Source organism: uncultured Boseongicola sp., assembly GCF_937988555.1.
Classification (GTDB): Bacteria; Pseudomonadota; Alphaproteobacteria; order Rhodobacterales; family Rhodobacteraceae; genus Boseongicola.
Map to the genome: position 1 here is coordinate 1 of NZ_CALJXO010000207.1, position 57,671 is coordinate 57,671.

Annotated in this window: 51 protein-coding genes, 1 tRNA gene and 4 pseudogenes (1 of these 56 running past the window's edge); 26 read left to right on the forward strand and 30 right to left on the reverse strand. The window is 56.4% G+C overall.

Translation table 11 applies throughout. The features are described from left to right. The 3 genes from Q1B15_RS12015 to Q1B15_RS12025 all read left to right on the forward strand — a co-directional run. Nucleotides 1-912, forward strand: a 912-nt coding sequence (locus tag Q1B15_RS12015; protein ID WP_299753976.1) for a DHHA1 domain-containing protein, incomplete at its 5' end; no start/stop codon positions are given. After that, on the forward strand, nucleotides 913-1,200 hold the full coding sequence (locus tag Q1B15_RS12020; RefSeq protein ID WP_299753977.1) for a DUF1330 domain-containing protein: 288 nt from the start codon (nucleotides 913-915) through the stop codon (nucleotides 1,198-1,200). Continuing rightward, nucleotides 1,197-1,679 carry an MOSC domain-containing protein gene (locus tag Q1B15_RS12025; RefSeq protein WP_366141720.1) on the forward strand — a complete coding sequence of 161 codons (483 nt, stop codon included), beginning with the start codon at nucleotides 1,197-1,199 and terminating at the stop codon, nucleotides 1,677-1,679. Before Q1B15_RS12020 ends, Q1B15_RS12025 begins: the two co-directional genes overlap by 4 nt. Before the next feature lie 83 nt (nucleotides 1,680-1,762). Here the strand turns inward: Q1B15_RS12025 and recA are convergent, their stop codons facing one another. The 5 genes from recA to Q1B15_RS12050 all read right to left on the reverse strand — a co-directional run bounded on the left by recA (nucleotide 1,763) and on the right by Q1B15_RS12050 (nucleotide 8,648). Beyond that, the gene (gene recA / locus Q1B15_RS12030; protein WP_299753978.1) at nucleotides 1,763-2,854 is read right to left on the reverse strand and encodes a recombinase RecA; all 1,092 of its coding nucleotides are present in this window, start codon (nucleotides 2,852-2,854) and stop codon (nucleotides 1,763-1,765) included. A 954-nt stretch (nucleotides 2,855-3,808) separates the two neighbouring features. Further along, complete coding sequence (locus Q1B15_RS12035) at nucleotides 3,809-4,987, reverse strand: RsmB/NOP family class I SAM-dependent RNA methyltransferase (protein WP_299753979.1); 1,179 nt, start codon at nucleotides 4,985-4,987, stop codon at nucleotides 3,809-3,811. 65 nt (nucleotides 4,988-5,052) lie between these two features. Next, on the reverse strand, nucleotides 5,053-6,234 hold the full coding sequence (locus Q1B15_RS12040; protein WP_299753980.1) for a hypothetical protein: 1,182 nt from the start codon (nucleotides 6,232-6,234) through the stop codon (nucleotides 5,053-5,055). Between the two features lie 76 nt (nucleotides 6,235-6,310). Continuing rightward, on the reverse strand, nucleotides 6,311-7,759 hold the full coding sequence (guaB, locus tag Q1B15_RS12045; protein ID WP_299753981.1) for an IMP dehydrogenase: 1,449 nt from the start codon (nucleotides 7,757-7,759) through the stop codon (nucleotides 6,311-6,313). 109 nt (nucleotides 7,760-7,868) lie between these two features. Then, nucleotides 7,869-8,648 (reverse strand): HpcH/HpaI aldolase/citrate lyase family protein, encoded by a 780-nt coding sequence (locus Q1B15_RS12050; RefSeq protein ID WP_299753982.1) that lies wholly within the window; start codon nucleotides 8,646-8,648, stop codon nucleotides 7,869-7,871. A gap of 125 nt (nucleotides 8,649-8,773) precedes the next feature. Between Q1B15_RS12050 and Q1B15_RS12055 the strand changes: the two are divergent. After that, nucleotides 8,774-9,669: pseudogene (locus Q1B15_RS12055) on the forward strand (NAD(P)-dependent oxidoreductase). 38 nt (nucleotides 9,670-9,707) lie between these two features. Here the strand turns inward: Q1B15_RS12055 and Q1B15_RS12060 are convergent. The 6 genes and pseudogenes from Q1B15_RS12060 to Q1B15_RS12085 form a co-directional block, all read right to left on the reverse strand. Beyond that, a pseudogene (locus tag Q1B15_RS12060) lies at nucleotides 9,708-9,956 on the reverse strand (Imm8 family immunity protein); the annotation flags it as partial. 456 nt (nucleotides 9,957-10,412) lie between these two features. After that, on the reverse strand, nucleotides 10,413-11,540 hold the full coding sequence (ugpC, locus tag Q1B15_RS12065; RefSeq protein WP_299753983.1) for a sn-glycerol-3-phosphate ABC transporter ATP-binding protein UgpC: 1,128 nt from the start codon (nucleotides 11,538-11,540) through the stop codon (nucleotides 10,413-10,415). A gap of 15 nt (nucleotides 11,541-11,555) precedes the next feature. Beyond that, nucleotides 11,556-13,220, reverse strand: coding sequence for an alpha-amylase family glycosyl hydrolase (locus Q1B15_RS12070; protein WP_299753984.1), 1,665 nt, complete (start codon nucleotides 13,218-13,220; stop codon nucleotides 11,556-11,558). 15 nt (nucleotides 13,221-13,235) lie between these two features. Next, nucleotides 13,236-14,396, reverse strand: coding sequence for a carbohydrate ABC transporter permease (locus Q1B15_RS12075; protein WP_299753985.1), 1,161 nt, complete (start codon nucleotides 14,394-14,396; stop codon nucleotides 13,236-13,238). Nucleotides 14,397-14,410: 14 nt separating this feature from the next. Further along, nucleotides 14,411-15,646, reverse strand: coding sequence for a sugar ABC transporter permease (locus tag Q1B15_RS12080; protein WP_299753986.1), 1,236 nt, complete (start codon nucleotides 15,644-15,646; stop codon nucleotides 14,411-14,413). A gap of 106 nt (nucleotides 15,647-15,752) precedes the next feature. Continuing rightward, nucleotides 15,753-17,111 (reverse strand): ABC transporter substrate-binding protein, encoded by a 1,359-nt coding sequence (locus Q1B15_RS12085; RefSeq protein ID WP_299753987.1) that lies wholly within the window; start codon nucleotides 17,109-17,111, stop codon nucleotides 15,753-15,755. Nucleotides 17,112-17,366: 255 nt separating this feature from the next. Between Q1B15_RS12085 and Q1B15_RS12090 the strand changes: the two genes are divergently transcribed. Both Q1B15_RS12090 and Q1B15_RS12095 read left to right on the forward strand, forming a co-directional pair. Continuing rightward, nucleotides 17,367-18,428 (forward strand): substrate-binding domain-containing protein, encoded by a 1,062-nt coding sequence (locus Q1B15_RS12090; protein ID WP_299753988.1) that lies wholly within the window; start codon nucleotides 17,367-17,369, stop codon nucleotides 18,426-18,428. 86 nt (nucleotides 18,429-18,514) lie between these two features. Then, entirely contained in the window at nucleotides 18,515-19,480 is a 966-nt protein-coding gene (locus Q1B15_RS12095; RefSeq protein WP_299753989.1) for a glucokinase, read from the forward strand. 174 nt (nucleotides 19,481-19,654) lie between these two features. On the opposite strand, the gene Q1B15_RS12100 is transcribed toward Q1B15_RS12095, so the two are convergent. Genes Q1B15_RS12100 through Q1B15_RS12110 form a run of 3 tightly spaced genes read right to left on the reverse strand, consistent with a single transcriptional unit; the run spans nucleotide 19,655 to nucleotide 20,698 of the window. Continuing rightward, nucleotides 19,655-19,822 (reverse strand): hypothetical protein, encoded by a 168-nt coding sequence (locus tag Q1B15_RS12100; RefSeq protein WP_299753990.1) that lies wholly within the window; start codon nucleotides 19,820-19,822, stop codon nucleotides 19,655-19,657. Nucleotides 19,823-19,851: 29 nt separating this feature from the next. After that, nucleotides 19,852-20,127, reverse strand: coding sequence for a hypothetical protein (locus Q1B15_RS12105; RefSeq protein ID WP_299753991.1), 276 nt, complete (start codon nucleotides 20,125-20,127; stop codon nucleotides 19,852-19,854). Then, nucleotides 20,105-20,698: a Hint domain-containing protein gene (locus Q1B15_RS12110; protein WP_299753992.1), complete on the reverse strand. Its 594-nt coding sequence runs from the start codon at nucleotides 20,696-20,698 to the stop codon at nucleotides 20,105-20,107. The genes Q1B15_RS12105 and Q1B15_RS12110 overlap by 23 nt, the downstream gene beginning before the upstream one ends. A 1,078-nt stretch (nucleotides 20,699-21,776) precedes the next feature. Between Q1B15_RS12110 and Q1B15_RS12115 the strand changes: the two genes are divergently transcribed. Together Q1B15_RS12115 and Q1B15_RS12120 are read left to right on the forward strand one after the other, a co-directional pair. Continuing rightward, nucleotides 21,777-23,384, forward strand: coding sequence for an ABC transporter substrate-binding protein (locus Q1B15_RS12115; protein ID WP_299753993.1), 1,608 nt, complete (start codon nucleotides 21,777-21,779; stop codon nucleotides 23,382-23,384). Between the two features lie 208 nt (nucleotides 23,385-23,592). Next, nucleotides 23,593-24,627, forward strand: a complete 1,035-nt coding sequence (locus Q1B15_RS12120; protein WP_299753994.1) for a fatty acid desaturase — start codon at nucleotides 23,593-23,595, stop codon at nucleotides 24,625-24,627. A gap of 348 nt (nucleotides 24,628-24,975) precedes the next feature. On the opposite strand, the gene Q1B15_RS12125 is transcribed toward Q1B15_RS12120, so the two are convergent. Then, entirely contained in the window at nucleotides 24,976-26,538 is a 1,563-nt protein-coding gene (locus tag Q1B15_RS12125) for a polysaccharide deacteylase family 2 protein (protein WP_299753995.1), read from the reverse strand. A 130-nt stretch (nucleotides 26,539-26,668) separates the two neighbouring features. On the opposite strand from Q1B15_RS12125, the gene Q1B15_RS12130 reads away from it, so the two are divergent. Next, complete coding sequence (locus Q1B15_RS12130; RefSeq protein ID WP_299753996.1) at nucleotides 26,669-27,250, forward strand: aminodeoxychorismate/anthranilate synthase component II; 582 nt, start codon at nucleotides 26,669-26,671, stop codon at nucleotides 27,248-27,250. Then, a complete protein-coding gene (trpD, locus tag Q1B15_RS12135) occupies nucleotides 27,247-28,272 on the forward strand; it encodes an anthranilate phosphoribosyltransferase (RefSeq protein ID WP_299753997.1) in 1,026 nt (341 codons plus the stop codon). The genes Q1B15_RS12130 and trpD overlap by 4 nt, the downstream gene beginning before the upstream one ends. 19 nt (nucleotides 28,273-28,291) lie before the next feature. Here the strand turns inward: trpD and Q1B15_RS12140 are convergent, their stop codons facing one another. Next, nucleotides 28,292-28,654: a hypothetical protein gene (locus Q1B15_RS12140; RefSeq protein ID WP_299753998.1), complete on the reverse strand. Its 363-nt coding sequence runs from the start codon at nucleotides 28,652-28,654 to the stop codon at nucleotides 28,292-28,294. 1,787 nt (nucleotides 28,655-30,441) lie between these two features. Here Q1B15_RS12140 and Q1B15_RS12145 point away from each other — a divergent pair. From Q1B15_RS12145 to lexA, 5 genes are all read left to right on the forward strand, one after another. Further along, nucleotides 30,442-31,098 carry a uracil-DNA glycosylase gene (locus Q1B15_RS12145; RefSeq protein ID WP_299753999.1) on the forward strand — a complete coding sequence of 219 codons (657 nt, stop codon included), beginning with the start codon at nucleotides 30,442-30,444 and terminating at the stop codon, nucleotides 31,096-31,098. 92 nt (nucleotides 31,099-31,190) lie between these two features. Further along, complete coding sequence (gene trpC / locus Q1B15_RS12150) at nucleotides 31,191-32,009, forward strand: indole-3-glycerol phosphate synthase TrpC (RefSeq protein ID WP_299754028.1); 819 nt, start codon at nucleotides 31,191-31,193, stop codon at nucleotides 32,007-32,009. Beyond that, nucleotides 32,009-32,488 carry a cyclic pyranopterin monophosphate synthase MoaC gene (gene moaC, locus Q1B15_RS12155; RefSeq protein WP_299754000.1) on the forward strand — a complete coding sequence of 160 codons (480 nt, stop codon included), beginning with the start codon at nucleotides 32,009-32,011 and terminating at the stop codon, nucleotides 32,486-32,488. Before trpC ends, moaC begins: the two co-directional genes overlap by 1 nt. Continuing rightward, on the forward strand, nucleotides 32,485-33,657 hold the full coding sequence (locus Q1B15_RS12160) for a molybdopterin molybdotransferase MoeA (RefSeq protein WP_299754001.1): 1,173 nt from the start codon (nucleotides 32,485-32,487) through the stop codon (nucleotides 33,655-33,657). The genes moaC and Q1B15_RS12160 overlap by 4 nt, the downstream gene beginning before the upstream one ends. Nucleotides 33,658-33,742: 85 nt before the next feature. After that, nucleotides 33,743-34,435: a transcriptional repressor LexA gene (gene lexA / locus Q1B15_RS12165; protein ID WP_299754002.1), complete on the forward strand. Its 693-nt coding sequence runs from the start codon at nucleotides 33,743-33,745 to the stop codon at nucleotides 34,433-34,435. A 489-nt stretch (nucleotides 34,436-34,924) separates the two neighbouring features. Here lexA and Q1B15_RS12170 read toward each other — a convergent pair whose 3' ends face one another. Next, a complete protein-coding gene (locus Q1B15_RS12170; protein ID WP_299754029.1) occupies nucleotides 34,925-35,371 on the reverse strand; it encodes a ComEC/Rec2 family competence protein in 447 nt (148 codons plus the stop codon). 164 nt (nucleotides 35,372-35,535) lie between these two features. On the opposite strand from Q1B15_RS12170, the gene gltX reads away from it, so the two are divergent. From gltX to Q1B15_RS12185, 3 genes and pseudogenes are all read left to right on the forward strand, one after another. Beyond that, nucleotides 35,536-36,939, forward strand: coding sequence for a glutamate--tRNA ligase (gltX, locus tag Q1B15_RS12175; protein WP_299754003.1), 1,404 nt, complete (start codon nucleotides 35,536-35,538; stop codon nucleotides 36,937-36,939). A gap of 108 nt (nucleotides 36,940-37,047) precedes the next feature. Next, complete coding sequence (gene gltA, locus Q1B15_RS12180) at nucleotides 37,048-38,343, forward strand: citrate synthase (protein WP_299754004.1); 1,296 nt, start codon at nucleotides 37,048-37,050, stop codon at nucleotides 38,341-38,343. Between the two features lie 279 nt (nucleotides 38,344-38,622). Next, a pseudogene (locus tag Q1B15_RS12185) lies at nucleotides 38,623-39,165 on the forward strand (alternative oxidase). A gap of 148 nt (nucleotides 39,166-39,313) precedes the next feature. On the opposite strand, the gene Q1B15_RS12190 reads toward Q1B15_RS12185, so the two are convergent. The 10 genes and pseudogenes from Q1B15_RS12190 to Q1B15_RS12230 form a co-directional block, all read right to left on the reverse strand. Beyond that, nucleotides 39,314-40,090: an enoyl-CoA hydratase-related protein gene (locus Q1B15_RS12190; RefSeq protein WP_299754005.1), complete on the reverse strand. Its 777-nt coding sequence runs from the start codon at nucleotides 40,088-40,090 to the stop codon at nucleotides 39,314-39,316. Between the two features lie 69 nt (nucleotides 40,091-40,159). Beyond that, a complete protein-coding gene (locus Q1B15_RS12195; protein WP_299754030.1) occupies nucleotides 40,160-40,609 on the reverse strand; it encodes a cytochrome c-type biogenesis protein in 450 nt (149 codons plus the stop codon). Next, a complete protein-coding gene (locus Q1B15_RS12200; protein WP_299754006.1) occupies nucleotides 40,609-42,588 on the reverse strand; it encodes a heme lyase CcmF/NrfE family subunit in 1,980 nt (659 codons plus the stop codon). The genes Q1B15_RS12195 and Q1B15_RS12200 overlap by 1 nt, the downstream gene beginning before the upstream one ends. Nucleotides 42,589-42,591: 3 nt before the next feature. Further along, nucleotides 42,592-42,867 (reverse strand): hypothetical protein, encoded by a 276-nt coding sequence (locus Q1B15_RS12205; RefSeq protein ID WP_299754007.1) that lies wholly within the window; start codon nucleotides 42,865-42,867, stop codon nucleotides 42,592-42,594. A 136-nt stretch (nucleotides 42,868-43,003) separates the two neighbouring features. Next, a complete protein-coding gene (locus Q1B15_RS23490; protein WP_366141723.1) occupies nucleotides 43,004-43,087 on the reverse strand; it encodes a hypothetical protein in 84 nt (27 codons plus the stop codon). 118 nt (nucleotides 43,088-43,205) lie between these two features. Then, nucleotides 43,206-43,649 (reverse strand): cytochrome c maturation protein CcmE, encoded by a 444-nt coding sequence (ccmE, locus tag Q1B15_RS12210; protein WP_299754031.1) that lies wholly within the window; start codon nucleotides 43,647-43,649, stop codon nucleotides 43,206-43,208. Between the two features lie 72 nt (nucleotides 43,650-43,721). Then, on the reverse strand, nucleotides 43,722-44,750 hold the full coding sequence (gene argC, locus Q1B15_RS12215) for an N-acetyl-gamma-glutamyl-phosphate reductase (RefSeq protein ID WP_299754008.1): 1,029 nt from the start codon (nucleotides 44,748-44,750) through the stop codon (nucleotides 43,722-43,724). A gap of 57 nt (nucleotides 44,751-44,807) precedes the next feature. Further along, nucleotides 44,808-45,620: an aspartate/glutamate racemase family protein gene (locus tag Q1B15_RS12220; protein WP_299754009.1), complete on the reverse strand. Its 813-nt coding sequence runs from the start codon at nucleotides 45,618-45,620 to the stop codon at nucleotides 44,808-44,810. Further along, nucleotides 45,598-46,510: pseudogene (locus tag Q1B15_RS12225) on the reverse strand (lysophospholipid acyltransferase family protein). The gene Q1B15_RS12220 and the pseudogene Q1B15_RS12225 overlap by 23 nt, the downstream one beginning before the upstream one ends. A gap of 74 nt (nucleotides 46,511-46,584) precedes the next feature. Beyond that, the gene (locus Q1B15_RS12230; RefSeq protein WP_299754010.1) at nucleotides 46,585-49,998 is read right to left on the reverse strand and encodes an indolepyruvate ferredoxin oxidoreductase family protein; all 3,414 of its coding nucleotides are present in this window, start codon (nucleotides 49,996-49,998) and stop codon (nucleotides 46,585-46,587) included. A gap of 146 nt (nucleotides 49,999-50,144) precedes the next feature. Between Q1B15_RS12230 and Q1B15_RS12235 the strand changes: the two genes are divergently transcribed. The 6 genes from Q1B15_RS12235 to Q1B15_RS12260 all read left to right on the forward strand — a co-directional run bounded on the left by Q1B15_RS12235 (nucleotide 50,145) and on the right by Q1B15_RS12260 (nucleotide 55,452). Next, complete coding sequence (locus tag Q1B15_RS12235; RefSeq protein ID WP_299754032.1) at nucleotides 50,145-51,176, forward strand: LysR family transcriptional regulator; 1,032 nt, start codon at nucleotides 50,145-50,147, stop codon at nucleotides 51,174-51,176. A gap of 107 nt (nucleotides 51,177-51,283) precedes the next feature. Then, nucleotides 51,284-52,213 (forward strand): AEC family transporter, encoded by a 930-nt coding sequence (locus Q1B15_RS12240; RefSeq protein ID WP_299754011.1) that lies wholly within the window; start codon nucleotides 51,284-51,286, stop codon nucleotides 52,211-52,213. 16 nt (nucleotides 52,214-52,229) lie between these two features. Beyond that, a complete protein-coding gene (gene fghA / locus Q1B15_RS12245) occupies nucleotides 52,230-53,060 on the forward strand; it encodes an S-formylglutathione hydrolase (protein ID WP_299754033.1) in 831 nt (276 codons plus the stop codon). Next, the gene (locus tag Q1B15_RS12250) at nucleotides 53,051-53,488 is read left to right on the forward strand and encodes a YaiI/YqxD family protein (RefSeq protein ID WP_299754012.1); all 438 of its coding nucleotides are present in this window, start codon (nucleotides 53,051-53,053) and stop codon (nucleotides 53,486-53,488) included. Before fghA ends, Q1B15_RS12250 begins: the two co-directional genes overlap by 10 nt. Before the next feature lie 31 nt (nucleotides 53,489-53,519). Further along, nucleotides 53,520-54,485 carry a DMT family transporter gene (locus Q1B15_RS12255; RefSeq protein ID WP_299754013.1) on the forward strand — a complete coding sequence of 322 codons (966 nt, stop codon included), beginning with the start codon at nucleotides 53,520-53,522 and terminating at the stop codon, nucleotides 54,483-54,485. Nucleotides 54,486-54,492: 7 nt separating this feature from the next. Beyond that, entirely contained in the window at nucleotides 54,493-55,452 is a 960-nt protein-coding gene (locus Q1B15_RS12260) for an alpha/beta hydrolase (RefSeq protein ID WP_299754014.1), read from the forward strand. Here the strand turns inward: Q1B15_RS12260 and Q1B15_RS12265 are convergent. Further along, nucleotides 55,433-56,077 (reverse strand): GntR family transcriptional regulator, encoded by a 645-nt coding sequence (locus Q1B15_RS12265; RefSeq protein ID WP_299754015.1) that lies wholly within the window; start codon nucleotides 56,075-56,077, stop codon nucleotides 55,433-55,435. The genes Q1B15_RS12260 and Q1B15_RS12265 overlap by 20 nt on opposite strands. A gap of 33 nt (nucleotides 56,078-56,110) precedes the next feature. Beyond that, entirely contained in the window at nucleotides 56,111-56,785 is a 675-nt protein-coding gene (locus Q1B15_RS12270) for a SprT family zinc-dependent metalloprotease (protein WP_299754016.1), read from the reverse strand. 160 nt (nucleotides 56,786-56,945) lie between these two features. Between Q1B15_RS12270 and Q1B15_RS12275 the strand changes: the two genes are divergently transcribed. Further along, nucleotides 56,946-57,269 carry a TIGR02300 family protein gene (locus Q1B15_RS12275; protein WP_299754017.1) on the forward strand — a complete coding sequence of 108 codons (324 nt, stop codon included), beginning with the start codon at nucleotides 56,946-56,948 and terminating at the stop codon, nucleotides 57,267-57,269. Nucleotides 57,270-57,346: 77 nt separating this feature from the next. Continuing rightward, nucleotides 57,347-57,422 (forward strand) — tRNA-Ala (locus tag Q1B15_RS12280). A gap of 233 nt (nucleotides 57,423-57,655) precedes the next feature. Here the strand turns inward: Q1B15_RS12280 and Q1B15_RS12285 are convergent. Further along, a protein-coding gene (locus Q1B15_RS12285) for a hypothetical protein (RefSeq protein ID WP_299754018.1) crosses the window boundary here: on the reverse strand, nucleotides 57,656-57,671 show its final stretch. Its footprint extends 275 nt past the window's final position; the window shows 16 of its 291 coding nt (coding positions 276-291); its start codon lies beyond the right edge, outside the window — the gene reads right to left on this strand; it ends in the stop codon at nucleotides 57,656-57,658.

Below are 57,671 nucleotides of genomic sequence, written 5' to 3' on the forward strand. Positions count from 1 at the left end.
GTCTCTCAGCGCGGCTCGTTGAATGCTCCCGATCGTTTGCGCTTTGATTTCAGCCACAACAAAGCGCTAAGCTTTGAAGAGTTAAGGCGGGTTGAAGGCGACGTTAACGCCTTCATCCGACAAAATGCTCCTGTGCATACCCGCATCATGACACCGGACGAAGCCCGCGGCATCGGCGCACAAGCACTTTTTGGCGAGAAATACTGTGACGAAGTGCGGGTCGTGTCGATGGGCGAAGCCGACACCGGCAAAGGGGCCGACGGTAACACATTTTCGATAGAACTTTGCGGCGGCACGCACGTTCGGAGAACCGGCGACATCGGCGTGTTCGTGACCCTTGGCGACAGCGCGTCTGCAGCTGGGGTACGCCGGATTGAAGCCCTGACCGGGGAAGCCGCATTCAGATATCTAAGCGAACAAGATCACCGACTTGGAGCAATCGCCAATGCGCTTAAAGCTCAGCCAAGTGAGGTCATAGACCGCGTCAAGGCGCTTCAAGACGATCGCAAAGCGCTTGCATCCGAAGTTGCCGACTTGCGCCGCCAAGTTGCGATGGGCGTCAGCGGCGACACAAACGAAGCCGAAACAGTGAATGATATCAAAGTCATCGCGCAGGTCGTCACGGGTGTTTCAGGCAAGGACTTGCCAGCCTTGATCGACGACCACAAAGCGCGGCTTGGCTCGGGCGTGGTCGTTCTGATCGCAGATACCGGCGGTAAAGCCGCCGTCGCGGCGGGTGTGACTTCGGACTTTGTCGAGACCGTTTCGGCCGTCGATCTTGTTCGGGCTGCGGTCGCCGAACTTGGTGGTAAGGGCGGTGGCGGACGCCCTGACATGGCGCAAGGTGGCGGCCCGTCAGCTGACAATGCAGAGGCCGCGATTGCCGCGGCAAAAAAGGTTTTGGAGGACTAAATGGGCGCTCTTTGGATTGCACATGTGGACGTGACCGACGACCAAAAATATGCGGAATACATCAAGGTCGCGTCCGTGGTGATCCCCGAACATGGTGGGACCTTTATCGCACGCGGCGGAAAATTCGTTCAATTTGAAGGTCGGGAACGTGGACGCAACGTCGTGGCGCGATTCCCAAGCGTCGAAGCTGCCGAAAACGCCTATAATGACCCTCGGTATCAAGAGGCTGTCAAGATCGCCAAAGAAGCATCAGAACGCGAAATTATGGTCATCGAGACCACCGATTGATTGGCGGCCATCTTGGCGTAATGATGGCGCGCCATGGATCAAAAGGGCGTGTCACGGGGCTGTTTATCCGTTCTGAACGGCGTGCCACGGTATCGACTGTTGAAGCTGTGTACGTGGCATTGGATGGCCTGGACGGCGACCATGCACGCGCTGGCAAGCGCGCGGTCACTTTGATCCAGGCCGAGCACCTTCCCGTTATTTCAGCGTTTCTGGGTGGTGTTACCGTTGCAGCTGCCGACCTGCGTCGCAATATACTCGTGACCGGTATCAATCTACTGGCGCTTCGCAAAACCCATGTCCGGATCGGCGAATGTGTCCTGTTCGTTCATGGGCCCTGCCCGCCCTGTTCGCGGATGGAAGAAGTATTTGGCCACGGCGGCTATTCTGCTGTGCGTGGGCATGGCGGTGTTTACGCCGAAGTGATCGAGCCGGGCCTCATAACCTTGTCGACGTCAGTCGCCAGGCGCGGCGACGACTAAGATTCTGAGAAGGAAATCTCGCAAGATTTTGACTCAGAAAGGGCCGCGCATTTGCGTCGGCCCTCTTAGAATCATATGTCAGATCAGGCTTCAATCAACCCGTCATCATCGCTGGCAGGACTTGCCTTGGCAACTTTCGGCTCGTCAAAATCAAGTCCATGTGCACTACGAATTTGATCTTCGATTGCCCAAGCTATATCGGGGTTTTCTTTCAGGAAAACCTTCGCATTCTCACGGCCCTGACCAATACGTTCGTCACCATAACTAAACCAGGAACCCGACTTTTCGACGACGCCAGCCTTTACACCGAGGTCGAGCAACTCCCCTGTTTTTGAGATACCTTCGCCGTACATAATGTCAAACTCGACCTGTTTGAACGGAGGGGCGACTTTGTTCTTCACGACCTTCACGCGGGTCGCGTTACCCACAACTTCGTCGCGGTCCTTGACCGCACCGATGCGGCGGATATCGAGACGCACAGATGAATAGAATTTCAGTGCATTACCGCCTGTCGTCGTTTCTGGTGAGCCAAACATGACACCGATTTTCATCCGAATTTGGTTGATGAACACGACCATGCATTTAGAACGCGAAATCGAACCGGTAAGTTTACGCATGGCCTGGCTCATCAGACGGGCATGAACGCCAACCGAGCTGTCGCCCATATCGCCTTCAAGTTCGGACTTTGGCGTCAATGCAGCAACCGAATCGATAACTATCATGCTGACCGCACCAGAGCGCACTAGGGTATCGACAATCTCTAGCGCCTGCTCCCCGGTATCCGGCTGCGAGATTAAAAGTTCATCAAGGTTCACGCCAAGCTTCTTGGCATATTGTGGATCAAGCGCGTGCTCGGCATCGACGAAGGCACAGACGCCACCCTTCTTTTGCTCTTCGGCAATGCAGTGCAATGTCAACGTTGTCTTACCCGATGATTCCGGGCCATAAATTTCAATAACCCGGCCCTTTGGCAGACCGCCAATACCAAGTGCGATGTCCAAGCCGAGCGAACCAGTTGAGGTCGACTCGATTTCCGGCAGTGAGTTTTCGCCGCCAAGCTTCATAATTGAGCCTTTGCCGAACTGCCGCTCGATCTGTGCGAGCGCCGAATCGAGCGCTTTGGCTTTATCGCTTGCTTTCTTGTCCGTCATTTTCAGAAGTTCTGCCGCTGCCATTGGTCCTGTATCCTTATTTCATAGCCACGCGCGCGCAGCAACGATCCTCGTGTTCTCTTCTTGTTCTTCTGTCTGTGTATGAGACCAAAAAGAGAACATTTCAACAACTTTATTCAAGATGTCTCAAAGTTTGAGGTCAAGATGAGGTTACTCATACCTGTCGGCATGACGGAGCTATCATAATGAATCGTAGACGAAGTTCGTTAACTGGTTGAGTGAAAACGGCTTTGGCAAAAACACCGAGTTTGGTACGCGGCACTAATATTCTGCGAGGCTTTCTTTGGCGTATCCTATGCCCCTAGGGGAAATAGTTTTTGAGCCGATGTGTTGTCCGAAATAACCATCCCGTCCAGCGCAATCTTGAGGATCGACGCCGGTAGCCCATCCAGAACATCCGGCGACATCGCAGCTCCGGTCGCATCCCCGACGTTGCTACGTCAGTGGATCCTGTCCCATGCTGCCCGCGCGTCTTTGGGATAATTTCAATGTGCCAAATAATATTAAGAGGGGCGGTGCGATGCGCCCTAATACGGATCAGGCCCTCTGCAGTCGAAATATCTTCCTGCGCGTGGCCAGAACAGTCTGCAAGGCCCAATAGTCGCCCGGTCATATCACCAGGAATCACCGGAGCCGGATTCACATGGGCAACATTGACGATATCGCGCGCCCGCAAACGTCCCGAATCACGAGTAACCGAAGGATGACAGAGGCGGCCTAGAACCCTGCACCGCCCCCAACGCAACGATCATTGGCGCCCCATGAGGGCCGGCAAGCGCCAGCATTAATGTGAAGGCCGACAGCACGATCAATGGGGACGGTCGCACCACCTCCGAAATAAACGGGGCCTCGCTGTCATGTGTCGTTATGTCTGGCACACTGCATCTCGATCCCGAATCTAACCGGTTCAGAATCGTTTAAAGTAGAAAACCATTTCTAAACATTCAGGCGAAACTCTTAAGAAAAGGTCGCGGCGGGGGGCTGCAAAACATTAAGGTAAAACCCATCCCCTCCATCAAGCGGCGTCAACACAAGGCGTTCGACGCTCCTCCAACCGGGATGCTCTGCAAGAAAAGCATCGACCGAAATGTCGTTTTCAAGGTCTAGCAGCGAACAGGTCACATAGGCCAAATAGCCCCCTGGACGGACAAATTCTTTCGCAGTGTTCAGTATTTCCACCTGTAGGCCTTGAAGCATCGCTAGAAACTCGGGTGTCAGGTCCCATTTTGCGGCAGGTTGGCGCCTCCAGGCTCCGCTTCCAGAACAAGGCGCGTCGCACAAAACCAAGTCGAAAAGGCCGGACACTAAGTTCACGACCTCGATGTTTGCGCGCGCACGGTCTGTACGTTCAGGCAAATTGGACATGCGCTTGGCGTCAGTGTCATAGGCGACAATGTGCTTGGGACGGTAGGCCGCCATCGCCAAAGCTTTGCCACCACCACCCGCGCAGTAATCCAGCACATCCGCATCTTTCAGATAAGTGGCCAGACGATCCACAACCGCCTGCGAGGCCGCGTCCTGCATCTCGAACCAACCATCTGCGAAACGGGACAATGCGGTCAAACCCCGTGGCGCGCCGCCAATTTCAACGCCCGTCGGAGTCAAATCCGTGATCTTAGGATCATAGCCGTCCTCTGAGAGTTGCGACAACAACGCGTCACGATCCGTAACAAGAGTGTTTGCACGCAAATGAACAGGTGCCCGATGCCTTAAAAGCGCAAGCACATCCTCGGTTTTTGTTCCAAGACTGCGCTGAAGATGCGACCAAAGCCAGTCCGGAACATCAAGGCGCACCGGATCGGGGGCGTCGCACGCCTCAGCCCCTTGAGCCTGTTCAACGTCGCTTAAGGGGGCAGGCCCATACCCAACGCCATTAAACAAGGTTAACGGATCAACCTCAGCGTCCCGCAGAGCGCCCAACATCAAGTCGCGACCAGTCTCACCCCCACCAAGCCAGCTGACGGACCGCTTACAGCGCAAGACACCAAAAACATGATCACGAACCGCAGCACGATCCTTTGATCCCGCGAAGCGGCTGTGTCGAGCCCAACCCGTCAAAGCTTTTTCGACAGGGGACCCCGATTGGATCCCGTCTAGGATTTCGATTGCCGCCTGAACGCGTGCTGCCGGTGTCATGCCCTGTGCTCCTTATGAAAACCTGCGCCTTGGCGTGTGTCAAATGCCACCTCTCCGCGCAAGCCTTAGGGGCGTGGCACAGGTATCAGTTTTGCAGAAGTAACTGGGGCCAGCACACCGGGAAGTTGTCCAGCGTTCGCGCCGACACCAAATTCGGCTTCCCACATCGCTTGGGTCACCTGAATGTCCGGCAACACTGCGCGTGCAAACAGCGCAACATCAGCGTCAACCGCGCGCGACACCTCAGGCATCACGAAAATCTCGGACAAAGGCGCTGTGGCAATCGCCGGAAACGTCCTTGAGAATGCAGGCGGGCGTGGATCGCTCAAAGCCAGCGGGCCATGGGGTGCCAAGCTTGAGGTCGGCACGAACTCCCCAGATTGGGTCGGGGCCGGGACTTCGACCATTGCAGCGGTGATCCCCAATGCTGGCTGCAGGCCAAACGCGGGCGTCACCGAAGCATCGGGGCCGCGCGACATCGGGGGCAAAAGAGTAAAGAAAGGCATTGCCACCAGAGCCACAAGACCGACACCTAAAAAGAACGGCATGCCGGCGGGCTTGTCCTTTGAAAGTGCAGGCACAGACTGCGCGGCCTCTTCGGATAATGTGAGAGTCGTGTTTTGCTCGTTTGCAGCCTTCAGCCACGGGCGGCGTTTGGTCTTTGGACGCGCAAGCGAGATGGGGTCCACGAGATCCGAGATTGGAACGAACTCCAGCTCGCGATCAAGCGGTGTATTTGGCTTGGGATCAGGTGCCAGAAACCTCGGATCATCAAACAAACTATCAATCGGCGGGCCAGTTTTTACAGGTTTTACAACCGGCGACGTTACTGCAATGCTCGGGGCCTCAACCTCGGGCTCAATCGCTGGTGTCGTTGGAAGCTGTTCCGCTTCCGAAGACCAGTTTCGGGCATGATCCGGCACGGGTGGCACCGCTACCGAACGAGGATCAACCGGCTCGGGACGCTTGTCCTTTAGCACTTTTTGAAGCGCATTCATGCGGTCGTGAAAATCCAGCCCATCGTCATCAAGCGCACGCTGGTGCTCTTTGGCAGCAAGCGAGGTCTCTGCCTCTTCTTCCCAGGGCTTGCGCGGAATGCGCTTGGGCCTATCTTCGAGGCCCTGCTGTTTCAGCGCTTCTGCACGACGTGCGCGTGCTTCATCGAGACGCGCCTGCCAGCGCGCATCGTTGTTCAATTCTACTACTTCATTATGACCGGTAACCGGTTCCGCCGCCCGTTTTGCCATGACCCCTCGCAACACTCACACAAATACGCCGCCCTCCACCTTGGAGAGCGCCTGCCAAATGTTGCCTCATCGCCCGTTAACCAAACCGGTAATTCGGGCTTTCACGCGTAATCTGAACGTCATGAACGTGGCTCTCTTTGAGCCCTGCGCCAGTTATTCGCACGAACCGACAGTTTTCTCGCATATTTTCAACAGTTTCGCAACCTGTGTAGCCCATTGCCGCACGGAGCCCGCCAATCAATTGATGGATTACGACAGACGCCGAGCCCATATAAGGCACCTGACCTTCGATGCCTTCGGGCACCAATTTGTCGCTAGCCGCATCCTTTTGGAAATACCGATCAGCTGACCCGCGCGCCATCGCCCCAAGGGACCCCATTCCACGGTAGCTCTTAAAGCTACGCCCTTGATATAGAATGACTTCTCCAGGGCTTTCGTCAGTTCCTGCCATCATCGAACCGACCATTGCACAGGACGCGCCTGCCGCGATTGCCTTGGCAAAATCGCCAGAATACTTAATGCCACCATCGGCGATGATCGGCACGCCTCCGGCGCCCGAAACCGCGTCCATGATCGCTGTTAACTGTGGCACACCTACACCAGCCACCATGCGAGTGGTGCAGATGGATCCGGGGCCAATGCCAACTTTTACAGCGTCGGCACCGGCGTCGATCAAGGCGCGTGCGCCCTCTGCCGTCGCCACGTTTCCCGCAATAACCTGCACATCGTTCGATATAGACTTCGCCCGCGTCACGGCGCGGGCCACACCTTCGGAATGTCCATGCGCCGTATCAATCACGATGATATCAACGCCGCTATCAACAAGGGCCTCGGATCGCTCGAAGCCTGCATCACCCACAGTCGTCGCGGCAGCCACACGCAGACGGCCAAGGTGGTCTTTGCACGCCTGAGGGTTCAACACGGCTTGCTCGCTGTCTTTCAGCGTCAGAAGGCCGGTCAGCACGCCCTGTCCGTCTGTTACCAGCAACTTCTCGATCCGGCGCGCCTGCATCAGGCTGCGGGCCTCATCAAGATCGGCGGGTTCAGTCAGGATAGCCAGATTATTTGTCGTCATCATCGCCTTCACGGGCGTCTTGTCATCCTGCGCAAACCGCATATCGCGGTTCGTGACGATCCCGACGACGCGGTCCGAGGCGTCTACCACCGGAAAGCCGGTCACATTATAGCGTTGCTGAAGCGCCTTGGCGTCCGCCAGGGTCTGATCTGGTGTCAGAGTGATCGGATTATAGACAATGCCGCTTTCAAATCGCTTCACACGCCGCACTTCGCGGGACTGTTCCTCGATATCGAGGTTGCGATGGATGACGCCGATACCACCGGCCTGTGCCATGGCAATCGCCATGCGCGCCTCGGTTACCGTGTCCATTGCAGAACTTAAAAGCGGGATGTTCATTGCGATGGATCTTGTCACCATCGTGCGGGTATCAGCCGTCGATGGCAGCACGCTGGACGCGCTTGGAACTAGCAAAACATCGTCGAAGGTCAGGGCCTCGCGAATCTCCATGGGGTCACTCCTCGGGAGGGTTCGTTTGGCGCGTCCATATCGCATGGGTTGAGGCGTTCGGAAAGCCCTATTTGTGCCGACGCACCATTTTCAGGCTATATTTTGCGTCCTAAAGCGCGCGAAGTTCGTCCGCAAACGCCGCAGCGCCCCGGATTGCTTTAGCCAAAAGCGCGGTATCCCCCCCCACGGCCACGAAATCCGCGCCGTTGTCTACGTAGATGCGCACCTGAGCATCGTCAAAAGCAATGATGCCAACCTTCTTGCCCGCCGCATGGATGCGATCAAAGCAATGCTTCACCACAGCCTGCACTTCCGCATGACCGGTCTGACCCGGAAGCCCCATGTCAGCGGCCAAATCGGCCGGGCCGATGAACACACCATCCACACCGTCCACGCCTGCTATCTCGTCGATGTTTTCGACCGACTTCTTGCTTTCGGCCTGTACGAACAGACAAATCTGGGCGTTCGCGGTGGTCGTAACATCTGCTATCTCGCCAAAATTTGAGGCCCGCGCCATCGCCGCACCAACGCCGCGAATACCATCCGGAGGATAGCGCGTCGCGCTTACCATGTCGCGTGCCTGTACTGCTGTATCAATCATCGGCACAATAAGCGTCTGTATGCCAAGATCCAGATATTGTTTGATAATCCGGGTATCACCAACCGGCACCCGTGCGGCGACCGCAGCTGATCCGTTGCCGATCGCCCGCACCTGATCCAACACCAGCGGGATATCATTAGGCGCGTGTTCCCCGTCAATCAGACAGAAATCAAACCCCGCTCGCGACGCGATCTCTGCTGACGTCGCATGCGCCAATGCGATCCAAAGGCCCATCTGGCGACGCCCCTCATTCAGGCCAGCTTTAATCGGATTGGTTGGGACGGGCATACGCGTTCTCCTCCTTGCTTACTAATGCAGGTCACCCGATCCACGCGTCTGATGCAATGGCTTTCATCTCAACGACCCGATCCCACCCGGCTAGATACGAGAGAAAGCAAAGGGGGAGAAACAGCATGCGCATTCTGGTAACCGGTGGGGCGGGCAAAGCGGGCCGACACGTGATTGCATACCTGATCGCCTGTGGACATCGAGTGCTGAACGTCGATCTTGCGCCCTGCGCTGTCCCGGGCGTTTTCAACCGCATCGACGACATCACTGACGCAGGCCACATGCACGACGTCATGTGTTCTTATGCGGACTTCGACGCGCTTGGCATGGGCCAAGGCATGTCCGGTTTCGACGCTGTCATCCACTTTGCCGCCATTGCACGGATCATGATCGTACCTGACTGCGAATGCTATCGCGTCAACACTATCGGCACTTACAACGTCATAGACGCGGCCATCCGAGCCGGCGTCAAAAAGGTGCTATTCCCCTCATGCGAAACCACTTACGGCATCTGCTTTTCCGACGTCAACCGTCAGCCGGACTACCTGCCGCTGGACGAGGATCACCCGACCCTGCCCGAAGGCAGCTACGCAATGTCCAAAGTTGCCAACGAGGTTGCCGCCAAATCGTTCCAACGCCGCTCTGGTATTGATATATATGGCCTCAGGCTTAACAACGTCATAGCGCCGAAGAATACGCCGAAAGGTTCCCAGATTTCATTGCGGATCCGGCACAGCGTTTGCGGAACTTCTTCAGCTACATCGAAACCGGCGATCTGGGCCATTTCATCGACCGCGCCCTGGCCACGGATGGCTTGGGCTATGAGGTGTTCAACGTCTCAAGTGCCGGGCATTCGGTTGATATGACCAGCGCCGAGTTGATCGCCGAGTTCTACGGCAACGTCGAACTGCGTGGGGAAATCGCGGACCGTGAGACGTTCTATTCAAACGCTAAGGCGCGGAAGTTGTTGGGATATGCGCCAACGCATGATTGGCGGGGGAAGCTTGGCATTGGTAGGTAAGGTTCGCTTTGCGGAAAACCTGCCGTTCCTCAAATTTGTCATCGAACATCAAGAATGCCCTGATAGTCCTTGTAGTCCTCAAACTCCCAAAGCGGAAAGCGATTCATGCGCTCTGCGAAAACCACCCAGTTCACGGAGCGATCGAAGTTGTCCGCAAGAGATTGAACTGCGGATTTGACACGATCCGGTTCAATCGTTTCCAAAGTCCGCATTCCCCTGGGCCAGAGTAATAAGCTCTGGGCGATTTCCGCAGTGAGCCCGTCAGAATTGCAAATCTTTACTTGAAATAGATCACCGCCCTACTCTGCGCGATGACCGATTGTTGCCGTCGTTGCCAGCATTTTCGGCCCAGCTTTATTTCTTGCCAGTTCATCCGACCAGTCGAGTGACTTAACTTCGGGATCAAGCATAGCTAAAGAGGCTTTTCCTCAGAATGTCACGTGACTCAATTCGAATTCTCGAATTTTGAAACATTGCTTTGAGCTTATTCTTTTGAAAAACTCCAAGCAGGGACAGAGCATGGATAAATCCGAGAACAACGTTCATGCCATACCGCAACGGGCCGAAAGTGGCGAACATTTCGGCGGCGACTGAGAACAGAGTTCTGGCTTTGAGGTATCCTCGGGCGGGCAATCGAGTTCTTCAACAGAATAAGCTCAAAGCACACCTACTCCCTCAATCAATCAAAAAAACGGCCCCACCAAATGGCAGGGCCGTCAATCACGAAAAGCGCAAAAGCAGCCCTAGTGACCCCTGGTCGCAATATTCTTGATTTCTTGATCACGGTACAACAGCGACTGGGTGTTCATGAACACATGAACCTTCGCCGGTTCCGCTGTCAGCTCGACCTCGTTGCCGCGTAAACCTTTGTGAATACCGGCTAATTTTCCGATCACGGGGTCATTCTCGCCTTGTGGCTCAAAATACAAAAGCGTCACTTCGCCAAGCGCTTCGGTAATGTTTACCTTGCCTCGGTAAATCCGCTGCTGGTCGCCTTGTGTCGCCACAAAGTCCTCAGGACGCACGCCGATATTGACCGCTTTGCCCATATCCTCGGGCAAGGACGGATAATTCGACACCGCCATGCCGCCGCCATCGACTTCGATCGTGGTCTGCTCGCCCGTACCGGTGATCTTGCCCGGCATCAGGTTCATCGCAGGTGATCCGATGAACTGTGCGACAAACTCGTTCTCAGGGCGCTCGTACAAATCCAGCGGGCTACCGACTTGCGCAATGCCGCCACCGGCAAGCACCACGATACGCGTCGCAAGCGTCATCGCCTCGACCTGATCGTGGGTCACATAGACCATAGTCGATTCCGGCATCGCCTCTTTCAGCTGAGCAATCTCGATCCGGGTCGCCACGCGCAACGCTGCATCAAGGTTCGAAAGAGGCTCGTCAAACAAATAGACCTTTGGGTCGCGCACAATCGAACGCCCAATGGCAACCCGCTGACGCTGCCCCCCCGAAAGCTCTTTAGGCAGGCGATCCAGAAGGTTGTGAAGCTGCAAAATCTTCGCAGACTTCTCGACCCGCTCTTCAATCTCAGCGGGCGATTTCTTAGCGATCTTCAATGCAAACTGCATGTTTTCGCGCACCGTCATATGCGGATAAAGCGCATAGGACTGGAACACCATGGCAATGCCACGCTCGCTTGGGGGCACGTCATTGACGACCTGCCCATCGATCCGCAATTCCCCGCCCGTAATTTTCTCAAGCCCGGCAATCATGCGCAGCAACGTCGACTTGCCACAGCCCGACGGTCCGACAAAGACGATCAATTCGCCCTTCTTGATGTCGAGGTTGATGTTCTTCAGAACTTCAACGCTTCCGTATGACTTGGCGATATCTGTCAGCAGAAGATCAGCCATAGTACCCTCCCTCTTTTATCCTTGAGCCGTGGCAAAAAGTGCCTGCCAAGGCGGTAATTTTGTATCTCCATCCGCGCCAGGTTCGGCGGCGGTGAAGGGTGCATCGTGTTCAATCGACCAAGCACCGTCAGGTAACGTGACCCCGCATGCGTCGTCAGACAGGTTAAACGCACAGAACATACGGACATTGCCGTGGCGCCGCTCAAACGAGATGAAATCGTCACGTGCCTCTACCAAGTCAAACTCACCTTTCATCAAAGCCATGTAGCCTTTGCGGAATGCGATGAGGTCGCGGTAGAAATTCAGCATCGATGTATCGGACGCATCCTGCGTGTCGGCCGCATTTTGCACGTGCTCCATCGCGACAGGTAACCAGGGCTGACCATCCGAGAAGCCGCCATGAATGCGGTCAGAACTCCACGGGAAAGGTGTACGACACCCATCGCGGCCTTTGAATTTTGGCCAGAACCGCTTGCCATAAGGGTCCTGAAGCTCCTCAAACGGAACATAGGCCTCTGTCAGGCCAAGCTCTTCGCCCTGATACAGGCAGGCTGTGCCACGCAAACTTAACAACAGCGCCGCATAGGCCCGATGCGCTTCACCGCTAAGGTTCCAGCGCGAGGTATGGCGCACCACATCGTGGTTGGAATAGGCCCAACACCCCCAGCCATCCGGCCCCACAGTCGCCACCTTGTCCATGATCTCGGCTACGCGGGTGCCAGTTGGATAGGCATTCGACAACAGATCGAAATCATAGGCCATATGGATCTTGTCGCCGTCCGATGTGTAGGACGCCTGTATTTCGGCCCCACGCTGTGCATCCCCCACTTCGCCGACCGATGTGGCCGCGGGGTATTCATCAAGAATGGCGCGAAAGGCCTTTAGGAAATCAAGGTTTTCGGGACGTGACTTGTCGTAGAGATGATCCTGAAAATTGTAAGGGTTTACCGACGGCGCGATCTTGTCTGAACGTTCTTTTGCAGGCAGTGCCGGGTTGTCGCGCAGCTCGTCATCGTGGAAATAGAAGTTCACCGTATCAAGCCGGAACCCGTCTACACCACGATCAAGCCAAAACCGCGTGACCTCCAACAACTCGGCGCGTACATCCGGATTGTGGAAGTTCAGGTCGGGTTGCTGGGTCAGAAAGTTGTGCAGGAAGTACTGCATCCGTTGACCGTCCCATTCCCACGCCGATCCACCAAAGATCGAAAGCCAGTTATTCGGCGGCGAACCATCAGGTTTTGCATCCGCCCAGACGAACCAATCTGCCTTGGGATTGTCGCGGCTGGACCGGCTTTCCTGAAACCACGGGTGCTGATCTGACGTGTGGCTTAGCACAAGGTCAATCATCACCTTGATGTCCAACTCATGCGCACGGCTTAACAGCGCATCGAAGTCACCAAGAGAGCCGAACATCGGATCTACGTCGCGGTAGTTCGATACGTCATACCCGAAATCAAGCATCGGTGACGTAAAGAAAGGCGAAATCCAGATTGCATCCACACCAAGCGATGCGACATGCGGCAAGCGGTGGATAATGCCCGACAAATCGCCGATGCCGTCGCCGTTGCTGTCTTGATACGAGCGCGGATAGATCTGATATATCACCGCGCCACGCCACCAATCAGGATCGGAGGCAGTTTGCGTTTTGTCCGCAACCCAAGGGTCAAGAAAGGCCAATGTCTTTGCCCTACCCTACTTGACGGAACCGGCCAGAAGGCCGCGCACAAGATACCGCTGCATCGCAAAGAACACGACAAGAGGCACCGAAATCGACACGAAGGCCGCCGTCGCCAGGATTTCCCAGTTGCCGCCTCGTGTCCCGAGAAGTTCGACAATCTGGTTTGTCATCACCGTGGTGGAACCAGTTGCGTCAATCAGGAACACCTTTGCGACTAGCAGATCGTTCCATGTCCACAGGAACTGGAAAATTGCGAAGGACGCGAGCGCCGGGAAAGACAGAGGAAGGATGATCTTGGTGAAGATTTGAAAATCCGTCGCGCCGTCAACCTTAGCGTTCTCGATAATATCGCGCGGCAAACCGACCATGTAGTTTCTGAGGAGGTAAATCGCGAGCGGCAGACCAAAGGCTGTATGGGCTAACCAAACGCCAAGATACCCCTTTCCTATGCCGATCCCCAGATGGAGCCTTAGGAGCGGGATAAGCGCCAACTGCAACGGCACCACCAAAAGCGCCACCACTAAAGCGATCAACAGGGCGCGGCCCGGAAAATCCATCCACGCCAATGCGTAAGCGGCAAAAGCTGCGATGACGATCGGGATGATCGTCGCCGGGACTGTGACAGTCATCGTGTTGAAAAACGCCTTGGCCATATTATCCTGACCGGTTCCGCTAAACAGGATCGTTTTGTAGTTATCAAGCGTCGCTTGAGCCGGGGTAACAGCCGTCAAAAAGACCCGCTGACCACGACGTCCCGGTTCTTCAACGCTTGTGTAGCGGTAGGCCCCGTCAGCGTTCAGCGTCAGGGTTTCCGCACCATCCGAAAACTCGGCGGTATCGCCGATCTGAAAGGCGCCGATTTCGCGCGACGAGACACCGAAAGCCACCGGTTCAGACCCAGTGCCCGGCCCCCCTTCGTCGGTCAAGATGTTTCCCTCGACCACGTAGAGGCCGCCGTCCTGAACCGCCGCAGATGCGCCGCCTGTACGCAACTGAATAGTTTGCTCCGTCGGGAACATAGATTTCCACCAACCGCTAGACGAGATCTGATCCGTCGTGCGGAACGACGACACCAAAAGACCCACAGTCGGGAACATCCAAAGGGCAACAAGGAACACCACCGAGATGTGAACTGCCCAAGTGAGGCTCGATTTGGTACCAGCTATACTGTTCATAACCTCTAGCCTCCTCAGCGCATTTCTTTGCGGGCGTTGTACACATTCCAAATAAGGATCGGTGACACCAGCAACATGATGATGATTGCACTGGCCGAACCAACGCCCCAGTCGTTCGCACGGAACAACTTGTCGAACATGTAATTCGCCAAAACTTGCGTTTCCCACTGGCCGTTGGTCATCGCGAACACGATGTCAAAGACCTTAAGAACCGTCAGGGTGATGGTGGTCCAGACCACGACAATCGTCGGCATGATCTGCGGAACCTTGATCTTAAAGAAGATCTGGAACGGGTTTGCGCCGTCGATAACCGCGGCCTCAATGGTCTCTTCAGGGATTCCGCGAAGCGCTGCCGACAAGATCACCATGGCAAAGCCTGTTTGGATCCAGATCAACACAACCATCAGAAAGAAGCTGTTATAGAACGGCAACGTCAGCCAGGTCTGCGGCTCGCCATACGGCAAGGTCGTCGTCACGATCCCGAACAAGGATCCAATGGACGTAAGAACCAGCCAGGCCGCCACAGCGATACCAATCAGGCGTACCACGATAAAGCCGGCACCGCCGGGCTTTTCGCCTGCAGTGATAAATGGCTTTAGCAGAATATAGCCGACATAGGCTACGATGGCTCCAAACGATGCAACGATCAAAAGCGGCAGCAGCTTCAGGAACATGAACGAACCCGCGCCGCCTTCAAATTGGAGCCAGACTGCGTTCAGAACGCCGATCTGGTTCTGGTCTTCCGGCCGTGTGTCGTAAATCAACTTAAAGATCACCGACGCACCTACAAACGAGATCGCCATCGGCATGAAAATCATTGACTTCGCCGCAGCGCCCCAGGCGATACGGTCCGTCAGCTGCGCTGCCAGAAGGCCGAACGCGGTCGAGGCCGCAGGCACAACGATCAGCCACAGCATGTTGTTGCGCATGGCTTCCCAGAATTTGGTTTCTGAGAACATCTGCTGGTAGTTCGCAAGGCCAACAAAGGCATCATCCTGCGACCGGTCGGTCAAAGACAGACGAAGCGTCTCGAACACCGGATATGCAAGATAGAGCCCAAGCGCGAAAATTGCGGGAAACAGGAACAACCAAGGGCGAACCTGATTGGCACGGTTGATGTTTCGACCTCTGTTCGGTCCCGTCGCCGGGAAGATGAACTTATCGAGGATCATATTGGAAAAGTAGAAGTACCCAAGGCAACCGCCAACACCGACGATAATTGTCACGAGACCCAGTAATGCCGGATTCATCGGACCCCTCCCTAACGCTGTTTCAGCAAAGTAGTTTTCTTATTGTGTTTCGTATCTGAAAGTCCCCGGCGCGTTGGCCGGAGGCTTCGAGTTTATGAAAGCGCAATTACTTCAGAGCGTCCCAGCTTTTCTGGATTTCGTCAGCAACAGTCTGGGCGTCCTTGCCGCTTGTATAGTCGACCATCCCTGTCCAGAACGACCCTGCGCCAACGCCGCCCGGCATCAGGTCAGAACCGTCAAACCGGAAGGTTGTTGCGTTGATCAGGATCTCACCCTGACCGCGCAGCGCGTCGTTTAGATAAGCGTCCAGGTTGACGCCCTTGTGCGGTGTCAGGAAGCCCGACTGTGCCATGAATACTTCGTGTGCCAGCGGCAGCTGAAGGAATTCCATCAGCGCGTTAGACGCATCCGAAGGATCCGTGATCGACATCACTGTGCCACCGCCCAGAACCGGGTTGCCCAGGTCCTTGGAGGCGTAAGATGGGAAGTAGAAGAAATCTACGTCTTCACCGAACTCGATACCTTCAGGAAAGAAAGCGGGCACGAACGAAGCCTGACGGTGCATGTAGCACTGCGCTGGCGCTGAAAAGAGACCCTTTGGGCTGTCGCGGAAGTCGGTCGATGCAACTGCACCGGCGCCACCGGCAACTTTGTCGTCGTCCCCAACAAACCAACCGAACTCCTCGATCGCCGCAACGACGCGCGCGTCATTGAACGGAATTTCGTTGGTTGTCCAAGCATCGTAGACGTCAGCAGGCTGTGTGCGTAGCATGATGTCTTCGACCCAGTCGGTTGCTGGCCAGCCGGTCGCCGCACCGGAACCCAGACCAATGCACCACGGTGTTTCGCCGTCTGCCACGATCTCCTCGGTCAACGCACGAAGCTCTTCCATTGTTGTTGGGACTTCGTACCCTGAATCTTCAAAGTTCTCAGGTACGAACCAAACAAGCGACTTCACATTGACGTTGTAAAAGAAGCCAAATAACTGATCGTTGCCGTCGGCATCTGCAAAAGTGCCCAGATCAACCCAGGACTGACCCGCGCCATAGTTCTCTGCCACGAAGTCGCCCATGCTAGCTGGCAGCGGTGTCAAAAGACCGCGCGCGGCCATGTCCGAAGCCAAACCGGGCTGCGGGAACACCGCGATGTTTGGCGCGGCACCTGCTTCGGCGTCCACAACGATCTGCTGCTCAAACGAGTCCGAACCGGTGTAAATTGCTTCAGCTCCAGTGGCTTCTGCGAAATAAGCGATCACGCTGCGGAAGACGGCATCTTCTGGCTGAAGCCAAGGGCCGCTGACCGTAACGGTCTGACCGCTGAGGTCAGGCGCGGATTCAGCCCATGCGCTATAGCTGTCCCAACTGAAGGGGCCTTCACCAGGCGTGAATGTAAGGTGACCGTCGGCAAATGCCGAGCCAGCCGTCAATGCAGCGACAGCCACACCGGTATAAAGTGTCTTTTTCATTGATTTCCTCCCAGAAAGCACAATTTGGGTTACGCGAGGGCTAATTTGGCTTTTCACCAAACTTCCAAAGCGCTTTGACTGCCACGAATTTCGCTGATCGTTATTCAAATGTCAATCAAACGTCGTAAAAATCGCATTTATTTCCTAAGACCGTAAGTTTACGCGCGGAAACAAATAAGCCGTGTTTGACCGAATAATAGGGATTATTCGTATCTACGGTTGAAGTTTCAAAGCGCTTTGATAATGATCAGCTGTATGAATTTGAAGCAACTGTCAGAAAAGCTCGGTCTGTCGCAGACCACTGTCAGCCGCGCGCTGAACGGCTATCCCGAGGTCAGCGAAGCCACCCGCCACAAAGTGCGCAAAGCAGCTGAGGCGCATAGCTATCGCCCAAACACACGCGCCAAGAGCCTGGCTACAGGGCGTTCCATGACGATCGCCCATGTTGTGCCGGTATCCAGCAAGCATGAAATGGTGAACCCGATTTTCGCGGATTTTATTGCGGGTGCAGGCGAGGAATACTCTCGGGCCGGTTACGACCTGCTTTTGTCGGTGGTTGCTGATTCGGATCACGAGCGCGTTTACCGCGATATCGCGATCCGGCAGGTCGTCGACGGCCTGATCGTGCAAGCGCCTACCCTCACCGACACACGGATCCCAATGCTTCAGGACCTCGACATCCCCTTCGTGGTGCATGGCCGCTCAAGTGGCATCATCGGCGCCTACAACTGGCTTGATGTAAACAACCGCCGCGCCTTTGAGCGCGCCACCGGCCTTCTCCTTGATCTTGGCCATCGCCGCATAGCGCTGCTGAACGGCCTTGCCACGATGGACTTCGCCCACCGCCGCAACGACGGCTACACGCGAGCCCTATTGGAGCGCGGTATTGCCGCGGACCCAGAATTGATTGCCCATGATGAGATGACTGAGAACTACGGCTTTGAAGTCGCGCGCAGGATGCTCTCAACATCAAACCCTCCTACCGCTTTTGTGGTTTCTTCGATCATCCCGGCCATTGGTGTGCGTCGTGCCATAAACAAAGCCGGGCTTGTGTTTGGACGGGACGTGTCAATCGTGATCCACGACGACGACTTGTCCTATTTCCGCAATACGGGTGATGTTCCACTATTCACCGCCGTGCGATCTTCGGTCCGCGAGGCCGGACAGCGTTGTGCGGCGATGCTTCTCGAGATCATCCGCCGCCGCGAGGAAGGTCTGCGCAACGAGGGCCCAATGCAAACCCTAATGGAAGCCGAACTGACAATCGGCCAATCCACCGGCCCGCTAATACCTTCGGCCGCGAAGCTGCGCTCATAGACTATGCGCCCTGCCCCTTGCCGAAACGCCCCAAAGCGTCTTAACACCACGGCACAGCGCACTACCTAACATACCGGACCCGGCCCATGAAAATTATGCCCCCCGCCCGAACTTTGCTTGTCGCCGACGTCGGCGGCACGAACACCCGCGTCGCACTGGCGACGGGTCAGCAGTTGCGATCCGACACAATTAAGCGCTTCAAAAACGCAAGCTACCCCGGCCTGGAAACCGTGTTGCGCGCTTATCTAGAGCATCAAGGCCTCACCGACATCGACGGCGCCTCGGTGGCGGTCGCAGGTCCGGTGCGAGATGGGAGTGGAGTGATGACCAACCTTGACTGGTCCATCGACCGTGAAACGCTCGCGCGCGCGACGGGGGCAGAGCAGGTCGCCGTTCTGAACGACCTTCAGGCGCAAGGACACGCGCTTGGTCTGATTGATGACGCGAACATGTTGAATGTGGTCGCCGGCCCCGCAACCGCGCCGCACAGCAGCCGTCTGGTAATCGGTGTCGGCACCGGTTTCAACGCTGCGCCCGTTCACGACACCCTGCAGGGCCGGTTCGTGCCGCCGTCTGAATCGGGCCACGCCAACTTGCCGATCCGTACCGCAGAAGACCTGGCGCTTTGCCACTTTGTCGAAACCGCTCACGGCTTTCCCGCAATTGAAGACGTGCTGTCGGGGCGCGGTCTTGAACGCGTCTACCGCTGGCACGCCAACAAAGCAGGTTCGCCCTCGGAACGCAGCGCCGCCGACATCATGGCCGCCTGCAACACCGGTGATGATGAAGTTGCCACCGCTGCTGTCGCAACATTTGTGCGCCTTCTTGGAACAGTCTGCGGCAACCTGGCACTGGTTCATTTGCCGTTTGGCGGGCTTTACCTAGTCGGAGGCGTCGCCCGCGCCATTGCGCCGCACATGCAAACCTTCGGCTTTGCGGACGCTTTCCGCGACAAAGGCCGCTTTGCCGGCTTCATGCAGAACTTCGCCGTACATGTTGTCGAAGATGACTACGCCGCACTGATCGGCCTGATCTCACATCTAGAAAATTAAAAGTAGTTTACCAGATCGCGTAACCACGCCTTAGCGAAGCCTCGGATAGGCCGTCGTCAAAACCAACTAAGCAGCGATTCAAATGGTCGATCAACTGCTTGGCTTTGCCGGTTTTTTCGCACTTTCGTATCTGCCGCTATAACGATGGTGTCAGCTCTATTAGCGAAACGCGAATTACGGCGCTGAAACCGCTTCAAAAAAAATGCAATCAAGCGCAGCAAGCGACAACGCCCGCAATGCAACTTCTCTTTGTTCGGCCGTGGGCGTCGACACCATGACCACCGGCATCGGATGAGGCCGCATGATCTTTTCCAGAAACACCAATCCGTCTATCCGGGGCATTTTTTCACATTAAGAATCAAAACATCCGGCTATATCTGCTTGATCAGATCACGCGCCTCACAGCGGTCGTTTGCCTCGCCGGCGACCTCGACCCCAGTAGTGCGCACAAGCAGCGTGCGGATTAACAAGCAGGCCGAGCGCGTGTCATCGAGTATCAAAACCCTGATTGGGCGAACAAGCTGGATCACATCCTCATCCACCGCGTATCCTTTCAAAGTCGAAAAAGACCGCGCATCCCGAAAGGCATGGTCTTTTTCGTAAAAGGTCTGGCTAATATTTGGTTTATGCGGCCGGGTTGGACTCACGAAGTGGCTCAAACAAGAGGTAAATGCCGTCGCAGTAAACCTCCTCGGTATCGCCGAGATGGAACATCGTATAGCTGAGACCCGTCTCGCGCTGTCGCTTCACGCCGGGCTTTTCAACGAGGTCACTGGCTTCAAAACGATTTGGCCTACCGGACTTTGCCCCAGCGCAAACGATCTGGCGCGGCGACAACATCACATCAGACGTGGGCATGGCGTGGCCAACGGCCCCCGCCTGAATCCGGATTGGGTTCGAATCCAGTTTCTCATCCAAAAACTGCGCATCAAGCATGACGCGGTTCAACCAGACGATCGGCTTGAAATCGCCCGAACGTGTCTGAACCAAATCCCCCTTGCGCAACGCCACCGCATGCACATCCCCAAAAGATGTACGCACGCGTGTCATCGGCGCAAGACCCGGCAAGGGCCAGCGGTCAGCTGACTCTTCCGGCGCGGATTTCGAGATAACTGGAGCTTGCGCCTTTGGCGTCGAAGCCCCTTCACGAATACGTGTCAGAACGCGCATCATACCGGATACAGAGGTGTAAGATCTGTCTTCTTCTGCATTACTCATTACTTAACCTACCTTTAACACACCCGAACGTTCGGGCCTACTATTCCAAAACGGGACGTGCCGCGTTCCACACCCTTTCAACACGTCCCCTACCCTGGGCACCGACAACAAGCCGGTAGTACTCTTTACACGGTGCGCTGCGATGGATGTGGCATCAACGTTCCGCTTACAAATACCTTTATCCATGATCCCATTGTCGAAAGTTTGGCGCAGCGCGGGCGAATTGGTCTCGAATTGGGACGTCTTGGAGACCCTTGACAGAGCACGTTCTGCGCTTCGTTTTGATATTGGAAACAAAAGCCTGCCAATTCGGCGCCAAAGTCCAATTTCATTACATAATTGGACGGTGTCGTTTCCCTATAATCGACAATCGGTTAAGTTTTCTTGCCCTAAGGCAGCCGCAAAGTGACGAATAATTTCGCTATTTCGATGGATCAACAGGCTGTTTCTATCCAAGTGCCGCTGCGGAAACCAACAATTTTAGGGGAGCCCGCAAAGCCGCCAAGTGCCGCTCCAACACTATTCAGGCGACAATTGGCAGGAGCACCCCCTCACTGATGCCTGTGACGAAACGCTCTGCCCAGATGGCGCCTCGTGGAAAATTCGAAAACCGCGCGAATGCCTCAGGCGATTCCCAAACTGCATCCTTCGCCCGCCAAACGCGTACGCACGCAGGCGCCCAGGCAAGTTCCCTCAGTTTGTCGCTGTTTAAAAGCTCGCGGCATCACCAGTGCGCTTCTCGATTGGATCGACAGCGGAACGACGGATCCCGCGACGCGCGACGAGAGTTGGTTCCAAGCACTTACCAATTCCGAAGACGCCACCGCCTTTCCCGACCAGACCAGATAGAGTGGGTCCAAACCGCACGATAGGCCCCGATACGGGACGCATCCCAAGATCAGCGCGTCTCCGATTTCCTAAGCGGCATTCCCCGACGATTCACCTGGAGGGCGATTTACGTCGCGCGATCGTCATCAGTTTGGGGTGTCATCGGTGCGAAACCGCGGTTATGCTAGCGGATAATGGAACAATGCCCGCACTAAATTTCGGGCGACAAACGAAAAACTGGGAGAACCAAATGAAAAAAGAGAGCTATCTCAAGCTTCAGGCACAGCGTCTGACCGCAGGTCAGATCAACCGTCGTCGCTTTATCATGTCGGCACTGGCCACGGGTGTAACCCTGCCAACCGCCATGTCACTCGCGGGTCGCGCGCAAGCGGCTACCCCGAAAATGGGCGGTGTATTCCGCATGGCCGTGGGTCACGGCTCAACCACGGACTCGATTGATCCGGCAACAGCTGAGAACGATTTCAGCACACATGTCGTCTACAGCCGTGGCAACAACCTGACTGAAGTTTCCAAGTCTGGCGAACTGGTGGGCGAACTGGCCGAAAGCTTCGAGCCCGGCGACACAGCCTCGACATGGATCTTCAACCTGCGTCCTGGCGTCGAATTCCACAACGGCAAATCGCTTACAGCAGACGACGTCATCGCGACGATGAACTATCACCGTGGCGAAGATTCTAAGTCAGCCGCCAAAGGTCTTGTAACTCAGATTTCCTCAATGCGGGCAGATGGCCCAAACCGGGTTATTTTCGAGCTTGAAAGTGCAAACGCTGACTTCCCCTTCATCGTTTCAGACTATCACCTGATCATTCTGCCGTCTGAAGATGGCGTCGTTGACGCGCTAAGCGGCATCGGTACCGGTGGTTATGTGGTCGAAAACTACGAACCCGGCGTACGTGCAACTTTCAACCGGAACGCAAACTACTGGAAAGAGGGGGCAGCAAACTTCGATCGTTACGAATTGCTGTCGATCCTCGATGCGACCGCCCGCCAGAACGCTGTGATGAACGGCGATGTGGATTTTGCAGGCGACATCCCTCCAAACACTGTCGCTCTGATGAACCGCGTTCCGACCATCGACATTTTGAAAACGACGGGCACACAACACTACACCTTCCCAATGCGCCTCAATCTCGAGCCGTTCGATAACTACGATCTCCGGATGGCATTGAAGTATTCGATTAAACGTCAGGAACTTGTCGACAAGATCCTGCTTGGCCACGGTGAAGTCGGCAACGACGTGCCCGTGAACGCTTCGATGCCGTTTTTCAATCCTGACCTGCCAGTGCACGAGTTCAACGCTGAACTTGCCGCCGAGCATTACAAGAAGTCCGGCCATTCCGGCCCAATCCAACTGTCCGCCTCGGACGCCGCTTTCGCCGGAGCCGTCGACGCGGCCCAGCTTATTTCTGCTTCGGCAAAAGAAGCCGGGATCGAAATCGAAGTGGTTCGCGAACCATCGGACGGTTACTGGTCGAACGTCTGGAACAAAAAGGCCTGGTGCGCGTGTTACTGGTCGGGTCGTCCGACACAGGACTGGATGTATTCCTCCGCCTACACCAACGACACCGAGTGGAACGATACGTCTTGGAAAACGACGGAAGCTTCGGACCAGTTCAACAGCCTTGTTGTTCAAGCCCGTGCTGAAACCGACGAGTCCGCACGCCGCGCGCAGTACTACGAAGCGCAAAGCCTGCTGCAGGACGATGGCGGTGCAATCGTCGCAATGTTCGCAAGCTACCTCGCCGCACACTCCAAGACGCTGGCCCACGACGAGGATGTAGCCGCCAACTGGGCGAACGATGGCAACAAAGTACAGGAGCGTTGGTGGTTCGCTTGATCCTCTGACCTTCACGGCAAATACAGGGCGGTGCGAAAGCGTCGCCCTTTTTCGTTAAATGCCGCCGAACAGACAAAGATTGTATTGCTACGTCTTTAACCAAGAAAGTGGTTAAGTTGTCGCGCCCCGGCATTCTTGTCGTGATATTCATTGCGATGTGGGCACTTTTGTTTATCAAGACATCCACAATTACAAAAAAAGCAGGCACATGTTCGATAACTCAGAGCCCCAGGTTGAGAAGCCGCCCCCTTCCGACGCGCGTGATTGGATAAAACAGCTTTCAGCGTACCGCGATCCGTCAACCGCGCGAAGCCTTTTTGAACTTGGTGTAACCATTGGACCGTTCTTTGGTCTTTGGGCATTCGCATGGTGGTCGTTATCTGTGTCCTACTGGCTGACACTTGCCATATCGATCGCCAACGGCGCCTTCCTTTTACGCCTCTTTACGATCCAGCACGATTGCGGCCACGGAGCGTTCTTCAAGAACCGAACTGCAAGCGACTGGACCGGCCGCGCCCTTGGCGTGCTGACGCTAACACCTTATGCTGTCTGGCGTCACTGCCATTCGATCCACCATTCCGCGTCCGGTAACCTAGGCCGTCGTGGTATCGGAGACATCGCAACCCTGACGGTCACTGAATACAATGACCGCAGCCCTTTTGGCCGCCTTGTATATCGCCTTTACCGCAACCCGATTGTTCTGTTCGGCCTCGGCCCCGGCTATTTGTTCCTGCTTCAGAACCGCCTGCCGCTTGGACTTATGAACCAGGCAAAATATTGGGTCAGCGCGATGGGCACCAACGCGGTCATCATCGCAGCCCTTGCTGTAATCACCTACTTCGGTGGTCTGATGCCGCTGCTGCTAATCTTCCTGCCGTCAACGCTTCTTGCGGGAACCGCTGGCATGTGGCTGTTTTACGTTCAGCACCAGTTTGAAGACACACACTGGGACGAAGATGGCGACTGGCAACTACACGACGCGGCACTCCACGGCAGTTCGCACTACGTCATGCCCGCGCCCTTACAATGGCTAAGCGCGAACATCGGCATCCACCACGTGCATCACCTCTACAGCCGGATACCTTTCTACCGCTTGCCAGAGGTCCTGAAAGATCACGTCGAACTTGCCAACAGCAATCGGATGACAATCGGCGAAAGCCTTGCCTGCGCGCGCCTGCACCTTTGGGACGACAAGCAAAAGCGGCTTTTGTCCTTCGCTGAAGCGAACGCACAGGTATACTAAGCATCAATACAATTCTGTATTTCAACACAAAGGCCCCGGACACATCGTTTGGGGCTTTTGTCTTTAAGGCGTAGCCTCTCAACCTGATCGCCGATGCCTCCGCTTTCCCAGAGGGTCGCTGGGGACAGCACGATCTAAAGCGCAGAAGGCCACCTCACAGACCCTGCAATAGAAAATTGCCGCAAGGTGCAATCGCATCGACCAAAATCTTCATAAACCACTACCATCGGGACCAATGAACATCTGTGCGTCCGCCAACATCCATTTGAATATGCATCAGACCCGAGAGCCAGACGCCGCCAATGCCGTCCGCAAAGCTTGCGCGCACATCGATGCAGAATCCCGAAATCAGTTTGTGGTCAAAGCCGCCGAGATTGGTGCCAACGTCACACTGGCCGCGCGGTTGCCAAGCACCCATTCGGCCAAGGCCTCAAGCGTCCTGGCTTCAGTCCGCCCAACCAGTATCACCGCTTCGTCCTGACGTGCGCGGAACGCAGCCCGGTCCATCGCACGACGAATTTGCTCGTTGGTTTCATTCGCCCCATCAATGTCGCGGAAAATCAGCCCCGTCGGTACGCCTGCACGTTCGGCGCGCTGGTGGGCGGTGTTCAGTCCGCGTGGGAAGGTGATCAAGCCATGGCCCGAGGCCGCAACAACGTCGACAACCTGTGCCACTGCCGCACGATCTGACTGGAAGCTCTCGCCCGAATTGTCCATGACGGCGACCGCTTCGGGGATTGTTTCAAAGTTCACCCGAAGCGCCACTTCGACGTCCTGCGGCGTGGCCCCAACCGGCAACGACGGGATCATCACCACTTCGCGGCCCATCGCGCGATAGTCTGCTGCAATCTTTGCAGCACCGGGCGATCCGGCATTCACGGCAAAGGACACAGTGCCGGGCAAACCATCCACAACATCCGCCGACAAGGCGCTCTCGCCGCGATGCACAAGAACGACCGACATCAATGGCAGGTCGTCTGTTACCTCAAAGTCAGTGGCCCAACGAGTCAAAGCATCGCCGGTAACGATCATAGCGGGTGTTTCAGGCGCCGCCTCATCAACGTTTTCAGCGACATCGCCGGGCGCTGGACGCTCGGTCGGCAGTGCCGTCTCTTCGGCCTCGGGGGCTGATCCAATCCGCGGAAGACGGTCGGTTTCCACGTTCTGCGCCATATTGCCGATCTCGTCGACCGGCTTGAAAAACTCGCTCTCGCCCCCGTCCACGCGCACGATGGCGTTCGGCGCAAGGTCTGCTTCGGGCGCGTCAACGGCTTCGGGGGCTACGGGCGTTTCCGGCGGATCTGCAGTGTCGGTCTCAAAGATCCGAGGCGTCGGCGCTTCGATCGTGTCCGTGGCTTCGGGTGCAGGCGCCATAGGAGCAGTCTCTTCCACAGCACTGGGAGCCACCACCGCCACATCATCAGTTGCAGGCGCTTGCCCCTCAACCGGCGCATCGGTCGCGGTCTCAGGCGCTTGTGCCGGAACCTCCGGTGCGACAAGCGCGCGGCCCGCATCCGGCGCATCTGCGCTTGGGGCCGATGGTCCGGTTACGTTAATGTCAATTTCTTCCGCGACCTCGGGAGTGCCCGCAAGGCCGGCTGGGCCTTCAACGCTTGGCTGCGGAACCGCTAAAGACGAGGTGTCAAACGCAGGCGGTGTTTCAACCGCATCGTCCGGGGCGACGACGCCAGCGACGCCCTCAGCGCCTGGGCGTGTCTCAGCCTCGGGAACCACGGGGTTTGTTTCAGGTCGTGCCTGATCAAATTCAGTGCCGGCAGGCACCTCAACAGGTACTGCCTCCGGTCGCGGCAAGCTTAGCTCTTGGCGACCGAATACAAGACTGGAAACAGCTAGCATCGCAAAGCCCACGATACCGCCCCAAAATATGCCCGCGAGAAAGCCGCGTCCCAACGCCCTCTCCTTTACTCTGCTCAATTGCCCATGGGTGCCTTGACGAATGGCGACACCTCTGACCAAGTATACCGGCGCTTTCGGCGCCTGACACCCCATATCTGCACCCATAGGCGCGAAGACACGCAAAATGTTACTCCTGATCGACAATTACGACAGTTTCACCTTCAACCTCGTCCATTTTCTGGGCGAGCTTGGAGCGGAATGCCAGGTTCACCGCAATGATGCCCTCACCGTTCAAGAGGCGATGGCGCTGAAGCCCGAAGCCATTATCTTAAGCCCCGGCCCCTGTGACCCAGACAAAGCAGGCATTTGCCTGGCTCTCACGCAGGCCGCCGCCGAAACCAACACGCCGCTTCTAGGTGTTTGCCTTGGCCACCAAGCCATAGGGCAAGCTTTTGGCGGTAAAGTTGTTCGCGCCGGAGAAATCGTCCACGGCAAACTTGGCCAGATGCACCATGATGGCAAATCGCTGTTCAAAGGCCTGCCCTCACCGCTGGACGCCACTCGTTACCACTCGCTGATTGTCGACCGCGACACGCTTCCTGATGAGCTAGAAATCACGGCATGGCTCGACAATGGAATCATCATGGGGTTTCAACACAAAGCCAAACCAATCCACGGGCTGCAGTTCCACCCCGAATCGATCCGTTCTCAACATGGACATGCCATGCTGCAAAATTTCCTCGACATCGTTCCGGTGCACGCATGACATCCGACATCAAATCGCTGATCGCAACCGCCGTTGATCGCCCCCTGACCCGCGCCGAGGCTGAAACCGCCTTCCGCATTTTGTTCAACGGCGAAGCCACCCCCAGCCAGATCGGCGGCCTCCTTATGACATTGCGCACCCGCGGCGAAACGGTCGAAGAATACGCCGCCGCCGCCAGCGTGATGCGCGCAAAGTGCCGCAAAGTGGTTGCGCCGGAAGGGGCTATGGACATCGTTGGCACCGGCGGCGACGGCAAAGGCACCCTTAATATCTCGACCGCCACGGCCTTCGTGGTGGCCGGCGCTGGTGTCACAGTCGCCAAGCACGGCAACCGCAATCTAAGTTCGAAATCCGGAGCCGCCGACGCCCTGACCCAGATGGGTATCAACGTCATGGTCGGCCCCGAAATAGTCGAAAAAGCCATCAACAAAGTTGGCATCGGCTTCATGATGGCCCCGATGCACCACCCCGCAATTGCCCACGTCATGCCGACCCGCGCGGAACTTGGCACTCGCACGATTTTTAACATCCTCGGCCCTCTCACGAACCCCGCAGGCGTGAAGCGCCAACTGACGGGTGCGTTCTCCGAAGAAATGCTCCGCCCTATGGCCGAAACGCTTCACGCGCTCGGCTCCGAAGCCGCTTGGCTTGTCCACGGCTCGGACGGTACGGATGAGATTACCATTACCGGCCCGACAGCCATCGTCGCACTGAAAGATGGTGTGATCACCGAAATGACTGTGCACCCAGAAGACGCGCACCTGCCTGTCCACCCGTTTGAGGCCATCATCGGAGGCACGCCTGAAGAAAACGGCCGCGCGTTTCAAGCGCTTCTCGCCGGAGAAACTTCTGCCTACCGCGACGCCGTCTTGCTGAACGCCGCCGCCGCTCTCGTCATCGCAGGCGTTGCCCACGGCCTTCCGGAAGGTGTTGATATGGCATCAAAATCCATCGACAGTGGTGCTGCACGCGGCAAAATAGAAGGCCTTGCAAAAGTGACTCAAGGCAGCTTAGGTCCTTGAGGCTTCAGCCCCTCAGCCCTTAAAAGCTCAACTCATACCGAAGGTTAAGCCCGTCGCTTTCGTATTTTGACCCACGACCGTAACAATTGGCAGTCGCGGACAAAAAACCTTTGATGCCAGTCACATAACTTGATCCCAACTCAACCCGTCCGCGTCCACTTTCATACGCTGTCACCACCGATCGTGCCGCACCGGTGCCATCGATGCGGGAATAAATACAAGTGACCCCGCCTAAGACATCAACCGTGCCGAAGCCAATGTCGTCCGGAACGGTGAAATCTGCGCCCGCTGCGAGCTGAAAAACCGTCACCGTCTGCCCCTGGACCACCACACTGTTGCCATCCACGTAGCTTTCCAGACGGTCCGTTGCATAAGTCGCCAAAAATTTTGGCTCCAACGACACGTCCGCATAATTTGCCTGTCCGGCAAACCTTCACCCACGCCAAAATCCGCTCGGACTAGACCCGTCGGTGTAAGTACCAAGCGGAGACGTCTCGTTCTCCGTTTGCCCGTAAAGGACGCAGCCCTTATAAAAAAAACAAGGGTAATCCCGGCGCTTTGGCGACGAAATAAGGGCCAAACATCCAGCCCACCCCGACGAACGCGCCGTATCATCGTCCCGTGAAATGAAATCTGCCTGAAACTGCCACCGGCCAGACGCGTCTCGCTGACCTTCCAGCGACGCCTCATTGCGCCAAGCGCATAAGCCGCCTCGCTGGTATCTGATGTCCCCCAGTTCGCAGTTAAGTCGACCCAGAAATGGCTATCTTCCTGCGACAAAGAAAGGCTGTGGCGGCCGTTTTACTTCGTCACGGCTGCATTCGCAAACCCACGCCGCGAGCCCGACAAAATCCGATAAGGTCAGGCTGGTTCGCAATCAAAAGGTTGGCGAGCTCATATTGTAGTTCGGCAACTTCTTCCGACGTTGCATCTGCGTCCGTATAAGTCGCCGCACTTGTGTCCGAGACATTGCCGGCTTCATCACGGGATACCGCAGCTATTGTCCCCGAAGGCTGGTCCGCGCTTGAGTTGGGGGAATGAGCGTCCGTCGATGGGTCCGCGGTCACAGCACTTCAGAGCTTGGCCGTTCCCGCCACACCGATCGCACCTTTGGGTTACGGTGTATGCGAGGCAATACAGGCGCATCGGGCGGCGTGATATCAGACGCCATCCCAGTGACCGCGATATCATAAAAGGCTTCGCCAGCATCATCGCTGGAAACGTCTAGATCGAAGGGAAAGGCCCCTGCTGCAGTAGGCTTGTACGTAGATTTAAACGTCGTGGACAACCAACCCAGGCTCAAGTGTTAAAGAGCCGGGCGCCGCAATGTCACATTCTGCACATTTCTCAAGTTTGTCGCTGTCGGGGTGCCGCTGAGCGTCAGAGCCACAGGGCCTGTATTGCAGATCATGTAAATATCTACCTTTGGAGTTCCCGCACGATCCATGCCCTGATTGTCAGCGCCACCATCGGTCAAAGGACCTGAATCCGACGAGACAGTCTCAATCTCGCCAAGACTGTGAAAAAAACTGGGCTTCGGCAATCTAAAGGAACTCTCTGCCTGCCAGTTGAACCCGCACGTAGCGGCCGGTGCGATCGACATTCAAGGGAGTCGGGCGAAGCGTCTGCCCCGAAACATACAGCTCAAGCACCCCAGCCTACCCCTGCGACGCAGCAATCGTGCCACCGGTAAATGACGTATCCGAGACAAATACCTGGAAGTTCGAGCCGCGGGCCGCGCAGCAATCTTTTTGGTTGAACAAGCTTATCGTCAAGATGCTTTCAACCGACCTGCCCTAGTGGCTGTACTGGTGTTGCCATCAATGGCTCTGCTCGCCGATCCGCCAACCCGTCGCCGACTGCGTCGCGGTGCCGGCTGGAGCTAGCTTCACTCACGCTTGAGGATCTGTGCCAAGCAAAAATACGCATAACGCTGCACGGATTGCCGTCCGGAAGAGGTCGGTCAATTGAAGCGCCGATTAACTGGTTACTTATCTCTTGAAGGCGGTGATAAACCTTTATTTACGCTTTTCTGGGCCCCGACTGGGAGATTTCGAGACTGTCAGGCACCAATTGTGGTTTGAATTGGCATGATCGACGGCTTCTCTCCTTCGCACAAGACGCAACCTCCGCTTGCCTATGCGACCACGCCGCGACTACGTTGAGCTCATGGCACGTTCCCTCCAAATTCCCGACGCGTGGAGCCTTTTGCCATTCTTCACGAGCCATTGGCCCGCACTCAAAACCAAGCTTGCCGCCGAAACAAGCACCATCCTTCCCCCCGAAATCCAGCGCTTCGCCGCCTTTGAACACACTGCGCCACAGGACATCCGAGTTGTCATTTTGGGACAGGACCCCTACCCGACTCCCGGCCACGCCAATGGCCTTGCCTTCTCCGTTGCGCCCGATGTTCCGCTTCCAAGATCTCTCGCGAACATCTACCGCGAAATGGAAGACGATCTTGGTGCACGGCCCAAAACCGGCGACCTCTCCCACTTGGCCGCACAAGGCGTCCTCCTGCTGAATACGTGTCTCTCAGTTCCCGCCGGAAACCCAGGCGCCCACGCAAAACTTGGCTGGTCTCATCTCACCCGTGATGTGCTGGCCGAGGTTTCGCGTCATAATTGCGCATTCCTGCTGTGGGGCAACCATGCGCAGTCCTTCCGGGGCGACATTCGTTCTGGCAATCACCTTGTCCTTGAGACTGCCCATCCATCGCCTCTTTCCGCAAGGCGCGGTTTTTTCGGCGCCCGTCCGTTTTCGCGGGTCAACGCTTGGTTTCAAACCCGCGGGGAAACGCCGATCAACTGGATTGCGGCGCCTTAACAAGAGCCTCTCTTTGCGAACGCCTGCACCGACGCAATACCAACGTTATAACGATATGCCTTTTCAGCCCCCTTTGGACACGCTATTTCAACATTATGAGCACCGCACTTGATCGCATTAAGGCCTACAAACTCGACGAGATTGCCGAGGCCAAAGCCGCCCGTCCGCTTGCCGATGTCATGGCAATGGCGCACGACGCCTCGCCGCCACGTGGCTTCGCTACTGCACTCACTAGGGCCTCGCGAACCGGCTATGCGCTGATCGCCGAGATCAAAAAGGCCAGCCCTTCCAAAGGTTTAATCCGCGCAGACTTCGACCCGCCTGCGCTTGCGAAAGCCTATGAGGCCGGTGGAGCCACCTGCCTGTCGGTTCTCACTGACACCCCTAGCTTCCAAGGTGCGCCCGACTACCTCGTCGCCGCCCGCAAGGCTGTGTCATTGCCATGTCTGCGCAAAGACTTTCTCTATGACACCTACCAGGTCGCGGAAGCCCGCGCATGGGGCGCCGACTGCATCCTGATCATTATGGCCAGCGTCACAGACGAACAGGCTTTGGAACTTGAAGATTGCGCGGTAAACGATTGGAATATGGATGTTTTGGTTGAGATTCATGACGAAGAGGAACTTCATCGCGCCACAAAACTACGCTCGCCGCTGCTTGGAATTAACAACCGCAATTTGAAGACCTTCGAGACGGATCTCGGCACCACCGAGCGCCTCGCAAAAGACGTTCCCATGGGCCGCACAATTGTTGCGGAAAGCGGTTTATTCACGCCGGAAGACCTTGCTCGTATGGCTCATATCGGTGCGCGAACGTTCCTCATCGGCGAAGGCCTGATGCGTCAGGACGACGTCGCAGCCGCCACCCGCGCAATCCTCGCAAACCCGGTTCCAATCGATGGGGCCGTCTGATGTCGGGTCTCACACATTTCGATCAACAGGGTCAGGTGCACATGGTCGATGTCTCCGACAAAGATCACACGGACCGGATTGCAGTGGCCGAAGGATACGTTCGGATGTCCCAGCAAGTCCTTGAAATCATTACCGAGGGGCGCGCTAAAAAGGGCGACGTGCTTGCCGTTGCAAGACTGGCAGGTATTATGGGCGCGAAGAAAACGTCCGAGCTTATTCCACTATGCCATCCCCTGCCGATCACGAAAGTTGCGCTTGAATTGACTGTTGACCCCACACGACCTGGCGTGCGCGTCGAGGCAACTGTCAAAACCTCCGGGCAAACTGGCGTCGAGATGGAAGCCCTGACTGCGGTGTCCACGGCTTGTCTGACGATCTACGACATGGTGAAGTCAGTCGAGAAATCCATGATCATCGAAGACATACGGCTTGTGCTGAAAGATGGCGGAAAAACAGGGCTTTACGAGGCTGATACGTGATTTCAGTCGACGAAGCTTTGGGCCATGTGTTCGCCCTTGCGCAGCCAGTTGGCACGGAAACTGTGCCACTTCGCCAAGCCGCCGGTCGTGTTTTGGCCAAGCCCGTCGTCGCGTCACGCGCTCACCCCCCCTTCGCCACATCCACCATGGACGGCTATGCTATTGCCACCGAAAGCGTTCGCATCCACGATACTTTCCAAGTGATCGGCGAAGCGGCCGCCGGACATCGATTTGACGGTGACGTGGCTGCAGGTCAGGCGGTACGCATTTTTACCGGAGCGCCTATCCCCCCCGGCACCATGCGGGTTGTTATTCAGGAAGACACTCGCCACATTGGAAGCCGGATATCCATTTCTAGTGATCCAAATTCATCGCTTTATATCAGACCTGACGGAGCCGACTTTAAAGTTGGAAGTATGATTGCGGCGCCGCGACTGTTATCGCCTTCTGATGTGGCGTTGATAGCTTCAATGAACCAGGTCGAAATTCTTGTTTCTCGAAAACCCGTTGTGGCCCTAATCGCGACCGGCGACGAGCTAGTGATGCCTGGTGAAGCGCCCGGTGCGGACCAGATCATCGCGTCGAACGCGCTTGGCTTGGCCGCGATGGTTGAAGCTGCAGGCGGTATAGCACGGGTTCTGCCCATCGCGCGTGATAAAGTCGGATCGCTTCAAGGCGTTTTCGACTTAGCGAAAGGCGCCGACCTAGTTGTGACCATCGGCGGGGCATCTGTCGGAGACCACGACCTTGTTGGTCAAGTCGCCGAAATGCGCGGGATGGAACGTGCTTTCTACAAAGTTGCCATGCGCCCCGGAAAGCCTTTGATGGCGGGACAGCTTGAAGGTTCTGCGATCCTGGGATTGCCCGGAAACCCTGTATCATCAATTATTTGTGGTCGTATCTTTATGTTGCCAATGATGGCGGCCATGCAAGGGCTTCCCGCGAAAGCGCCCGAGCGGATGACTGCTATATTGGGCGCTGCGATCTGCAGAAATGGTCCGCGAGAACACTATATGCGCGCCCGACGGAGCGGTGATCGGGTAGTGGTGGCAGACTGTCAGGATAGTGGGCTGCTAAGTGTGCTTGCGGACGCGAATGCTTTGGTGGTCCGGCCTCCGAATGATCCTGCCAAAACCGCAGGTGACGTGGTTGATGTTCTCGATTTGTGATCGTTGACACAAAACAAGAACGCGTATAGAACATTAATCGAACACGAGACCGCATGGAAATGGTGAGCAGAGGAGGTTCGCATTAATGTTGACCCGTAAACAACTTGATTTGCTAGAATTTATTCATAAGCGCGTTCAGCGCGATGGCGTTCCGCCTTCGTTCGACGAAATGAAGGAAGCTCTCAGCCTTAGGTCGAAATCCGGGATCCACCGCCTGATCACGGCTTTGGAAGAGCGTGGGTTCATTCGTCGACTTGCGCACCGCGCACGGGCCATTGAGATTGTGAAGCTTCCGGATGCTCTTGATACAAACAAAAGGTTTGTGCCGAAGGTCATTGAAGGCGATCGCCCCGACGCAGCATTGCCGCCGAATGCCATGCCGATCGATGCGCAAGCCATGGAATTGCCGGTGATGGGCCGGATTGCGGCTGGCGTGCCGATTGCCGCGATCAGCGAGGTGAGCCACCGGGTGGCAGTTCCTGGGCAAATGCTTTCGGGCAAAGGTCATCATTATGCGCTTGAGGTCAAAGGCGACTCGATGACCGACGTTGGTATTAACGATGGTGACATTGTTGTCATTCGCGAGACCAACACCGCCGATAACGGCGACATCGTTGTCGCTTTGGTGGAGGATCAAGAAGCTACGCTGAAGCGTTTTCGCCAACAGGGCAACACCATTGCCCTTGAAGCCGCGAATCCTGCCTACGAAACGCGACTGTATCGCGACGATCAGGTCAAAGTTCAGGGTCGCCTGGTCGGATTGATCCGCAGTTATTGAAACCAAAGCCGCGCGCCCTGTTTTTGACGCGCGGTTTTCAGACGCCGGTCAGGACCGTGTCGGTAAAACGCCAATGACCCTGTTTTGCGTTAGGATTCTACGTTGAGTATCGTGCATCCGTCGGGAGCCTCTGATTTTATATTCACGACGAAAAATCCGCGTTTTGACAGTCGGCACCGGAATATACCCGTGCTTTTTTGCCGGTCACGTGGAAAATCGTTTTCGAATTAGGCTTTATGACATGGCGCTTTCAGACGGTTTCAAACCCGTCGTGGGCAAAGGCTAGGTCCTGCTTCACCGGGTCCCATAATTTTCAAGCCAGCTTGGGCGGCAAAGCTTTCCCCGTGGGATTTTGAAAGGTGGCGCCCCTGTGCCGTCATTACACCAACGAGACTTCCGGTTTCGTTAGGGATCATATCGGGGCGTGGGTCGCGCTCCAGATGACGATTGAGCAAGCACGGGAGTAATACCGACAAGCGTGCGGCCCTGCTACAAGACGATCCAAAGACACCCAAGCGTCAGCAGCGGAAGGACCAGAGCCGTCGGGCTCGAGATATGGCTAAGCGATTCCGGCAAATAGACAACTTTATCGGCGACGGTCAGTATCCATGTGATTGCAGCGTCGATCAGTTTGAGGCCAATCCATTCCAAGCCAAACGGCCAAAGCACAGCCCAAAGCACCGCGCTGGGGATGATGATGGCGCTCATCAGCGGAACCGAAAGGATGTTAGCTACTAGCCCGAAATTGGGGATCTGATTAAAACGAGCCGCTGCGATTGGCGTAGTTGCAAGCCCCACGATAGTAGACGACAGGGCAATACCTTCGACCATACGCAAGGGCCATGGCCAGCGCGATTGGGTCCAATCAGCGTCGCGCATCCAGCCGAAAGTGGCTACCAGTGCGATCGTGGCAGCAAAGGACCTCTTAAATGCCAGGCATCACCGGCGACCACGAAAACAGGTAGCTGCGTTAACGGTCGATCAGGTCAGAAACGTCGATCAGCGGGCGCACCCTTGTCTCCCGATGTAGGGTTGACTACACACCGGCGATGCTACGCCCTTCATGGTTTCCATAAGCTTAATTTCAAAGGCCTACCCTTATGAACGACCGTCCTGTCGTGACCCGTTTCGCTCCGTCCCCGACGGGTTATCTGCATATTGGTGGCGCGCGCACCGCATTATTCAATTGGCTTTTTGCGCGCCGTAACGGGGGCAAGTTCCTGCTTCGGATTGAGGACACCGACAGGGCGCGCTCAACGCCTGAGGCAACTGAGGCGATCTTTCGCGGGTTGACGTGGCTGGGGCTTGATTGGGACGGCGATGCTGTGAGCCAATTTGAGGGCGCCACGCGGCATGCGGAGGTCGCCCAAGAGATGTTGGAGTCGGGCGCTGCATACAAATGCTTCTCGACCCAAGACGAAATCGCTGCGTTTCGCGAGGCGGCGAGGGCTAAAGGCGCATCGACGCTGTTCCGCTCGCCGTGGCGCGATGGGGCGGAAGGCGATCAACCGGATGCGCCGTTTGCGATCCGCGTCAAGGCGCCGCGCGAGGGTGTGACGGTGATCAAAGACGCCGTGCAGGGCGATGTGACGGTACGCAATGATCAGTTGGACGATATGATCGTATTGCGATCGGACGGCACGCCGGTTTATATGTTGGCCGTGGTGGTGGATGACCACGACATGGGGGTGAACCATGTGATCCGTGGTGACGATCATTTGAATAACGCGGCCCGTCAGATGTTGGTTTACAAGGCCATGGGCTGGGACGTTCCGGTTTGGGCGCATATCCCGCTTATTCACGGCGAGGACGGCAAGAAATTGTCTAAACGCCACGGCGCCTTGGGGGTCGAAGAGTGGCAGGCCGAAGGATACCCTGCGCCGGGTATGCTCAACTATCTGGCACGGCTTGGCTGGAGCCATGGGGACGATGAGTTTTTCACGACCGAACAAGCCATCGCCTGGTTTGGGCTGGACGGCATTGGCAAGGCCCCTGCCCGGTTTGATACCAAGAAGCTAGCTAATTTGTCGGGTCAGCACATTGCGGTAATGGACGATGCTGCACTTGTAGAAGAAATTGAAGGATATCTGACAGTTTCGGGCCAAGAAAAATTGACAGATGTCCAGAAAAGCGACCTTGAGCGTGCAATGTACTGCCTCAAGGATCGCGCCCGGACTTATCCGGAGCTTCTTGAAAAAGCGGCGTTTATTTTGACATCGAGACCGATTGTGCCAGATGAAAAATCGGCCAAGGCGCTTGATTTAGTATCCCGCAGTATACTGGGAGAATTGACGCCGCACCTGCAAAATGCTAGCTGGGAGCGCGACACTCTGGAGGGCGTCGTGCAGTCACTGGCAGAGGCACACGGCCTTAAGCTTGGCAAACTGGCAGGACCACTTCGCGCAGCGTTGTCGGGCCGGGCCGTTAGTCCAAGTGTCTTCGACATGATGCTGGTCCTAGGCCGCGACGAAACCGTGCGCCGATTGGATGACGCGGCCACATAATCCGGGCATTCCCCTTTGATGCGGGGTCCGTCCAACTTCAGATCCTGCGCAGCGACGCGACGGACAAACCGACCGGCCCTTTGGACCGGACTGAAAACGGGGATGACCATGGCAGACACTAAGAAAACAGCCAAACTGACGTTCGATGGCAAGGAAATTGAACTGCCGATCTTGTCCCCCAGCGCGGGTCCGGACGTTTTGGATATCCGCAAACTTTACGCACAGGGCGACGTCTTCACTTATGATCCCGGCTTCACCTCGACAGCGGCGTGCGACAGCACGATCACGTTCATCGATGGCGATCTTGGCGAGTTGTTGCACCGTGGTTACCCGATTGATCAGTTGGCTGAGAAATCGCACTTCCTCGAGGTCAGCTATTTGCTGCTTTACGGCGAATTGCCCTCGGCGGTTCAGCTGGAAGATTTTGAGGCCCGCGTGACGCAGCATACAATGTTGCATGAACAAATGGTTTATTTCTATCGCGGCTTCCGTCGGGACGCGCACCCGATGGCGATTATGACCGGTGTCGTTGGTGCCATGTCAGCGTTTTATCATGACAGTACGGACATCACTGATCCGTGGCAGCGCGAAGTGGCGACGATCCGGCTGATCGCTAAAATGCCAACGATTGCAGCCTGGGCTTACAAGTTCTCGATCGGTCAGCCGTTTGTGTATCCGCGCAATGATCTTGACTATGCCTCGAATTTCTTGCGGATGTGTTTTTCGGTGCCCGCCGAGGAATACGAAGTGAACCCGATCCTGTCGCGTGCGATGGACCGCATCTTTACGTTACACGCTGATCATGAACAAAACGCTTCGACATCGACCGTACGGCTTGCGTCGTCTTCAGGTGCCAACCCGTTTGCCTGTATCGCGGCCGGTATTGCCTGCCTTTGGGGGCCTGCGCATGGTGGTGCAAACCAGGCGTGTCTTGAGATGCTACGCGAGATTGGCACAGTGGATCGCATCCCTGAGTACATCGCGCGTGCAAAAGACAGGGACGATCCGTTCCGTCTGATGGGCTTTGGACACCGGGTTTATAAGAACTTTGACCCGCGTGCGAAGGTCATGAAGCAGTCGGCGGACGAGGTGCTTGAGTTGCTTGGGATTGAGAACAATCCGACGCTTCAAGTGGCTAAAGAACTTGAGCGGATCGCAGTTGAGGATCCCTACTTCAAAGAGAAGAAGCTTTATCCGAACGTAGATTTCTATTCCGGTATTATTCTGGATGCGATGGGCTTCCCGACATCGATGTTCACGCCGATCTTTGCGCTTGCGCGGACCGTTGGCTGGATCAGCCAATGGAAAGAGATGATTGCCGATCCACAGATGAAAATCGGTCGTCCCCGTCAGCTTTATGTTGGTGCGACGATGCGCGATTATGTGGACGTCGAAAACCGCTGATATTCAGAACCTATGGTATGTGATAATGCCGCCGCTGCAAATGCTGAGAATGCGCATTCGCGGCAGATATCTTCTGTAGCCATACAGGAGAAAGACCGACGACATCAACGTCGGACGCACGGTTCAATATTGACCTTACTACGAGCCACGCGCCGGTGGATTTCAGGACAGGCTGGCTTTGCGGATCGTGAAGTTCATGCGCATTTTTGCCGACCAATTCTTTGCCAAACGCTATAGCCACTGGGCTGTAGTCTGGAGACGGATGCGGCTGTTCCCGGAATGGTGGGCGGGCTTTTGCAGCCGCTTAAGTTGATCCGTCATATCCGCGATGATCAGGGCTGGATCAAAGCGTTGCTCGAAGAGGCCGACACCGAGCGCATGCATCTGATGACTTTTATCGAGATCGCTCAGCCGACGCGGGTCGAGAGATCGATCATCATGCCGGGTCAGGGGGGCTATAATGTCTATCTCTGAGCGTATCTGCTCTTTCCATCGGTGGCGCACAAGATTCTCGGATATCTCGAAGAAGAAGGCGTGGCGAGCTATTTACAGTTTCTTGAAGAAATCGAAGCCGGCAAGGTAGAGAACGTGCCGGAGCCGCGAATTGCAAAAGCGTACTGGGGTTTTCCCGATGATGCACGGCTTCGCGACGTTGTGATTGTGATCCGCGCTGATGAGGCCGAGAATCGCAATGCCTACGATGGGTTTTCCGGTAAAATTGCGGCGGGCGATCAAACATTGGGAGCTGCCAACACGGATTACAGAACGGAAAGGCGGCGCGCGGCTATTTTTTCGGTCTGCGCGCCGGGTATTTTCTTATAGTACTGTTTTTAGGGGCGTTTACGGTATTTCGTAACGTCGTTGTTACATCGCATTGCGTCCGTGCAGTCGCGCGTAAAGATAGGGTTCTGTTAACCCCTTAGCCGTGAAATTTCCGCGATATGGTTGAGACTGCGTTAACAGTGTGGGCTTATCGGCCTTCGTATTGTGCCGGGCGCTTTTCCATAAACGCAAGAACGCCTTCGCGAAAATCACGGGTCTTGCCGCAACGGCCCTGAAGCTTGGCTTCCAACAGCAGCTGCTCTTCAAGCGTATTGCCAGCGCTGGCCCGGAGCGCTTCTTTGATGCCCACGTAGGACGTCGTTGGACCAGATGCGAGTTTGGCCGCGCGGTCGCGCCAGCGAGCCTCAAACGATGCGTCCGGCACCGTTTCCCAAATCATACCCCAGTCGGCTGCCTGCCGCGCGGTTATGGGCTCGGCGAACAAGGCCGCGCCCATAGCGCGCGCCATGCCAATCTGCTGCGGCAGGAAATGTGTGACGCCCGCGTCGGGGATAAGGCCGATGCGTGCGAAGGCTTGCAAGAAGATCGCGCTCTCGGTGGCAATTACAACGTCTGCGGCTAGCGCAAGGGCTGTCCCTGCCCCGGCAGCGGCACCGTTGACGGCCGCGATGACGGGGATTGGTGCGTCTACCATCGCGCGGATCATTGGCATGTATTCGTCGCGCAATGTCCGTTCCAGGTCGGTGTTCGCGACTGTGGCGCGATCGCCAAGGTCCTGGCCCGAGCAGAACGCATCGCCGGTGCCAGTAATGACGAGGGCACGCATGGTGAGGCTGAGAGCTTTGACGGCGTGAAGAATTTCCGCGCGCATCTGCGTGTTGAATGCGTTCTTTACCTCGGGGCGGTTCAGCGCAATGACGCCGTAGCCGCCGGTTTCAGTGACGCGGATGGTTTGATAGTCCATAGGAATTCCTTTTAACGCTCTGGCATCACATAAGTGAACTGAACGGTTCGGAAAAGTCCAAACGCGACGTTAGTCGTCCATAAGTTGGCTGAGGCGAGATTTTTCTGCGTCCGAAAGGGTGTCAGGAGCAGCTTCGGGGCGTCTGCGGCGAATATAGACGGCTGCGATCCCGAAGGCTGCAAGGAACATCGCCGGGCCTGCAATCCAAAGGATCAGGGTAGAGCCAGTTGCGCGTGGAGTCAGCAGCACGTATTCGCCATAGCGCGCAACGATGAAGTCAATTGTCTCGTCGTTGGTATCACCTGCAACGAGACGCTCGCGGACCAAAAGGCGCAGGTCGCGGGCCAGTTCTGCGTCGCTTTCGTCGATGCTTTCGTTGCGGCAGACGAGGCAACGGAGGTTCTTCGACATTTCCCGGGCGCGTTCTTCTAACGCCGGATCGTCGAGGATTTCGTTGGGTTGCACCGCCAATGCCGGCGTGGCGATGGCAAGTGCAATGGTTAACATCAACACACGGATCATTCGGCTGGGACCCCGCCTGAAGCTTTTGGCGTTTTGCGCGCGCCAGCCGCGACGCGGAAGCGACGGTCCGTCAGAGACAAGAGCCCGCCGAGCGACATGATGATCGCGCCCGCCCAGATCCAGCTGGCGAAGGGTTTGACGAAGGTGCGGACTGACCATCCGCCGTTGCCTTGCGGATCGCCGATGACGAGGTAGAGGTCACGGAAGATGCCGTTGTCTATGGCTGCTTCCGTGGTTGGCATGTTGGCAACGGGATAGATGCGTTTTTCAGGGAACAACGTGGTGACTTCAGCGCCGTTTCGATCGACGCGCATTTCCGCCATGGTCGAGATATAGTTCGGGCCCTCGAGTTGTCGCACGTCCACGAGGGTCACCTCATAGGCCCCAACGCGGAAGCTCTCACCGGGTTTAGCGACGCGGATATCCTCGATTTGCCAAGCAGTAATGGCGGCAATGCCGATGAAGGTGATTCCAAGGCCCGCATGTGCTGTGACTCGGCCCATGTCAGCGCGTGGCAGGTGGATGAGACGACGGAGCTTGGCTGCTGCCCCTCCCCGTCCTGTGCGTTGCAACAGATCGACGCCTGCTCCGAAGACAAGCCAGGTGCCCAAGGCCACCCCAATCGGGGCGATCATCGAGCGCTCGGTCTGAACGGTCCAGACGATGGCGACGACCGCGAAGGCGGCAGCAAGGACGCCATAAAGCGGGCGTATGGTATTGGCCAGTTTCGCGCGCTTCCAGGGCAGCATCGAACCGATGGGTAGGATGATTGCCAGCGCCATCATGAAGGGAGTGAAAGCGGCGTCAAAAAACGGCGAGCCGACCGAGAGCTTTCGGTCCCAGAGGAGTTCGGCGACCAGCGGCCAGATCGTACCTAGGAAAACAACAAACGTGGCGACCGCGAGCAGGACATTGTTGGCGACAAGAGCACTTTCACGGCTTACAAGGCTGAACACACCTTTCGCCTGCAACTGGCCTGCGCGCGCCGCGTAGAGCGTCAGCGCGCCCCCCATGAAAAAGGCGGTGATCAACAAGAGGTAGACGCCGCGTTCGGGGTCATTGGCAAAGGCGTGGACGGATGTAAGCACACCGGATCGCACGATGAACGCGCCGATCAGCGAGAAGCCGAATGCGAGAATTGCCAGCAGGATCGTCCAGCTTTTCAACGCCTCGCGCTTTTCAACAACAATGGCCGAATGCAAAAGGGCTGCGGCAATGAGCCATGGCATGAAGGACGCGTTTTCGACCGGATCCCAAAACCAGAAACCGCCCCATCCAAGCTCGTAGTAGGCCCACCAGCTTCCAAGTGCGATGCCGATGGTGAGGTTCAGCCATGCCAATAATGTCCATGGCCGGACCCAGCGGCCCCAGGCGGCGTCGACGCGGCCCTCGATCAGAGCGGCGACGGCGAAAGAGAAGCTCATCGAGAGGCCGACGTAGCCGATGTAGAGAAATGGCGGATGGAACGCGAGGCCGGGGTCCTGCAGGAGTGGGTTTAGATCCTGGCCATTCAGGGGCGGAAATTCCAAGCGCTCGAATGGGTTCGACGTGAAGATAAGAAATGTCAAAAAAGCAACGCCAACAGAGGCTTGCACCCCAAGAACACGGGCACGCAGCCGGTCTGGAAGATTCCCTCCGAACCACGCCGCTAGCGCTCCGAAGAAGGCGAGGATCACGCACCAAAGCAGCATAGAGCCTTCGTGGTTGCCCCATACTCCGCTGATTTTATAGAGCATCGGTTTGGCAGTGTGGCTATTGGCTACGACAAGGCGGAGCGAGAAGTCCGAGGTGACGAAGGCGTATGTGAGGGCCGCAAACGAAAAGCCCAAAAGAAAGAATTGAACCGTTGCGGCGGGTTCGGCCACTGCCATCCAGCCACGCCAACCTTTGTGGGCGCCGACGAGTGGCATGACCGTCTGAACGACGGCAACCAGAAGGGCAAGAATCAGGGTGAAGTGGCCAAGTTCGATAAACATGAGTCATACAGTAGAGCGCGCGCAAGGAGAGGCCAAGGGCGCGGGACGCTTCGTCGCGGTTTGGTGACGCGGGCGTGAGAAAATCTGATCAGTCCGTCTGGTTTTGCGCAGAATGGCTTTCGTTCCAAACGCGCCGAACACCTGTAAAGCCGGCGGGAACAACACGAGAAGGCCGCCGGTCAGACCGATATCTGCGTCAAAGCTTTGAGAGCGCTGATGGTGCAGGGACATATCGCAGATGAAGACCCCGACAATCAATGTCGAGAGGACGACAAGCATCAGCAAATACTCTTGAGACGCTCCTTGGGATAGTTGAAACGCCGTGCAGCCACATACGGCTATGTCGACACCGCCTTGCGCGCGCGGGCGCAGGTCAGAACCCGCGCATCCGCTTCGTTGACGCAGACATCGCTGTTCAGATCAAGGCGGAGCCGCCGCATAGTGTGTGTATCGCAACACCGAAATTGGTTTCCCCGCCGGGGCCAGACGGGTCTTTCATGCACCCGCCTTCGCGGACAGGATGGCGTCTACAATGAAGTGGACTGTGTTGGTATCAATCCGTTTCCCTTGGTCTGGACTGTTGCGCCAGAACGTCCGGGAAAAGAATGGGCCAGTACCTAACCGTTCGGGTCTTGGTAAACGCCTTGGGCTTTCAAAGCGTCAATGACCTCGGATGGCATATAGGTTTCGTCATGGCGAGCCAAAATTTCCGAGGCCTCGAACACGCCATCAATATAACGACCCGTGCCGACCATGCCCTCGCCTTCGCCAAAAAGGTCGGGAAGAACGCCGGTATATGATACTGGAATAGTGGCACCGCCGTCGGTGACAGCAAACGTGATTGTTTCACCCTGCCCGCGTATCAAGGTGCCGTCAGCCACAAGCCCGCCTATGCGAAACACCTCTGTAGCCGGGGGGGGCGTTTCGGCGATCTCGGACGGTGAGCGAAAAAACTGAAGCGCATCAGGCGCTGCAATGTAAAAGGCAGTGAATGAGGCGATCATCGCGGCAAACGCCAGCACGATGACCTGTATTCGGCGTTGCTTTTTAAGACCCTTCATCATCTCTTCTTCTTGGTCAAAATACTCTGGCGAGATTGAGGGGCAAAGCCCCTCGTTCCCAAAGTCAGATAATCACGGATAAACAGGTGCTGCCATGAGACCAGTCGTCTCATCTTCGCCCAGCATCAGGTTAGCGTTCTGGATGGCCTGCCCCGACGAACCCTTGGTGAGGTTGTCGAGTGTCGCAATCACCGTGACGCGACCCGCGATGCGATCCCCTGCCACACCGATATGGCAGAAATTCGAGGCACGCACGTCCTTCATCTGCGGCATTTCCCCCATCGGAAGAACTTGAATGAAAGGCTCGTTTACATAGGCTTTGGACAAAGTCTGGAAAGCGATCTCAGGGTCGCCTTTCAGGTAGCAAGTCATCACAATGCCACGCGTGGCCGGGATCAGATGCGGGGTCAGCTGCACACGTATGTCATGGCCTGCGATCGCGGAGAACTCCTGATCGAACTCGCCAAGATGACGATGGGTGCCACCGACAGAGTAGGCTTTGACGTTTTCGCTCATCTCGGATGACAAAAGATGTTCTTTCAGCGAACGGCCCGCACCTGATGAGGCCGCTTTGAGGTCCATGATAATGTCATCAAAGTCTATGACCCCGGCTTCAATCAAGGGGCGCAGCGCGAACTGCCCAGTTGCCGCGTTGCATCCAGTACCCGCGACGAGCCGCGCGGATTTGATCTGATCACGGTAAAATTCCGTGAGGCCGTACACTGATTCTTTTTGCAGACTGGGCGCAGAGTGCGGTTTGCCGTACCATGCGGCATAGGCTTTTGCATCGCGCAGACGGAAATCAGCGGACAGATCTACGACCTTGAGATCGCTTGGCAATTTAGCGATCACTGCCTGTGACGTTGCATGCGGCAAAGCACAAAACGCCAGATCAATACCGGCAAAATCGATGTCTTCGATCCGAACGAGATCAGGAAGGTCCATATGGCGCAGATGCGGGTAGACCGATGACATCGGCTGGCCTGCCTTGCGGTCGCCCGACAAAGCTTTGATCCGAAATGTTGGATGGGTGGCGATCAGCCGTACGAGTTCGGCACCGGTGTATCCGCTGGCGCCCAGAATGGCGATGTTGTGGGGCATGGGGCCCGCTCCTTTGAGACTTTCACATGATGTAACGATAGGACGGCTACGCTGCAATCAGGCGGCGTGGAAATCGGCTCGTCGTCGCAAGAACCGTGTGGCCTGATCGCTGACGCGTTGGGGGTCACCTGTAGTCAGAAACATCGACACTTTGCCGGCCCCAAGCATGTTGGGGCGGCGTTCAAGATAGTCCGCGAGGCTTTCCGCCACCAGATCGGCCTGACTGTAGACTTTTACGTCTGCGCCAAGTGCGTCCTGGAATATATCTTCGACAATCGGGTAATGCGTGCAGCCCAAAATAGCGGCATCGGGCAGCGGCATTTTGCGTTTCATTGCATCGACATGGCTACGCACCAGAGCCTCAGCTAGGATCATGTCGCCGTCTTCAATGGCATCCACGACGCCGCCGCAGGCTTGCGCTTCGACGTCGACACCAATGGCGCGAAACGCCAACTCGCGTTGAAACGCACGGCTGGACACGGTGGCAGGTGTTGCAAACAATGCGACGTGTTTTACCGAAACTTCGCGTGGCGGAGAATTGTCACCCCACTCGCGTTCTGTCAGTGCTTCGATCAACGGAACGAACACGCCAAGAACGCGTTTGCCGTCGGGGATCCAGCTATCCTGCATCCGCCGCAATGCCGCAGCAGAAGCGGTGTTGCAGGCAAGGATCACAAGATCGCAACCGGCGTCAAAGAGGCGCTGGGTCCCGACCGTTGTGAGGTTAAAGATGTCTTCCGCGTCGCGCGTTCCGTAAGGCGTATGAGCGTTGTCGCCGTAATAAACCACCGGCAGATCCGGCATGCGTTCGGACACCGCTTTGTAGACGGTAAGCCCCCCTAATCCGCTATCCAGTATACCGACCGCCATCGCGTCGCGCCTTTTTTTGACTCGCCTCGAACTCGAATTCATAGATTTCGGTTCGTGTGCCTTCTGGCGAAAGGGCATAGGTCGACGCGCGCAAAAAGTCCATCATGGCCTTTGCATCCCCGCACCTTGCGGTGATTTCTTCTGCCGCCATGGGCTTTCCGATCACGACTTTGAAAGGTTCGTCGGTGCGGCGCCGGAATTCCTTGATTAAAAGCACGGCCCGCAGGTTGGTGTGAACGTGGCTTGCAATCTCAAACAGCCACGAGTTTGCCCCTTCGAAATTGATCGGCAACACCGTGGCGTTGGGCTTGGCGATCATCTTCGCCGTGAACGACCGCCAGCCAGTATCCAGCGGTTCTGAAAACGGTTTGGCAGACGTTGATACGGTTCCGCCGGGAAAGATGCCAATCGCGCCGCCGCTCGCCAGAAAATCGAGCGCTGTTTTGCGGGTTTCAAGGTTTTCAGCAAGCGCTTCGCGGGTTTCGTCAAAGGAAATCGGCAAGGGCACACAATCAAGATCGCCGACTTTGCGAAAAACCTTGTGCGCGAGGATGCAAAAAACCTTGTCGCGCGGTGCTTAGGATACGCCCCATCATAAGGTTATCAAGGATGCCATAAGGATGATTGGAGACAACCACGAGCAGGCCGCTTGGGGGTAGGGTTTCAAGCGAGCCGCCAGTGATATCGAGGCTGAGGCCATACCAGTCAACCATGACTTGCCAGAAATCAGCGCCGTCTGAGACCTCGTATTGGTAGCCAACTGCGCGGCGGATAAGATTGAGCCGCCCTGTGGCGTTTTCCAGCGCGCGGATGACCGCGCGACCTCCGCGACTTTGGGCGACATGGGCGTAGCTGATGTCGCGGGCGAAGTGTCGCTCAAACGATGTCATAGGCTGTGTATCCGCGTGCTTTGCGTACGTTGTGCCCGATTTAAGTGACAACTTTATGGAATGCGCCCCTCCGGCTACGCAGCCTTCGACCTAGAGGGAAGCGTTTGGAGTGCAGCGCGGAGGGTTCTACGTGTTTCTTCTGCGGCTTGGGCGTTTGCGCGCTTCACCGGGCCGAAACCTCGGATCTTAAGGGGAAGTGCAGCCAAGGCAATCGCGGCTTCGCGGTTTGCCGGAGGGTTTTTCACGATGTCCCTGATATCGCGCTCGTATTCTCGGATTAAGTGGCGCTCCATCCGGCGCTCGGCTGTGTAGCCGAAAGGATCGAAAGGCGTACCGCGCAGGCGTTTCAGTTTCGCCAGATGCGGCCAAAGGCGTTCCGTCCAAGCGCCGAAAGCCCGTTTTTTGGGTCGCCCATCCGGGCCGCTTCGCGACAGGAAAGGCGGCGCAAGATTGTAGGTCAGTTTGAGATCGCCTTCGAAGGTTTCAGCCGCTTTCTCGCGGGTGGTTTGAAGAAGGCGGGCGACTTCGTATTCGTCCTTGTAGGCAAGAAGCTTGTGATACCCTTTTGCGACTGCTTCTTTCAGATCGCCTTCTTCGACGCTGGCGAGAAGCTTTAGATATCGCTGGGCAAGCCGCTCAGATTGATAGTCGGTGAGATGAGCGGCACGAAAATCTATTTTACTTTTTAATGTCTGATACTTATCAGATACGTCTGATGTAATTAGTTTTGCCGCTATATCCTGATTTTCGGCAAACCAACGGCCGATCTGGAAGGCTTTAAGATTGTCTTCCACGGCTGCCCCGTTAAGCGCGATCGCCTCCTCGATTGCGGCACGGCTCAGAGGGACGTGACCTTTCTGCCAGGACGCGCCAAGCAGCAGCATGTTGGCGTAGATGGCGTCGCCCATCATGTTCTGGGCAAGCTTGGTTACGTCAAAAAGCGTCAGATTGTCATGTAGACGAGACTGTAGCGAGATCGCGAGGTCTTCGCTTGGGACACGGAATTCGGTGTTGCGGGTGAATTCTCCGGTGATGATTTCATGGGTGTTCACGACGGCTTTCGTGCGTCCCGTCGCCATAAGCCTGATGGTCTTGGCCCCCGCAGACACAACAAGATCGCCGCCGATTAGCGTGTCGCATTCGCCGACCGAGACGCGGATTGCGTTTATGTCTTCGGGTGCGTTTGCAAGACGGCAGTGGATATGGACCGCACCGCCCTTTTGCGCCAAGCCCGCCATCTCCATCATGCTGGCGCCCTTGCCCTCCAAATGCGCAGCCATGGCAACGATGGCTCCAATGGTGATAACGCCCGCACCACCGACGCCGGCAATGACGATGTTGTGAGTTTGAGCCGTGATTTCAGGCGGTTGACGGTCAGGCAAGTCGGTCATATCGACGTCTGCAGTTGAGTTTCTCCGCAGGGTCGCACCTTCGATTGTGACGAAAGACGGACAGAATCCTTTGACGCAGGAATAGTCTTTATTGCAAGACGATTGGTCTATGGTACGTTTTCGGCCCAACTCGGTATCAAGAGGAACGATAGAGACGCAATTGGACTGCACCCCACAATCGCCGCAGCCTTCGCAGATGTCGGGATCAATAAAGACCCGTTTGTCAGGATCAGGGAAAGCGCCGCGTTTTCTTTTGCGGCGTTTTTCGACGGCGCAAGTCTGGACATAAAGAATGGCCGACACTCCCTTGATATTTCTATATTTGTCCTGAACAAAGGGAAGATATTCGCGTGAATACCATTCGACGTTCTTTGGGAAGTCTGCGCGATGGGGCTCCTCTTTTTCATCGAAAACGACCGCAACATGTTGCACGCCCATTGCGACCAATTCGTGGGCCACGCGATCTGCTGACAGATCGCCGTCGATGACTTGCCCGCCTGTTAAGGCAACTGCATCGTTGTAGAGGATTTTGAACGTAATATTCACATTCGATCCTAGGGCCGCGCGGATTGCCAGAATGCCCGAATGGTTATAGGTGCCGTCGCCCATGTTCTGGAACACATGTTCAGTGGTCGAAAACGGACTCTCGCCCACCCAATTGACGCCCTCGGCACCCATATGGGTGTAGCCGTTGGTTTCGCGATCCATCCAAAGGACCATCGTGTGACATCCAATGCCCGCGTAGGCGCGGCTACCGTCCGGCACTTTGGTCGATGTGTTATGCGGGCAGCCGGAGCAGAAATACGGCAAACGGGATGCGATTTCCGGGGTGTTGTCTGCGGAAAGGGCGCTAGAGATTTTAGCCATTGCCCCGGTAATGGTATCGGTTTCACGGCCTTCCTCGATCAGGATACTTCCTATTTTCTCTGCAATCACAACCGGATCGAGGGAATAGTGGCTTTGGAATAACTCTTCTCGTGGCGCACCGTCCGAAGCGCCTTTGTACCAACCATAGACCCGGCATCCAGCGCGCGCCTCAAACAACGCGTCTTTGATCTGGACCTCGATCAGTTTGCGCTTTTCTTCGACGATAACAATCAGGTCGAGCCCTTCTGCCCATTCCCGCAACGACAGGGCGTCAATCGGATAGACCTGCCCCAATTTATAGCTCGTGATCCCAAGCCGGTCCGCGGTATCATCAGAAATTCCAAGAAGGCTCATCGCATGGATCAGGTCGAGCCAGTTCTTGCCGGCCGCCACAAATCCGATCTTTGCGCCTGGCTTGCCGTGCATGCGGGCGTCGGGACGATTGGCCCGCGCGAAAGCTTCGGCGGCGGAGCGTTTATGGTCGATCAGCCGGGATTCTTGCGGGATCCAGTGGTCCCCAAGACGTATGTTAAGTCCGCCTTCAGGCATGTCAAAATCGGGAATGACAAAGGACATGCGATCAAGTCGGGCATCGACGACAGAGGTGACTTCGACCGTGTCTTTCATCAATTTCAGCGAGGACCAAAGGCCCGAAAACCGGCTAAGTGCATAGCCATAAAGGCCAAAATCAAGGATTTCCTGCACGCCTGCGGGAGACAGGATTGGGACCTGCGCGTCGACCATAGCAAATTCGGACTGGTGGCAGGTTGTCGAGCTTTCTCCGACGTGATCGTCGCCCATCGCGAGAACCACTCCGCCGTGACGCGACGAGCCCGCGAGGTTTCCGTGGCGGATGGCATCGCCTGAGCGATCTACTCCGGGGCCCTTGCCGTACCAAAGTGCGAAAACACCGTCGTGTTTGCCTTCTCCGCGCAACTCGGCTTGTTGGGTGCCCCAAATTGCAGTCGCGGCAAGGTCTTCGTTTAAACCGGGATGAAACAGTATGTTGGCGGCTTCCAGATCAGCTTTGGCGCGCGTCATCTGGGTATCAACAGCGCCAAGGGGCGAACCGCGGTACCCCGAAACATAACCTGCGGTATCAAGGCCGTCAGCTTCGTCGCGTGCCTGCTGCATCAGCATGAGACGCACCAAGGCCTGCGAGCCATTGAGCAAAACGGCCTCTTTTGAAAGGTCGTATTTGTCGTGCAAGGTGATGGTGTGCCGACTCATGAGTGCCTCCCGTGTGCTGGTCAAGTATAGGTCAAACACTCTGACCTACAAATGAAACCTTTGTCATGTCGGCATTTGCATTTGTAGCGGGCCTGCGGGTAAGCAGTTGCAACCTGTTACCGCCACCACCGACAGAAAGCTCTGATATGGACTGGGACAAGCTGCGAATATTTCACGCCGTGGCCGATGCGGGAAGTCTGACCCACGCGGGCGACGTTCTGCACTTGAGCCAATCTGCCGTTTCACGGCAAATACGGGCGTTGGAAGAAAGCCTGAACACGACGCTTTTTCACCGACACGCGCGGGGGCTGATCCTGACCGAGCAGGGCGAATTACTGTTTGATGCGGCGTCAGCGATGTCACGACGCCTGGACACGGCCGAAGCCCGCATCCGCGACAGCGAGGAAGAAGTCTTCGGCGAATTGCGGGTTACGACAACGATCGGGTTCGGCTCGCTTTGGTTGGCGCCGCGACTGTCCAAACTTTATGACAAGTACCCAGAGCTGAATATCGACCTGATGTTGGACGAGCGCGTGCTGGATTTGCCTATGCGCGAGGCAGATGTGGCTATACGGATGAAAGAGCCAAGCCAGGCCGACCTGATCCGTCGTAGATTGATGACCGTTCATATGCGGCTTTATGCGACGCCTGAGTATCTTGCGCGCCGAGGCGTGCCGGAGACGCTGGATGATCTGAAAAAACACCGACTGATTTATCTCAACACGCAAGCGACGCAAGTGATTGCGGGCGCAAGTCTTGTGAAAGAGTTGTTGACCCATGATGTCACTTCGCGGCTGACCGTGAACAACTATTTTGGCGTGTTGCAGGCGATGCGGTCAAATCTGGGCATAGGCATTCTGCCGGATTATGTGGTGGAAGATATTCAGGATGCTCAACGCGTTCTGCCCGAAGTGGAAAGCAATGAAATCCCTGTGTTTCTGGCCTATCCTGAAGAATTGCGGCAGTCACGCCGGATCGCGGCGTTTCGTGACTTTGTGACGGAAGAGATCATCGCACAACGCAAACGCATCAAGGCCGCAGCGCTTCAGCACGACGCGGGATTGTTTGCCATGCGCCTACTGCATAGCCGGTTTGCTTACCAAATGGTCAGAAAATTCTTGATTGGGGCGCTTTGGGTGCCTAAGTCCTTGTTGAACGAGGTGGCTTTGCCACTGTAGTTTACCTCCCTGTTAGACTGGCCGGGCTTTGCGCCCGGTCTTTTTTTTCGCCCCGCCTTGGCGTTTCGCTTTGAGCCGATCTACTCAACGTGCTACGCGGCGGTAATATGTGGGATATCTTTCTAAAAACATTGCCGTTTTTCGCAATTATCGCGCTTGGCTACGCAAGTGGCCGCACGCGTTTTTTCACCGAAGAGGCGACGGCCTATCTGACGAAATTCGTGTTCTATTTCGCGCTTTCGGCCATGCTTTTTGGCTTTACTGCGAATCTGTCAATTGCCGAGATTATCGACTGGACCTTCGTCACCGCTTATTTGTCGGCCTCTTTGCTGGTCTATTTGCTGGTCACTTTCGTGGCAGTGATCCGAAAGCGCCCCGTCGCAGAGGCGGCTTTCGAGGCGCAGTGCGGGGTCATTGGCAACGTTGGTTTCTTAGGCGTGCCAATGCTAACGTTGTTGCTTGGGGCCGAGGCCGTCGGGCCGGTCATTCTGGTCTTAGCGGTCGATCTGATCTTCTTTGGTAGCCTGATTGTGATCCTGATAACCGGATCGAGAGATGGGCGTATGTCAATCGGTGTCCTGCGCACTGTGGCGTTGGGTCTGTTGAAAAACCCGATGATCGTTTCGATCACGCTTGGGTTGCTTTGGTCGGCACTTAGCATTCCGATCCCGGCCCCGGTGGGCGAGTTTCTGACTTTGCTTGGTGCGGCAGCAACCCCCGGCGCTCTTTTCGCAATCGGTGCGAGCCTGGCAAGCAAGTCGGCCGAACGCTTGTCGGTGGCGGGGTGGCTGTCGTTTGCTAAACTGGTGCTCCATCCGGGTGCTGTGGCGATCGCGGCGTTGTTTATCTGGCCGGTTGATCCCTATGCAGCGGGTGTGATGATCGCCGCGGCCGCCCTTCCGGTGGCGGGCAATGTCTATATTCTGGCGCAGCATTATGGCGTTGCGCCAACGCGGGTGTCGGCTTCGATACTGATTTCGACGGCGGCCTCAATTGTGACGGTGTCGGCGGTGATTGCTTGGATCAGCGCAAGCTAAAGGAAGGATGGATATGATGGAAACGCTGTCTGAAAATCGGTGTTTTGGCGGTGTGCAGGGGGTCTATTCTCATACGTCACGTGCAACGACCGGCACAATGACTTTTGGGTTGTTTGTGCCAGAGGAGGCAGCCGATAGGCCGGTGCCGGTCCTTTGGTATCTGTCCGGTCTGACTTGCACCCACGAGAACGCGATGGTGAAGTCTGGCGCGCAGGCTTGGGCGGCCGAGCACGGAGTGGCGATTGTATTTCCGGACACGTCACCGCGCGGTGAAGATGTCGCCAATCATGACGATTATGATCTCGGACAGGGTGCCGGGTTTTACATCGATGCTACCGAAGCGCCTTGGGCCTCACATTTTAGCATGCAGACCTATGTGCTTGAGGATTTGCCGGCGCTGATATTCGACGCATTTCCGCTGGACCGCGACCGTCAGGCAATCACAGGCCATTCAATGGGTGGCCACGGTGCGTTGACGCTTGCGGCGAAGTCGCCAGGAAGATTCCGATCTGTGTCGGCGTTCTCTCCTATCTGCAATCCAACCGTGAGCGATTGGGGCAAAAAGCAGTTTGAAGCCTATCTTGGTAGCGTCGAGGCGGGGGCTGCGCATGATGCGACAACGCTTGCCGAAGGCGGTGCTTTTGACGGCCTGCCAGTGCTGATTGATACGGGAACAGACGATCAGTTTGGTCATTTGTTGAAGACCGAATGCCTGGCCGAAGCGTTGATGCGGCGGCGCACGGAAGCCACGGTGCGGATGCAAAAGGGTTATGATCACTCGTATTTCTTTGTGTCGACCTTCATGGAGGAACACCTTGCGTTTCATGGGGAAGCACTTTGGCGATAATTTACGTCGATGCAGACGCCTGCCCGGTCAAAGCCCAAGTTGAAGCGGTAGCGACGCGGCGCAAGGTCGAAGTGAAGATGGTCGCCAATGGCGGGCTTCGCCCTTCCACCAATCCATTGGTTGAGATGGTTTATGTCGCAGATGGCCCGGATGTTGCTGACATCTGGATCGCTGAGCGAGTGGGCCCCGGAGATGTGGTGATTACCAGCGACATTCCCTTGGCCGCGCGCGCGGTTGAAGCGGGTGCGCTTGTCTTAAAGCCCAATGGCGAGCGGTTGACCGCTACCAATGTCGGAAATGCACTGGCGATGCGCGATCTTGCGGCTGATCTGCGCGCCGCGGATCCGTTCCGCCAAGGCGGCGGCAAAGGCTTTACAAAGGCAGATCGGTCGCGTTTTCTCGACGCACTGGAGCATGCCCTGCGATAACGCGCGTCGCGCTCCTTATTTCTGGTTTGATATGTCATTGACCGACGCAGAACGGACAACCTTCACTGGCGCCTATTGGGCGCTTGCCGCTGTCACGGCGTTTTCAGTGAATGACGTGATAATTAAGTTCCTGTCCGGGGATTATCCGTTGTATCAGGTGATGTTCCTGCGTTCGACCGTGGGGCTTTTGTTTGTGCTGGCCGTTTTGGTGCCTCTCACCGGAACTATGGCGATGCTAAAGACTCACAAACTAAAAACACACCTATTGCGCGGGCTTTGCGTCGTCTTTGCGAACTTCTGCTTTTTTCTGGCACTGGCGGCCCTGCCCCTTGCTGATGCCGTGGCGATCTTCTTTGTGAGCCCGCTTTTGATCTCGGTCTTTTCGGTGGTTTTCCTCGGCGAATACGTCGGACCACGCCGCTGGGCGGCGATCCTGCTTGGGCTGGTCGGTGTCTTGATCGTGGTCCGTCCGGGAACGAGCGCGTTTCAGATTGCCTCGCTTTTGCCGCTGCTGGCGGCGGTGGGCTATGCGTTCCTACACATCCTGACGCGGCGCATTGGCGGAACCGAAAACGCGACGGCGATGGTCTTTTATATTCAGGGCACATTCCTGATGGTGTCGACCACCGCCGGACTGGTGCTTGGGCACGGCGAATTCAACGTGTTTGACCATCCGTCAGCGGTGTTTTTGTTCCGCGCATGGGAGTGGCCAGCGGCGTTTGATCTGTCGTTGATGGTGTTTTCAGGCGTGGTGACTTCTGTCGGTGGCTATATGATATCGCAGGCCTATCGCCGCTCGGAAGCGGCCTTGGTAGCGCCGTTTGAATATATTGCGCTGCCTCTTTCGGTGGTTTTTGGGATCGTATTGTTTGCAGAAATTCCGGATGGAGCGGCCTTATGCGGTATCGCTTTGATCCTGATCGCGGGGATGGTGCTGATCTGGCGTGAAGCGGCCGCGCGGCGGCGGGCGACACTTGAGGGGCCAAACCGGCTATGATGGGCGCATGAGTTTAATCGGATGGGTCGCTTTAGGCGCGGTTGCTGCCGCTCCCCTGATTGCGGAAGCATTGCGCCAGCCTATGACACGTGCCGCGCAAAGCCTCGCACCCGGCAATATCGCAGAGCTGCCATCGGGGCGGACGCATTATCGCTGGACTGGCCCAAAGCGCGGACCCATCGCGGTTTGTATTCACGGGCTGTCCTCGCCTCAGTTTATCTTCGCAGGGACGGCGCGCGCGTTAGCGGCGTTGGGATATCGTGTGTTGACGTATGATCTTTATGGACGGGGCTGGTCGTCGAGGCCGCGCGGTCGGCAGGATATAGACTATTTCCTGCGCCAATTGCGGGATCTGTTGGATCACCTCGGGATCCACGGGCCTTTGACCGTGGTTGGCTATTCCATGGGAGGTAGCCTGGCGACAGCCTTTGCCGCCGAAGAAGGCCTGAATATCAAAGCATTGATCTTGATGGCCCCGTCCGGTCTGCAGCCGGTCTATACAACACCGAAGGATCGTTTGTGGACGTACCCGGTGATTGGCGATTGGCTGATGCCGGTGGCGGGTGGCTGGGATTTGCGCCGCGAATTGGCTGGGGAAGGCGCCGCGCCAACCGTGATCCCGAACCTGTCGGAGCGGCTTGCATCAGAAACGCGCAAACGCGGGTACTTGCCGTCTCTTTTGTCTTCGCGCCGCCATATCCTGGCAAAAACGCTGGACGAGGATCACCGCGCGATTACTGATTATGACACACCGGTGCTGGCTATCTGGGGACGTGAGGATGGGGTTATCTCGATTTCTGCCATGGGGACCTTGGCGGCGTTGAACCCGAATGCGCATCATGTGGAATTGCCTACAGGCACGCATAATTTCCCTCAGACGCATCCGGGGCGCGTGGCGGAAATCCTGAAATCCTTTCTAGGAGATCACTCGACGACGCCCACACGGCCTAATTCGCCAGCATCCTGAGGCCTTGTGTGACATCGCTGCGCACCGCAAGGCGTAACCCCGGCTCGTCGCCAGCCCTGAGGGCGGCAAGGATCAGACGGTGGTCCTTTGGCACCTCGGTGCGCTTGAGACGCCCGTAGAGTGCCCGCATGGTCGGGCCAAGCTGCAGCCACACTGTCTCGGCCATGGCAAGCATCGCAGGGGCCTGAGCGCGCAAATAGAGCGTTCGGTGAAATTCGAGGTTCGTGCGGATGTAGGCAACGGCATCGCCTTTGACGATGGCCTCAGAGATAACGTTGTTTATCAGCCCGAGGCGTTCGATCAAAGCCATATGAGCGCGAGGCAGTGCCCGGCTGGCAAGTTCGGTTTCGATGAGGGCGCGCAAAGCAGCAAGTTCCTCGATGCGGTCGTTAGATAATTCGGGCGTCGAGACGCGCCCCGATACCGAAAGCGTCAGCGCACCTTCGGCAACAAGGCGCCGGATAGCTTCGCGTGCCGGTGTCATCGAGACCCCGAAGTCTTTGCCGACGCCACGCAATGTCAGGGCGTCGCCGGGGTCGATTTCTCCGTGCATGATACGGGCGCGCAAGACGCGGTAGACGCGATCGTGGGCGGCGGGAAGTGGATCGGCGGTACGACTTAACATGTGAACACTGTGATCACAAAAGCCACGCCCGCGTCAATCAAAGCGATACCGATGAAGCCCCGGGCCATCCGTTTTGAGCCAGTTTTTCGAAGCGCGGTAATCGGGGCGTAGGGTTTCAACGACCGACCAGAAGGCACGCGAGTGGTTCATTTCGACAAGGTGGGCGACCTCGTGGGCGATCACGTAGTCAAAAATCTCGGGTGGAGCGAGGATAAGACGCCATGACAACATCAGCTTGCCTTGCGAGGTGCATGACCCCCAGCGTGATCGAGTATCGCGGAAGCTGACACCTGTGACCGTGCGCCCCACGCGCGCGCTGTAGTGATCAATCCGCGGCAGGGCCCGGTCACGGGCGAGGTGTCTTAGCGTCGACGTAAGCGCGCGCGGCGTCGGCATTTCGATACGTTGATCGAATATCCGCGCCTGACGCCCATGCCCCTGTTCGATCCGGCGCACCGTGCCTTCAACGGGCAGGTCAGTCCCGACGCGCAAGGGGGTTGCAGGCGCAGTTTTCTGGCGCGCGTTGAAGATCCATTCGGCGTGGTCATCAAGGAAAGCCCGCGCCGCGCGGTCGGTTGTTGAAAGCGGCATCGTCAAGGTCACACACCCATCCAGACGCGAAACCCGCAGCGTCATGCGCCGCGCCCGCGCTATTCGGCGGATTGTGATCCCATCTCCGGGGTTGTCCAATGGCCTCAACCAACCCATGTCCATGCCTCGATTGTTGTACTTGTGCTTTTAGAGACCCTAGCTTTGACTGTGTTCGCTCGACAAGGGCAGATACAGCGTCAAAAGGCTTTGACAGACGCTGGTACATATGGCAGTTGGCGCGACATTCCACACGGACCTCCTGAACGAAGGACTACCTATGCCGAAGGAAGAATGGGGCACAAAACGCCTATGCCCAACATCGGGCAAGCGGTTTTACGATATGAACACCAATCCGGTGGTCAGCCCGTATACGGGCGAAGTCGTCAACATCGAGACTGGCAAAGCCAGCCGGACGATGGTTGCTGATAAACCGGATGCGAGCGCAAAGCCTGTAAAAGAAGCCGAAGAAGAAGTGGTTCTCGAAGACGACGAGGATGATGCAGACGTCGATCTGGGCGATGATGTCCTTGAAGATGACGACGATGACGACGATGTTTCGCTTGACGATATCGCCGATGTTGCCGCTGACGACGACGATTGACCGCTGATTTTATGCTTGCTTTGAAAAGGCGAAATCAGTAACCCACGCGGGCGGTCTCGCACTGCCCGCACCCGGATGGGGCCATAGCTCAGTTGGGAGAGCGCTTGCATGGCATGCAAGAGGTCAGGGGTTCGATTCCCCTTGGCTCCACCACCTTCTCAAACAGTAATTAATATTAATAAGCTACTGTTTTATAGAGAATATTCCAAGGGTCTGTCACAGTGAGGTGTTACAGTGAGGAACCTCGCAAAGATGCCCGGACACACCCGATCTTTGGCGCGATTGCCATAATCGCTGCAGATTGATTGGCGTATTCGTGTTCATGTTCAAATATCATCGGATCCGCGCGCGCCCGCACTTCGGTTGAAAATCTGTTTGCTCTGTTACTATTTTTCATAGGCT

Coding starts and splice junctions, on each gene's coding strand:
- Q1B15_RS12020 (WP_299753977.1), top strand. CDS start 913: ATGGGCGCTCTTTGGATTGCACATGTGGACGTGACCGACGACCAAAAA.
- recA (WP_299753978.1), bottom strand. CDS start 2,854: ATGGCAGCGGCAGAACTTCTGAAAATGACGGACAAGAAAGCAAGCGAT.
- Q1B15_RS12035 (WP_299753979.1), bottom strand. CDS start 4,987: ATGACACCGGCAGCACGCGTTCAGGCGGCAATCGAAATCCTAGACGGG.
- Q1B15_RS12040 (WP_299753980.1), bottom strand. CDS start 6,234: ATGGCAAAACGGGCGGCGGAACCGGTTACCGGTCATAATGAAGTAGTA.
- guaB (WP_299753981.1), bottom strand. CDS start 7,759: ATGGAGATTCGCGAGGCCCTGACCTTCGACGATGTTTTGCTAGTTCCA.
- Q1B15_RS12050 (WP_299753982.1), bottom strand. CDS start 8,648: ATGCCCGTCCCAACCAATCCGATTAAAGCTGGCCTGAATGAGGGGCGT.
- ugpC (WP_299753983.1), bottom strand. CDS start 11,540: ATGGCTGATCTTCTGCTGACAGATATCGCCAAGTCATACGGAAGCGTT.
- Q1B15_RS12075 (WP_299753985.1), bottom strand. CDS start 14,396: ATGAACAGTATAGCTGGTACCAAATCGAGCCTCACTTGGGCAGTTCAC.
- Q1B15_RS12080 (WP_299753986.1), bottom strand. CDS start 15,646: ATGAATCCGGCATTACTGGGTCTCGTGACAATTATCGTCGGTGTTGGC.
- Q1B15_RS12085 (WP_299753987.1), bottom strand. CDS start 17,111: ATGAAAAAGACACTTTATACCGGTGTGGCTGTCGCTGCATTGACGGCT.
- Q1B15_RS12090 (WP_299753988.1), top strand. CDS start 17,367: ATGAATTTGAAGCAACTGTCAGAAAAGCTCGGTCTGTCGCAGACCACT.
- Q1B15_RS12095 (WP_299753989.1), top strand. CDS start 18,515: ATGAAAATTATGCCCCCCGCCCGAACTTTGCTTGTCGCCGACGTCGGC.
- Q1B15_RS12100 (WP_299753990.1), bottom strand. CDS start 19,822: ATGCCCCGGATAGACGGATTGGTGTTTCTGGAAAAGATCATGCGGCCT.
- Q1B15_RS12110 (WP_299753992.1), bottom strand. CDS start 20,698: ATGAGTAATGCAGAAGAAGACAGATCTTACACCTCTGTATCCGGTATG.
- Q1B15_RS12115 (WP_299753993.1), top strand. CDS start 21,777: ATGAAAAAAGAGAGCTATCTCAAGCTTCAGGCACAGCGTCTGACCGCA.
- Q1B15_RS12120 (WP_299753994.1), top strand. CDS start 23,593: ATGTTCGATAACTCAGAGCCCCAGGTTGAGAAGCCGCCCCCTTCCGAC.
- Q1B15_RS12130 (WP_299753996.1), top strand. CDS start 26,669: ATGTTACTCCTGATCGACAATTACGACAGTTTCACCTTCAACCTCGTC.
- trpD (WP_299753997.1), top strand. CDS start 27,247: ATGACATCCGACATCAAATCGCTGATCGCAACCGCCGTTGATCGCCCC.
- Q1B15_RS12145 (WP_299753999.1), top strand. CDS start 30,442: ATGGCACGTTCCCTCCAAATTCCCGACGCGTGGAGCCTTTTGCCATTC.
- moaC (WP_299754000.1), top strand. CDS start 32,009: ATGTCGGGTCTCACACATTTCGATCAACAGGGTCAGGTGCACATGGTC.
- lexA (WP_299754002.1), top strand. CDS start 33,743: ATGTTGACCCGTAAACAACTTGATTTGCTAGAATTTATTCATAAGCGC.
- gltX (WP_299754003.1), top strand. CDS start 35,536: ATGAACGACCGTCCTGTCGTGACCCGTTTCGCTCCGTCCCCGACGGGT.
- gltA (WP_299754004.1), top strand. CDS start 37,048: ATGGCAGACACTAAGAAAACAGCCAAACTGACGTTCGATGGCAAGGAA.
- Q1B15_RS12190 (WP_299754005.1), bottom strand. CDS start 40,090: ATGGACTATCAAACCATCCGCGTCACTGAAACCGGCGGCTACGGCGTC.
- Q1B15_RS12200 (WP_299754006.1), bottom strand. CDS start 42,588: ATGTTTATCGAACTTGGCCACTTCACCCTGATTCTTGCCCTTCTGGTT.
- Q1B15_RS12205 (WP_299754007.1), bottom strand. CDS start 42,867: ATGCTTGTCGTCCTCTCGACATTGATTGTCGGGGTCTTCATCTGCGAT.
- Q1B15_RS23490 (WP_366141723.1), bottom strand. CDS start 43,087: ATGAAAGACCCGTCTGGCCCCGGCGGGGAAACCAATTTCGGTGTTGCG.
- ccmE (WP_299754031.1), bottom strand. CDS start 43,649: ATGAAGGGTCTTAAAAAGCAACGCCGAATACAGGTCATCGTGCTGGCG.
- argC (WP_299754008.1), bottom strand. CDS start 44,750: ATGCCCCACAACATCGCCATTCTGGGCGCCAGCGGATACACCGGTGCC.
- Q1B15_RS12220 (WP_299754009.1), bottom strand. CDS start 45,620: ATGGCGGTCGGTATACTGGATAGCGGATTAGGGGGGCTTACCGTCTAC.
- Q1B15_RS12230 (WP_299754010.1), bottom strand. CDS start 49,998: ATGAGTCGGCACACCATCACCTTGCACGACAAATACGACCTTTCAAAA.
- Q1B15_RS12235 (WP_299754032.1), top strand. CDS start 50,145: ATGGACTGGGACAAGCTGCGAATATTTCACGCCGTGGCCGATGCGGGA.
- Q1B15_RS12240 (WP_299754011.1), top strand. CDS start 51,284: ATGTGGGATATCTTTCTAAAAACATTGCCGTTTTTCGCAATTATCGCG.
- fghA (WP_299754033.1), top strand. CDS start 52,230: ATGGAAACGCTGTCTGAAAATCGGTGTTTTGGCGGTGTGCAGGGGGTC.
- Q1B15_RS12255 (WP_299754013.1), top strand. CDS start 53,520: ATGTCATTGACCGACGCAGAACGGACAACCTTCACTGGCGCCTATTGG.
- Q1B15_RS12260 (WP_299754014.1), top strand. CDS start 54,493: ATGAGTTTAATCGGATGGGTCGCTTTAGGCGCGGTTGCTGCCGCTCCC.
- Q1B15_RS12265 (WP_299754015.1), bottom strand. CDS start 56,077: ATGTTAAGTCGTACCGCCGATCCACTTCCCGCCGCCCACGATCGCGTC.
- Q1B15_RS12270 (WP_299754016.1), bottom strand. CDS start 56,785: ATGGGTTGGTTGAGGCCATTGGACAACCCCGGAGATGGGATCACAATC.
- Q1B15_RS12275 (WP_299754017.1), top strand. CDS start 56,946: ATGCCGAAGGAAGAATGGGGCACAAAACGCCTATGCCCAACATCGGGC.